Annotated in this window: 49 protein-coding genes, 1 tRNA gene and 2 pseudogenes (1 of these 52 running past the window's edge); 21 read left to right on the forward strand and 31 right to left on the reverse strand. The window is 56.2% G+C overall.

Features of this window, described 5'->3' with window-relative positions; translation table 11 throughout:
* Positions 1 to 47: 47 nt before the first annotated feature.
* The 4 genes and pseudogenes from J3349_RS12760 to J3349_RS12780 all read right to left on the reverse strand — a co-directional run bounded on the left by J3349_RS12760 (position 48) and on the right by J3349_RS12780 (position 4,241).
* Positions 48 to 932 (reverse strand): hypothetical protein, encoded by an 885-nt coding sequence (locus tag J3349_RS12760; RefSeq protein ID WP_207677673.1) that lies wholly within the window; start codon positions 930 to 932, stop codon positions 48 to 50.
* Positions 933 to 1,328: 396 nt separating this feature from the next.
* Positions 1,329 to 1,754: pseudogene (gene mobC / locus J3349_RS12770) on the reverse strand (plasmid mobilization relaxosome protein MobC); the annotation flags it as partial.
* A gap of 491 nt (positions 1,755 to 2,245) precedes the next feature.
* A complete protein-coding gene (locus tag J3349_RS12775) occupies positions 2,246 to 3,355 on the reverse strand; it encodes an aminoglycoside phosphotransferase family protein (RefSeq protein ID WP_207677705.1) in 1,110 nt (369 codons plus the stop codon).
* Between the two features lie 19 nt (positions 3,356 to 3,374).
* Entirely contained in the window at positions 3,375 to 4,241 is an 867-nt protein-coding gene (locus J3349_RS12780; RefSeq protein WP_207677674.1) for an AraC family transcriptional regulator, read from the reverse strand.
* 418 nt (positions 4,242 to 4,659) lie between these two features.
* Here J3349_RS12780 and J3349_RS12785 point away from each other — a divergent pair, with 418 nt between their 5' ends.
* From J3349_RS12785 to J3349_RS12820, 8 genes and pseudogenes are all read left to right on the forward strand, one after another.
* Positions 4,660 to 6,027 (forward strand): carbohydrate ABC transporter substrate-binding protein, encoded by a 1,368-nt coding sequence (locus J3349_RS12785; protein ID WP_207677675.1) that lies wholly within the window; start codon positions 4,660 to 4,662, stop codon positions 6,025 to 6,027.
* Positions 6,028 to 6,114: 87 nt separating this feature from the next.
* The gene (locus J3349_RS12790; protein WP_097800188.1) at positions 6,115 to 6,999 is read left to right on the forward strand and encodes a sugar ABC transporter permease; all 885 of its coding nucleotides are present in this window, start codon (positions 6,115 to 6,117) and stop codon (positions 6,997 to 6,999) included.
* Between the two features lie 12 nt (positions 7,000 to 7,011).
* On the forward strand, positions 7,012 to 7,908 hold the full coding sequence (locus J3349_RS12795) for a carbohydrate ABC transporter permease (protein ID WP_207677676.1): 897 nt from the start codon (positions 7,012 to 7,014) through the stop codon (positions 7,906 to 7,908).
* A gap of 11 nt (positions 7,909 to 7,919) precedes the next feature.
* Entirely contained in the window at positions 7,920 to 8,111 is a 192-nt protein-coding gene (locus tag J3349_RS12800; protein ID WP_097793535.1) for a hypothetical protein, read from the forward strand.
* Between the two features lie 29 nt (positions 8,112 to 8,140).
* Positions 8,141 to 10,300: a 1,3-beta-galactosyl-N-acetylhexosamine phosphorylase gene (gene gnpA, locus J3349_RS12805; RefSeq protein ID WP_207677677.1), complete on the forward strand. Its 2,160-nt coding sequence runs from the start codon at positions 8,141 to 8,143 to the stop codon at positions 10,298 to 10,300.
* A 56-nt stretch (positions 10,301 to 10,356) separates the two neighbouring features.
* Entirely contained in the window at positions 10,357 to 10,584 is a 228-nt protein-coding gene (locus tag J3349_RS14225; protein ID WP_256276039.1) for a type I restriction enzyme endonuclease domain-containing protein, read from the forward strand.
* 238 nt (positions 10,585 to 10,822) lie between these two features.
* Positions 10,823 to 11,362 carry a transcriptional regulator gene (locus J3349_RS12815; protein WP_207677678.1) on the forward strand — a complete coding sequence of 180 codons (540 nt, stop codon included), beginning with the start codon at positions 10,823 to 10,825 and terminating at the stop codon, positions 11,360 to 11,362.
* Positions 11,363 to 11,380: 18 nt separating this feature from the next.
* A pseudogene (locus J3349_RS12820) lies at positions 11,381 to 12,859 on the forward strand (recombinase family protein); the annotation flags it as partial.
* 105 nt (positions 12,860 to 12,964) lie between these two features.
* On the opposite strand, the gene uvrA reads toward J3349_RS12820, so the two are convergent.
* The 3 genes from uvrA to J3349_RS12835 form a co-directional block, all read right to left on the reverse strand.
* Complete coding sequence (uvrA, locus tag J3349_RS12825) at positions 12,965 to 15,823, reverse strand: excinuclease ABC subunit UvrA (RefSeq protein ID WP_207677679.1); 2,859 nt, start codon at positions 15,821 to 15,823, stop codon at positions 12,965 to 12,967.
* Positions 15,810 to 17,867: an excinuclease ABC subunit UvrB gene (gene uvrB / locus J3349_RS12830; RefSeq protein WP_207677680.1), complete on the reverse strand. Its 2,058-nt coding sequence runs from the start codon at positions 17,865 to 17,867 to the stop codon at positions 15,810 to 15,812. The genes uvrA and uvrB overlap by 14 nt, the downstream gene beginning before the upstream one ends.
* A gap of 77 nt (positions 17,868 to 17,944) precedes the next feature.
* Complete coding sequence (locus tag J3349_RS12835; RefSeq protein ID WP_207677681.1) at positions 17,945 to 18,679, reverse strand: JAB domain-containing protein; 735 nt, start codon at positions 18,677 to 18,679, stop codon at positions 17,945 to 17,947.
* 150 nt (positions 18,680 to 18,829) lie between these two features.
* Between J3349_RS12835 and J3349_RS12840 the strand changes: the two genes are divergently transcribed.
* The 3 genes from J3349_RS12840 to J3349_RS12850 all read left to right on the forward strand — a co-directional run bounded on the left by J3349_RS12840 (position 18,830) and on the right by J3349_RS12850 (position 21,311).
* Positions 18,830 to 19,834 carry an RluA family pseudouridine synthase gene (locus J3349_RS12840; protein WP_207677682.1) on the forward strand — a complete coding sequence of 335 codons (1,005 nt, stop codon included), beginning with the start codon at positions 18,830 to 18,832 and terminating at the stop codon, positions 19,832 to 19,834.
* A gap of 1 nt (position 19,835) precedes the next feature.
* The gene (locus J3349_RS12845; RefSeq protein WP_207677683.1) at positions 19,836 to 20,456 is read left to right on the forward strand and encodes a CatA-like O-acetyltransferase; all 621 of its coding nucleotides are present in this window, start codon (positions 19,836 to 19,838) and stop codon (positions 20,454 to 20,456) included.
* A gap of 78 nt (positions 20,457 to 20,534) precedes the next feature.
* Positions 20,535 to 21,311, forward strand: coding sequence for a Cof-type HAD-IIB family hydrolase (locus tag J3349_RS12850; protein WP_207677684.1), 777 nt, complete (start codon positions 20,535 to 20,537; stop codon positions 21,309 to 21,311).
* Positions 21,312 to 21,503: 192 nt separating this feature from the next.
* Here J3349_RS12850 and J3349_RS12855 read toward each other — a convergent pair whose 3' ends face one another.
* The 4 genes from J3349_RS12855 to J3349_RS12870 form a co-directional block, all read right to left on the reverse strand.
* Entirely contained in the window at positions 21,504 to 21,899 is a 396-nt protein-coding gene (locus J3349_RS12855; protein ID WP_015564989.1) for a hypothetical protein, read from the reverse strand.
* A gap of 48 nt (positions 21,900 to 21,947) precedes the next feature.
* The gene (locus J3349_RS12860; RefSeq protein WP_207677685.1) at positions 21,948 to 23,246 is read right to left on the reverse strand and encodes a diaminopimelate decarboxylase; all 1,299 of its coding nucleotides are present in this window, start codon (positions 23,244 to 23,246) and stop codon (positions 21,948 to 21,950) included.
* Between the two features lie 58 nt (positions 23,247 to 23,304).
* Positions 23,305 to 25,203: a nucleoside-diphosphate sugar epimerase/dehydratase gene (locus tag J3349_RS12865; protein ID WP_207677686.1), complete on the reverse strand. Its 1,899-nt coding sequence runs from the start codon at positions 25,201 to 25,203 to the stop codon at positions 23,305 to 23,307.
* 122 nt (positions 25,204 to 25,325) lie between these two features.
* A complete protein-coding gene (locus J3349_RS12870; RefSeq protein ID WP_207677687.1) occupies positions 25,326 to 26,906 on the reverse strand; it encodes an oligosaccharide flippase family protein in 1,581 nt (526 codons plus the stop codon).
* Between the two features lie 201 nt (positions 26,907 to 27,107).
* On the opposite strand from J3349_RS12870, the gene J3349_RS12875 reads away from it, so the two are divergent.
* The 7 genes from J3349_RS12875 (at position 27,108) to J3349_RS12905 (ending at position 40,821) form a co-directional block, all read left to right on the forward strand.
* Complete coding sequence (locus tag J3349_RS12875) at positions 27,108 to 27,938, forward strand: Mrp/NBP35 family ATP-binding protein (RefSeq protein WP_174235897.1); 831 nt, start codon at positions 27,108 to 27,110, stop codon at positions 27,936 to 27,938.
* Positions 27,939 to 28,232: 294 nt separating this feature from the next.
* Positions 28,233 to 29,585: an NADP-specific glutamate dehydrogenase gene (gene gdhA, locus J3349_RS12880; RefSeq protein WP_207677688.1), complete on the forward strand. Its 1,353-nt coding sequence runs from the start codon at positions 28,233 to 28,235 to the stop codon at positions 29,583 to 29,585.
* Positions 29,586 to 29,710: 125 nt separating this feature from the next.
* Positions 29,711 to 31,312 (forward strand): hydroxylamine reductase, encoded by a 1,602-nt coding sequence (hcp, locus tag J3349_RS12885; protein WP_207677689.1) that lies wholly within the window; start codon positions 29,711 to 29,713, stop codon positions 31,310 to 31,312.
* Between the two features lie 275 nt (positions 31,313 to 31,587).
* Positions 31,588 to 36,123: a glutamate synthase large subunit gene (gene gltB, locus J3349_RS12890; protein ID WP_207677690.1), complete on the forward strand. Its 4,536-nt coding sequence runs from the start codon at positions 31,588 to 31,590 to the stop codon at positions 36,121 to 36,123.
* 13 nt (positions 36,124 to 36,136) lie between these two features.
* Entirely contained in the window at positions 36,137 to 37,615 is a 1,479-nt protein-coding gene (locus tag J3349_RS12895; RefSeq protein WP_207677691.1) for a glutamate synthase subunit beta, read from the forward strand.
* A gap of 238 nt (positions 37,616 to 37,853) precedes the next feature.
* Positions 37,854 to 38,204 carry a metal-sensing transcriptional repressor gene (locus J3349_RS12900; RefSeq protein ID WP_207677692.1) on the forward strand — a complete coding sequence of 117 codons (351 nt, stop codon included), beginning with the start codon at positions 37,854 to 37,856 and terminating at the stop codon, positions 38,202 to 38,204.
* Positions 38,205 to 38,244: 40 nt separating this feature from the next.
* Positions 38,245 to 40,821, forward strand: coding sequence for a heavy metal translocating P-type ATPase (locus J3349_RS12905; RefSeq protein ID WP_207677693.1), 2,577 nt, complete (start codon positions 38,245 to 38,247; stop codon positions 40,819 to 40,821).
* Positions 40,822 to 41,128: 307 nt separating this feature from the next.
* Here J3349_RS12905 and aspS read toward each other — a convergent pair whose 3' ends face one another.
* The 4 genes from aspS to J3349_RS12925 form a co-directional block, all read right to left on the reverse strand.
* Entirely contained in the window at positions 41,129 to 42,463 is a 1,335-nt protein-coding gene (gene aspS, locus J3349_RS12910) for an aspartate--tRNA(Asn) ligase (protein WP_207677694.1), read from the reverse strand.
* Positions 42,464 to 42,559: 96 nt separating this feature from the next.
* Positions 42,560 to 43,552 carry a glycosyltransferase gene (locus tag J3349_RS12915; RefSeq protein ID WP_207677695.1) on the reverse strand — a complete coding sequence of 331 codons (993 nt, stop codon included), beginning with the start codon at positions 43,550 to 43,552 and terminating at the stop codon, positions 42,560 to 42,562.
* Positions 43,553 to 43,555: 3 nt separating this feature from the next.
* Positions 43,556 to 44,488: a glycosyltransferase family 2 protein gene (locus J3349_RS12920; protein ID WP_207677696.1), complete on the reverse strand. Its 933-nt coding sequence runs from the start codon at positions 44,486 to 44,488 to the stop codon at positions 43,556 to 43,558.
* A gap of 12 nt (positions 44,489 to 44,500) precedes the next feature.
* Positions 44,501 to 45,124, reverse strand: a complete 624-nt coding sequence (locus tag J3349_RS12925) for a sugar transferase (RefSeq protein ID WP_207677697.1) — start codon at positions 45,122 to 45,124, stop codon at positions 44,501 to 44,503.
* 306 nt (positions 45,125 to 45,430) lie between these two features.
* Here J3349_RS12925 and J3349_RS14275 point away from each other — a divergent pair, with 306 nt between their 5' ends.
* On the forward strand, positions 45,431 to 45,592 hold the full coding sequence (locus J3349_RS14275; protein WP_347565014.1) for a hypothetical protein: 162 nt from the start codon (positions 45,431 to 45,433) through the stop codon (positions 45,590 to 45,592).
* A 40-nt stretch (positions 45,593 to 45,632) separates the two neighbouring features.
* Here the strand turns inward: J3349_RS14275 and J3349_RS12935 are convergent, their stop codons facing one another.
* On the reverse strand, positions 45,633 to 46,145 hold the full coding sequence (locus tag J3349_RS12935) for a nitroreductase family protein (RefSeq protein WP_158397144.1): 513 nt from the start codon (positions 46,143 to 46,145) through the stop codon (positions 45,633 to 45,635).
* 465 nt (positions 46,146 to 46,610) lie between these two features.
* Here J3349_RS12935 and J3349_RS12940 point away from each other — a divergent pair.
* Positions 46,611 to 46,686, forward strand: a tRNA-Ala gene (locus J3349_RS12940).
* Between the two features lie 188 nt (positions 46,687 to 46,874).
* On the opposite strand, the gene J3349_RS12945 is transcribed toward J3349_RS12940, so the two are convergent.
* The 8 genes from J3349_RS12945 to J3349_RS12980 form a co-directional block, all read right to left on the reverse strand.
* Positions 46,875 to 48,488 (reverse strand): recombinase family protein, encoded by a 1,614-nt coding sequence (locus J3349_RS12945; protein ID WP_207677698.1) that lies wholly within the window; start codon positions 48,486 to 48,488, stop codon positions 46,875 to 46,877.
* A 117-nt stretch (positions 48,489 to 48,605) separates the two neighbouring features.
* On the reverse strand, positions 48,606 to 48,767 hold the full coding sequence (locus tag J3349_RS12950; protein WP_207677699.1) for a hypothetical protein: 162 nt from the start codon (positions 48,765 to 48,767) through the stop codon (positions 48,606 to 48,608).
* The gene (locus tag J3349_RS12955) at positions 48,739 to 49,155 is read right to left on the reverse strand and encodes a type II toxin-antitoxin system PemK/MazF family toxin (RefSeq protein ID WP_242699655.1); all 417 of its coding nucleotides are present in this window, start codon (positions 49,153 to 49,155) and stop codon (positions 48,739 to 48,741) included. Before J3349_RS12955 ends, J3349_RS12950 begins: the two co-directional genes overlap by 29 nt.
* Positions 49,155 to 49,952: a DUF6551 family protein gene (locus tag J3349_RS12960; protein WP_207677700.1), complete on the reverse strand. Its 798-nt coding sequence runs from the start codon at positions 49,950 to 49,952 to the stop codon at positions 49,155 to 49,157. Before J3349_RS12960 ends, J3349_RS12955 begins: the two co-directional genes overlap by 1 nt.
* Complete coding sequence (locus tag J3349_RS12965) at positions 49,949 to 50,938, reverse strand: hypothetical protein (protein ID WP_207677701.1); 990 nt, start codon at positions 50,936 to 50,938, stop codon at positions 49,949 to 49,951. The genes J3349_RS12960 and J3349_RS12965 overlap by 4 nt, the downstream gene beginning before the upstream one ends.
* Positions 50,916 to 51,161, reverse strand: coding sequence for a hypothetical protein (locus J3349_RS12970; RefSeq protein WP_097783479.1), 246 nt, complete (start codon positions 51,159 to 51,161; stop codon positions 50,916 to 50,918). Before J3349_RS12970 ends, J3349_RS12965 begins: the two co-directional genes overlap by 23 nt.
* Positions 51,162 to 51,576: 415 nt before the next feature.
* Positions 51,577 to 51,903: a helix-turn-helix transcriptional regulator gene (locus J3349_RS12975; RefSeq protein WP_207677702.1), complete on the reverse strand. Its 327-nt coding sequence runs from the start codon at positions 51,901 to 51,903 to the stop codon at positions 51,577 to 51,579.
* Positions 51,893 to 52,117: a hypothetical protein gene (locus J3349_RS12980; protein WP_005939514.1), complete on the reverse strand. Its 225-nt coding sequence runs from the start codon at positions 52,115 to 52,117 to the stop codon at positions 51,893 to 51,895. Before J3349_RS12980 ends, J3349_RS12975 begins: the two co-directional genes overlap by 11 nt.
* 429 nt (positions 52,118 to 52,546) lie before the next feature.
* On the opposite strand from J3349_RS12980, the gene J3349_RS12985 reads away from it, so the two are divergent.
* Positions 52,547 to 52,903, forward strand: a complete 357-nt coding sequence (locus tag J3349_RS12985; RefSeq protein WP_120120193.1) for a helix-turn-helix transcriptional regulator — start codon at positions 52,547 to 52,549, stop codon at positions 52,901 to 52,903.
* 87 nt (positions 52,904 to 52,990) lie between these two features.
* On the opposite strand, the gene J3349_RS12990 is transcribed toward J3349_RS12985, so the two are convergent.
* From J3349_RS12990 to J3349_RS13020, 7 genes are all read right to left on the reverse strand, one after another.
* A complete protein-coding gene (locus J3349_RS12990) occupies positions 52,991 to 53,209 on the reverse strand; it encodes a hypothetical protein (RefSeq protein WP_005946639.1) in 219 nt (72 codons plus the stop codon).
* Between the two features lie 139 nt (positions 53,210 to 53,348).
* Complete coding sequence (locus J3349_RS12995) at positions 53,349 to 53,780, reverse strand: winged helix-turn-helix domain-containing protein (RefSeq protein WP_207677703.1); 432 nt, start codon at positions 53,778 to 53,780, stop codon at positions 53,349 to 53,351.
* A 104-nt stretch (positions 53,781 to 53,884) separates the two neighbouring features.
* Positions 53,885 to 54,058 carry a hypothetical protein gene (locus J3349_RS13000; RefSeq protein ID WP_242699649.1) on the reverse strand — a complete coding sequence of 58 codons (174 nt, stop codon included), beginning with the start codon at positions 54,056 to 54,058 and terminating at the stop codon, positions 53,885 to 53,887.
* 1 nt (position 54,059) lies between these two features.
* Positions 54,060 to 54,251, reverse strand: a complete 192-nt coding sequence (locus J3349_RS13005) for a hypothetical protein (protein ID WP_160141231.1) — start codon at positions 54,249 to 54,251, stop codon at positions 54,060 to 54,062.
* 17 nt (positions 54,252 to 54,268) lie between these two features.
* Positions 54,269 to 56,479, reverse strand: coding sequence for an ABC transporter permease (locus J3349_RS13010; protein ID WP_097783684.1), 2,211 nt, complete (start codon positions 56,477 to 56,479; stop codon positions 54,269 to 54,271).
* Entirely contained in the window at positions 56,469 to 57,236 is a 768-nt protein-coding gene (locus tag J3349_RS13015; protein ID WP_207677704.1) for an ABC transporter ATP-binding protein, read from the reverse strand. Before J3349_RS13015 ends, J3349_RS13010 begins: the two co-directional genes overlap by 11 nt.
* Positions 57,237 to 57,346: 110 nt before the next feature.
* Positions 57,347 to 57,671: the end of a sensor histidine kinase gene (locus J3349_RS13020; protein WP_097783682.1), read on the reverse strand. It continues 689 nt past the right edge of the window; the window shows 325 of its 1,014 coding nt (coding positions 690-1,014); its start codon lies off the right edge, out of view; the stop codon is at positions 57,347 to 57,349.

Consider the following 57,671-nt stretch of genomic DNA (forward strand, 5'->3'; position numbering starts at 1 on the left):
CTGCACTTGCGGCTGGTGGCTCGTTGATGGCTTACAAGTGCCTGTCGTTATGCGATTTCTTTATCGTTCAGCATTTCTTCATACTGTGCCATATACGCTTTGTGCTGCTTGAGGATTTTTAGCGTTTCAGTTTTGGCGTAGGAATCGTCCGGCAGCTTAGGCAAGTATCTCATCAAAAAATCAAAGTCCTGTTGAATCCGCCGGACGGCGACTTCCAGCGCAGAGTAGTTGATTCCAGAGTAGTGTGAGTAGCTCGACTGCGAAGCCAAACGATCTTCCGGGTACAGAATCTCATGCACGATCTGTTCACGGTTCACATAGGCTGCTTTGGCAAGGCGGTGAATATCGGCATCACGGACTTTGAACTGCCCGGACAGGGTTTTCTCCTGCATACCGGGCACCATCTGTTCCATGATCTCTACGCCGTGCATGAACTTTTCAGAACGGGCAACGTAGGATTCGCTGACATTGTTCCGCTCTGCAATCTGCTTGCGGATGCTTGCTTCTGCAGAGGTGGGAGGAATTGTGTCAATTTGACACAATTCCTCCGGGGCGGTTTTCTTGGCAGCAGCCGTGTGCTGGTTGTTGCCGTTTCCGCCGGGCTTTCGATGCTCCATACTGTACTGTTTTCCAATGAGGAACTTCTTCTGCTCCGGTGTGAGGTTGCGCCGCCCCAGCTGATTCTTGCAGATCCAAGCGAGAGCTTCCTCACGATTTGCAAAGCGGAGCGGCATGGTAGAAAAGTAGATTTCGGGATGCTTCTGAAGAATCGCATAACGATTGTGACCGTCAACAAGTGTATTGTTCCACACGATCAAAGGAGAGAGCAGTTTGCCCTCTTTCAGGATATTTTCTTCAAGCTGCTTAAATTCATCATCGGTCAGAGGGGGAATCTGGGACTGGAACTCCGGGTCGATTTTCAGGTTGATCATATGCACACTTCTTTATCTCTCCTGCTGCGCCGGTTCTTCCTCCCGGAAAAAGGACGCAACATTCTGCTTTGCGGTTTTCAGCTTGAGCAGTTCCTCTTTAGCTTCCTTGTACTGCTCGTAAAACTTTGCCTTTTCGGATGCCAGCTGCGAATACTCGGCTTCCAGCTTTTTCGGGCTGGGCAGCTTGGTGAGGTTGTTTGCCTTGAAATAGGCTGCTGCCGCCCGGTACGCTGTCAGCTCTGCACGGTGCTGCTCCTCAAAGGCTGCGGGTCGCTTGGCGGTCTTTAACTGCTGTGCGACATTCTTGGTGCTGGTATAGGCTGCGACATGATAGCGCAGCGCTTTGTTGGCTTTCATGCGACCATCGAGGTCTTTCACTACTGCCAGCGAGTCGTGGTATGCTTGAGCGTTGCCATACAGTTCACCCAGAACTTTCTCGGCGTGCAGCCGAAATGCGGTCAGGTCTGCAAGTTCGTCAAGGAGTTTCGCCCGGATCTGCTCGGTGTCCGCACCGCCGGAATTGAAGTGCCTTGCAAGCTGGTTGAGATTGCTGCCCACCTTGCTGCACTGGGCAAGCAAAGTGGAAACAGCGGTCAGGGTTTCTTCTCCGCCGCCGGCAACGATGACCGGTTTCTCGATTTTGACGTTGTGGATGGCTCGGCGGATGAAAGTGGAGAGGGAGAGATTCAGGAGTTTGCAAGTGAGTTCCAGTGACGCTTTTTCCTCCGCTGTCACACGGAACTTGATGACGTGCGTTTTGTTGTTCGGCGTGTCGTGGTGCTGGGAATTGCTGGGAATCGGTTGAACATTCGTTTTGGTCATTGTACCTCCTGTCCGTTCGATAACTCCTCGGTGAAGTTATGTAAGCACGACACGCCGTTCCATTCGTGCCGTAAGGCACGAATGATGAGCAGGGTTTGGGGCAGGCACGCCCCAACAAGATCACTTCGGAAATGCAGACGCATTGCAGAAGTGAAGTCCCGGTGGAGCACAACATTTTCAAGAATTGAAAATTTGTGGCCACGGGACGGTTCTTGCCCTCTACCGCTGCGCTCAAAACGCATTTTCAACAAATGTTTCCGAATTGTTAAGACGCAAAAATAAGTAGAGGTGGTCCTGCTCATGTAAGGGGGTCACCGTTTGCTCCGAACGAAGTTCCTGCCCCTGTTTGTGCAGCGGTGTTGTCCGGCTCGCCCACACAAAGTGTGAGGTCATGGCGCAGTAGGGATAAGCTGTAAAAAGAAGCATGGACGCCCCCCGAAAAGGAGAACGTCCATGCTTCTTGATGTATCCAAATGGAGGAGATTGCGAAATCAGTAATTGTCCGGGCAGACGATTTCCAGCATCTGATCGAAAACCTCTTCCATCTGCCGCACCAGTGTGAACTGGGTGCGGGCGCGGTCGAGGTTGTGATTCGGGCGAGCAATATGGAAATAATGGTCGCCCTCCAGATAGTCAGTCAGAAAACGGATGCCGCATTCCAGTGTCATGAGCCTTGCACCCCATGCAAGACTCTTTTTTTCTGCCATGCTCATGGATGCCCCGGCAGTGGAGAGATACCCTTTGGCGAACACTTCGTACAGATGCAGGTCAAAATGGACTTTGCTCTGGTCAGGTTCGTCCTCAGCGCAGTCGTTGGCACCGGTGCGGATGGAATCGCCGAAGTCGTAGGCCGAAAGTCCCGGCATCACGGTGTCGAGGTCAATGACACAGATGCCTTTTCCGGTAGCGGCATCGATGAGGACATTGTTGATCTTGGTGTCATTGTGGGTGACGCGCAGAGGAATTTCGCCAGTTGCCAGCTGATCCAGCAGGACATGGCAGTCCTGCTCCCTCGCATGGATAAATTCGATTTCCGACGTGATATTTTTTGCCCGGCCCAGTGCATCGGCGGCGAGGGCTTTTTCAAAATTGGCATAGCGGTTGGGCGTGTCGTGGAAGCGGGCGATGGTTTCGTGGAGGGTGGAGGCCGGGTAATCCTCCAGCTGGTTCTGGAATTTGCCCAGTGTCTCGGCCACGGTGCGGAAGTCGGCTTCGCTGCCGACCTGCTGCAAACAGATAGTATCTTCTACAAAGTTGTAGGCACGCCATGCGCCGCCGTCTGCATCCAGATAGCAAGTCGACCCCGACAAAGTTGGGATGACATTCAGCGTTTCCCGTGCTGGGTCGCCGCCCTCGGCAAGAATTTTTGCCCGCAGATGCCGGGTCACGCCGCAGACATTCTCCATCAGGCCCACCGGGTTAGTAAAGGTATCTGTGTTGATGCGCTGCAAAATAAAGCGTTTGGAATGATCTTCCCGCCAGACCACAAAGGTGTCGTTGATGTGCCCCTCACCATAGTGGTGAGCATCGCAGAGCACAGGCCCGCCAAAATCAAAGGCATTTGCAGCAGACTGGAGCAGAGAAAGGGTAACGGATTTCATCATAAATTTCTCGTTTTCGTTATACTTCATGCCGTTTTGACGGGGCAGGGCGTTGTCCCTGCCGCACCTGACGGCGGTATTCATTGGGGGTCAAGCCTTCCGCCTTGCGGAAGCATTGGGAAAAATAGCTGGGAGAGGAAAAACCCATCAACTCGCTGATCTGCGCCAGACTGTAACCGGTGTTGCCCAGCATATATTTGCTTTCCTCAATACGGCGGCGGTTCAGATAGGTGATCGGAGAGATGCCATACTCTTTTTGGAAGGTATGGGCCAGATAGTATTTGTTGATGTGGGCGATTTCGGCAAGGGCATCCAGCGAGATATCTTCGCGGTAGTTGCTGTCCAGATACCGCTTGATCTCCACACACTCCCGGCTGTCGGAGCGGGGCGTTTCCTCTACCTGCAAAGAAAGCGTGGTACACCGCACCAGCCAGATGAGCAGCACTTCCAGCAGATCCTGACAGACCGTTTCGCAGCCGTCCAGACTGCGGTCTGCTTCGGCCAGCAGCATATGGAGCAGCGTCACCATCCGCTCCCGATTTTTCCGGCAGTTGAATATAGCGTAGGAAGAATCTGATTTTCCAAATAAGATCTCGATGCCAGCAACGCCCAATACAATGTATTCCAGAGGTGAAGCATTCAGGCTCAACTCGGTATGCTCTACCTGCGGATTGACGATAATCATATCATCCGGTTTGACTGGATAAAGCTGACCGCTTAAATAAAACTGACCTTCTCCGCTCAGACAGTAGAACAGCTCTGTGCAGGAATGGGTGTGGGCAGTGCTGTTCCAATCGCCGCCAAATTTGCTTTTGCTGATGTACAGCAGCCGGAAGGATTCCCGTGGAGCGGGAGCATGGCGGATATCAAATCGCTCGGTACTCATAAATGGCTCCTTTTGAGGCAAAACGCAAAAACTATAAAAATAAAAGCAAGATACTAAAAATGCAAGCCTAAAAACGATGCGTTTTTTCGTGCGTTTTTTCTCATTATAGAGGCAATGAAGAAAAAATGCAAGCCCTGATTTTTGGACGGGTTCAATACTTTTGCCTTCGATAAAGTGCAAAAAATATGTCAAACTGGTTACAAGCTGGGAGAATGTACCAAAACTACAGTACAAATTTTATTGCTTTTGCTGAAAGAATTTCCCGAAAAGCAATATTTCTAAAAAATGAAACAACAAAGACCTTGTTGCGAACCGTAAAAACCTCTATATTGGAAGCAGAAAAAACCACAGCCCCTTCGGACGAAGCCTGTTTGCCCCGGCTGTGTTTTGAACGGAACTTTATGATGGAGGATACACTATGAAACGCATTTCTCGTCGCAATTTTCTGAAAGTGGCTGGCGTGGGTGCCGCTGCACTGAGCCTGGCTGCCTGTGGTGGTGCTGCCAGCTCCACCGCGTCCAGCGCGGCATCTTCTGCTGCTACTTCTGCCGCAGCAGAGAACGTGACCATCAAGGTCGCTGCCATCGAGACCGGCTATGGCGCTGAGATGTGGAAGAAGGTCACCGAGGCCTTTACTGCTGAGACCGGCATCAAGGTGGAGCTGACCACCGACAAAAAGCTGGAGGACGTCATCGGCCCCTCCATGCAGGGCGGCGACTACCCCGACGTGGTCCATCTGGCCACCGGCCGTGAGGCTGCCCTGACCGAGCAGTTCATCAAGGGAAACCTGATCGCGGACATCACCGATGTGCTGAGCATGACCGTGCCCGGCGAGAGCAAGAAGGTGAGCGAGAAGATCGCCGGCGGCTTTACCGACACCTCTCTGACCAACCCCTACGGCGACGGCAAGACCTATCTGGCCCCCATGTTCTACAGCCCCTGCGGCCTGTTCTACAACGCCGGTTTCCTGAAGGAAAAGGGCTGGGACGTGCCCAAGACCTGGGACGAGATGTGGGCACTGGGCGACAAGGCTGCCGCTGAGGGGACCTACCTGTTCACCTACCCCACCACCGGCTACTTCGACGCCTTCTTCTATGCGCTGATGTACGCCGCAGGCGGCCCCGACTTCTTCAACAAGGCTACCCACTACGAAGAAGGCATCTGGGACACCCCCGAGGCAAAGACCTGCTTTGATATCGTGGCAAAGCTGGCTTCCTACACCAACCCCATCACCCCCGCACAGGCCAACGATCAGGACTTTACCCAGAACCAGCAGCTGGTGCTGGACAACAAGGCCCTGTTTATGCCCAACGGCACCTGGATCGTGGGCGAGATGGCCGAAGCACCCCGTGCAGACGGCTTTGAGTGGGGCATGACCGCTCTGCCCGCTGTCAAGGCCGGCGGCGACAGCTACAGCTACACCTGGTTCGAGCAGGCATGGATCCCGGCAGGTGCTGAGCATCTGGATGCAGCCAAGCAGTTCGTGGCGTACCTGTATAGTGACGAAGCCTGCAAGCTGTTCGCCGAGAGCGGTGCGATCCAGCCTGTGCTGGGCATCGCCGACAGTCTGGAAGGCGACAACAAGATGTTCTACTCCATCTACGACAACGGCGCAAAAGCCGCCATGGGCAACTTTGCAGCCTTCAGTGCCATCCCCGGCGTGGAAGTGCGCACCGTGTTCTTCGACCCTGTCAACTCTCTGGTGTCCGGCAGCATGACCGAGCAGCAGTGGATCGATGGCATCAAGTCCGCCAGCGACCAGATGCGCGCCAACATCATCGAGTAATTAAGCCCTGCCCAGCGGGGGCGGTTTTTACCGCCTCCGCTTTTTTGGGCTGTACAGTACCATCAAGAAAGGAGCGGTCAATCCCCTATGAGAACGGATAAAAGCCGCAAACGGTTCGTATTCCTCTGTGTGGCACCGGCTACCATCCTGTTTTTCCTCTTTATGATCCTGCCCACCCTCAACGTGTTCCGCATGAGTTTGTATGAGCGGGGTGCCTATTCTCCCAACGAGACCTTTGTGGGGCTCAAAAACTTCCAGCATCTGCTGCGGGACGCCCAGTTCATCCGCTCGATGCAGAATATGATCCTGCTCGTGGTGGTGGTCACCATCGTCACCTTTGCGTTTGCACTGGTGTTTGCAGCCATCCTGACCCGCGAAAAGATCAAAGGGCAGAACTTCTTTCGCATCATCTTCTACATCCCCAACATCCTGTCGGTGGTCGTCATCTCCGGCATCTTCTCTGCCATCTATAAGCCGGAAAACGGCATGCTGAACAGCATCATCGGCCTGTTCCGCAACATGAGCGACCCCATCCTGTGGAAGGGCGAAAAACTGGTCATCCCCTCCATCATCATTGCCATGGTGTGGCAGGCCATCGGCTACTACATGGTCATGTACATGGCCTCCATGTCTGCCGTGCCCATCAGCCTGTACGAGAGCGCCAATCTGGACGGTGCCGGGCGGCTGACCCAGTTCTTCCAGATCACCATCCCCCTTATCTGGACGAATATCCGCACCACTCTGACCTTCTTTATCATCTCCACCATCAACATGGCGTTCCTGTTTGTCAAGGCCATGACCAGCGGCGGGCCCAACGGCGCATCGGATGTGGCGCTGAGCTATATGTACAGCCAGAAAGACGCTGGCCTGTATGGTTATAGTATGGCCATCGGCGTGGTCATCTTCCTGTTCTCGTTTGCCCTGTCCGCCTGTGTCAACAAGGTCACCAACCGCGATACGCTGGAATTTTAAGGAGGGAAGAAGATGCAGAATACCACCGAAAAATCTTCCCGCTCTGCGGAAGGTCTGTACAAGTTTTTCATCTATTTTGTGCTGGTTCTGCTGGCCGTTACCATCATCGTGCCGGTGGCATGGGTGTTCATGGCCTCCATCAAGCAGAATGCAGAGTTCTACGGCAACCCGTGGGCATTGCCCGCCGGGTTCTACTGGCAGAACTTCGTCAACGCATGGAACGGCGCCAAAATGGGCGAATATATGCTCAACTCGGTCATCGTCACCGCGCTGGCGCTGGCGCTGCTGCTGGTCGTTGCCCTGCCCGCCGCCTACTGCCTGTCCCGCTTTCACTTCAAGGGCCGCAAGCTGCTGAACACCCTGTTCATGGCGGGTCTGTTCATCAACGTGAACTACATCGTGGTGCCCATCTTCCTGATGCTGCGGGACGGCGATGTGTGGCTGAAAAGCCACTTCGGCAGCGGCTTTCTGCTGAACAATCTGGTGGTGCTGGCGGTGGTGTACGCCGCCACCGCGCTGCCCTTTACCATCTACCTGCTGTCGGGCTACTTTGCCACCCTGCCCCACGATTTTGAGGAGGCCGCCTATATCGACGGTGCAAGCTATTTTTCCACCATGACCCGTATCATTTTCCCAATGGCAAAGCCGTCTATCATCACCATTATTCTGTTCAACTTCCTGTCCTTCTGGAATGAGTACATCATCTCCATGACCCTTATGAGTTCCACCAGCGCACCCCGTACTCTGCCGGTGGGTCTGCTGAACCTGATGCAGGCCCAGCAGAGCGCCGCCCAGTACGGTACCATGTACGCAGGCCTTGTGCTGGTGATGCTGCCCACCCTGATTTTGTACATCTGCGTGCAGCGGCAGCTGACGCAGGGCATGACCGTGGGCGGCCTGAAAGGTTAAGGTGACAGACGATGAAAGCATATTGGAAAAACCATCCCGCCCTGCGCATGATCCTGATGCTGGTGCTGTTCGTACTGGCACTGGTGCTGGTGGTATCCGGCTGGAAAATGACCGGGCAGCTGGCTGGTCTTGGCATCATGCTGGTGGGCGTAGCGCTGCTGCTGGCTGTGCTGGCCATCTACAATGCGACCTATCAGGATTGAGGATAAGAGAGAGGTAAAGGAGAATCCCTATGGATGAAACAAGAAAGTCCGGGCGCGTGACCATCCCCACCGACTTGGACGTGGTGCCCGAAACGCTGGAGATCTTAAAAAAGTGGGGTGCAGACGCCATCCGCGACTGCGACGGCACCGACTTTCCGCAGCAGCTGAAGGATGCCGATGCAAAGATCTACTCCACCTATTATACCACCCGCAAGGACAACGCATGGGCCAAGGCGAACCCGGACGAGGTACAGCAGTGCTACATCATGACCGGCTTCTACACCGCTCCCGGCGACACCGTGACCATCCCGCTGATGAAGGGCATCAGCCCGGAGCTGATGCAAGTGAACACCAACGACGACATCACCCGCTGGTGGGAGGTCATGGACCGAACCACCGGCCAGCCCGTGCCGCCGGAAAAGTGGAGCTATGCGGACGGCAGCGTGACCGTGCAGGCCGTGCCGTTCCATGAATATACGGTCAGCTTTCTGGCCTACCTCATCTGGGATCCGGTACACATGTACAATGCCACCACCAACGGATGGACGAACTTTGAGCATCAGATCACCTTTGATGTCCGTCAGCCCAAGACCCACAAGTATTCGATGGAACGTCTGCGGAAGTTCATCCAGGAGCATCCGTATGTGAACGTCATCCGCTACACCACCTTCTTCCACCAGTTCACCCTGATCTTCGACGAGCTGAAGCGGGAGAAGTTCGTGGACTGGTATGGCTACTCTGCTTCGGTCAGCCCTTATATCCTCAACCAGTTTGAGCAGGAAGTGGGCTACAAGTTCCGCCCGGAGTACATCATCGATCAGGGCTACTATAACAACCAGTACCGGGTGCCCAGCAAGGAATTTCGGGATTTTCAGGCCTTCCAGCGCCGCGAGGTGGCAAAGCTTGCCAAGGAGATGGTGGACATCACCCACGCGTGCGGGTGCGAAGCCATGATGTTCCTCGGCGATCACTGGATCGGCACCGAACCTTTCATGCCAGAGTTCAAGACCATCGGCCTGGATGCCGTGGTGGGCAGCGTGGGCAACGGCTCCACCCTGCGCCTGATCTCTGACATTGAGGGCGTGAAGTACACCGAGGGCCGTTTCCTGCCGTACTTCTTCCCCGACACCTTCCACGAGGGCGGCGACCCGGTGCGGGAAGCCAAGGAGAACTGGGTTACAGCCCGCCGCGCTATCCTGCGCAAGCCCATCGACCGCATCGGCTATGGCGGCTATCTGAAACTGGCCTTGCAGTTCCCGGAGTTCGTGGACTACGTGGAGAGCGTCTGCAACGAGTTCCGCGAACTGTACGAGAACATCAAGGGTACCACACCCTACTGTGTCAAGCGAGTGGCCGTGCTGAACTGTTGGGGTAAAATGCGGGCTTGGGGCTGTCACATGGTGCATCACGCCCTCTATTACAAGCAGAACTATAGCTATGCCGGTGTCATTGAGATGCTGTCCGGTGCGCCCTTTGATGTGAAGTTTATCAGCTTTGAGGATATCAAGAACGACCCGCATCTGCTGGATTCGTTGGATGTCATTATCAATGTCGGCGATGCCGACACCGCACACACCGGCGGCATCTGGTGGGAAGACCCGGAGATTTCCTCCGCTATCCGCAAGTTCGTCTGGAACGGCGGCGGCTTTATCGGCGTGGGTGAGCCTTCCGGTCACCCGTATCAGGGCCACATTCTCCAGCTTGCCACTGTGCTGGGCGTGGAGGAAGAAAACGGCTTCACCCTGAACTACGACAAATACAACTGGGAGGAGCACCCCGACCACTTTATCCTGCAGGACGCCGACCAGCCCGTGGACTTTGGCGAGGGCAAAAAGAACATCTACGCCCTCGAAGGCACCGAGGTGCTGGTGCAGCGGAACAAGGAAGTGCAGATGGCCGCCCACGACTTTGGCAAGGGGCGTGCCGTGTACATCAGCGGCGTGCCGTACAGCTTTGCCAACAGCCGTACCCTTTACCGCGCTATCCTGTGGAGTGCCCACAGCGAGGAGGAACTGCATACATGGTTCAGCTCCAATTATAATGTAGAAGTTCACGCCTACGTCAAGAACGGCAAGTATTGTGTGGTGAACAACACGTACGAGCCGCAGGACACCACCGTTTACACCACAGACGGCAGCAGCTTTGCTCTGCATCTGGATGCCAACGAGATCAAGTGGTATGAGATCTAAGTTCTCCTTTTCATAAACGAACACAACGGGCAGCTCTGTTACCAGAGCTGCCCGTTGTGTTTGCTGTATCTGCCGGTAACTCAACCTGTGTCAATCGAACGCTGCAATGGAGATGGCTGGAAACGCAGAAATTCAGTAATGCAAGCGTAATAGACCTGCAGAAAAAAGAAACTGCCCGTGCGAGTATGCGTAAGATGGTGAAACACTTACTGAAAAAATTTAAGTATCCACCGGTGGCATATGATACGGCAATCAGCACGGTCATTAGCCAGTGTGAGATGTGAACTGACAACATGGTAGTATGAATTGTATGAAATGTCGTTGATTTGTGCTTGACAATCGGATTCCTTTTCTGTAAAATGATTTTAGAAAATACTATTATTGAAAATACGAAAGGCTGTTTTATGGGCAAGATGATCTTAGATGACCTCCGCAAGCGTCTGGAACGGCTGGACGAAGATGTGGACCTGATATGATCGACAACGATGATCGCTATCAGGAGTATGTGGAGAGGTGGAGACCATGCGAAAGCTGACATTCGAAGGCTTTTTGAAGCAGTATGTGGCAGAGCTTTCCGGAGTTCAAACGGCAAGCGTCCATAAGCTGGCAGATCGTATGGCTGAAAATCCCCGCCTGAAAGAACCGCTGTTTCTCTATGCGCTGGCCTTTAATAAAGTAGATTTGTTGCTCCGCTATACTGCAACCAGCGCTGTTGCTGCGGAATATGAGCAGCTTTCCAATCTCTATTCGCTGGAGCAAATGCTGGTGCTTCTGGAAAAACAGTCACCTGAACTGCCAGAGGGCTATCGGAAAGTCTGGCGCAGCTATTGTTCGGTGCGGGATGCCGCCCTTGCGGACAATGACACGAAGGAACTGATCCATCGCCGGGTATTGGAACTTCAGCAAAAAAAGAAATTGACGAATTATCGCCTTTACACAGACTTGAAGCTGAATCCGGGCAATGTGAATGCATGGCTCAAATACAACGATTCCAGCAAAATGAGCCTCGACTGTGCACGGCAGATCTACAAGTATGCAAAAAGCTACCCGTCTGTTCGATAAGAAAAAGGAAGTGAGTCTATGACTGCCGTAATCTACGCCCGCTATTCATCGGACAACCAGCGCGAAGAATCCATTGAAGGCCAGATTCGGGAATGCACGGCTTATGCGGAAAAGAACGGCATCACGGTCATCAAGCACTACATTGACCGTGCATTCTCTGCCAAAACGGACAATCGCCCGGAATTCCAGCAGATGATCAAAGACAGCGGCAAAAAGCTGTTTGATGTTGTTCTCGTTTGGAAATTTGACCGCTTTGCCCGGAATCGTTTTGATAGCGCAAACTATAAGATGATCCTGAAAAAGAACGGTGTCCACCTGATTTCCGTTATGGAACCCATTGCCGAGGGTTCACAGGGCATTCTGGTGGAAACCCTTCTGGAAGGTATGGCGGAATACTATTCCGCAGAGCTGTCCGAAAAGGTGATTCGTGGCCAGACGGAGAATGCTTTGAAGGGAAAGTGCACCGGCGGCACGGGAACCATCGGCTATAAAATCGACGAGGACAAGTTCTATCATCTTGACCCGCTGACCGCTCCGCTGGTGCTGGAAGCCTTTCAGCGGTATGACAACGGTGATAAGATGGTGGAAATCGTAAGCTTCCTCAACGATAAGGGCGTCCGCAATATGCTGGGCGGCAAAATGACCCACAGTAGTGTGAACACCATGTTGAAGAACCGCCGGTACATTGGAGAATTGTCTTTCCGGGACATCGTTGTGCCGGATGCAATTCCGGTTATTGTTCCGAAAGACCTGTTTGACCGGGTGCAGAAGCGTCTGGATAAGAATAAGCGTGCCCCTGCCTGTGGCAAGGCAGACGAGGAATATCTGCTGACCACCAAGCTGCTCTGCGGCAAGTGTGGTGCGCTGATGTTCGGCGAAAGCGGAACCAGTGCCACCGGACGCACCTACTATTATTATAAATGCGCCAACGTCAAGCGCCGCAAGGGCTGCAATAAAAAGACCGTGCAGAAGGACTGGCTGGAAGATCTGGTCGTCCGGGAGACCATGAAGCTGATTCAGGACGATGCGATGATCGACAAGATCGTTCAACTGGTCATGGATGTCCAGAATCAGGAGAACACCACGATTCCGCTGCTGGAAAAGCAACTGCGAGAGGTCAACAAAAAGTTGGACAACCTGATGAAGGCGATCGAGGACGGCTTGTACACCCGGACAACGAAAGAGCGTCTGGAAGCGCTGGAAAGCCAGAAAGATGAACTGACTGTAAAAATCGCAGATGAAAAATTGAAGAAGCCCAGCTTCAATGAGGATTTCATCCGATTCTGGCTGATGAAATTTAGAAAGTTCGATATTTCGCAGAAAAAACAGCGGAAAGCGCTGATTGAAATTTTTGTAAATGCCATTTTTCTGTACGATGACCGGATGCTGCTCACGTTCAACTACAAGGATGGCACCCAAACCGTCCGATTTGAGGACGCTTTGACGGTTGATGGGATAGAAGGAAAAAGTTCGGATTTGTTCAGCTCTGCTGGACCAGAGCTCTTCAGTCGAGATACTGAAGAGCTTTTTGTTATATCTGGAACTTTTGCAAACAACAGAGCCGCAGTCTTTTGGGAGACTGCGGCTCTGTTTTATACTGCTTTATTTGCCCTCTGCGCGGAGTTTCGCGTCCTTTTCCAGCAAGGGCTTGAGGTATTGGCCGGTAAAGCTGCCCGGCACCTCGGCTACCTGCTCCGGCGTACCCTCGGCGACGATGAGGCCGCCGGCACTGCCGCCCTCGGGGCCGAGGTCGATGATGTAGTCGGCGCACTTGATGAGGTCGAGGTTGTGTTCGATGACGATGACGGTGTTGCCTGCATCCACCAGCTTCTGCAGCACCTCGATGAGGCGGTGGACATCAGCCATGTGGAGGCCGGTAGTCGGCTCGTCGAGGATATACACGGTCTTACCCGTGCTGCGGCGGGCCAGTTCGTTGGCCAGCTTGACACGCTGCGCCTCGCCGCCCGAAAGAGTCGTGGCGCTCTGCCCCAGCGTGACATACCCCAGGCCCACGTCCAACAGCGTCTGCAGCTTGCGGGCGATCTTCGGCTGGTTGGCGAAGAAGACGACCGCCTCTTCCACGGTCATGTTCAGCACGTCAGAGATGGTCTTTTCCTTATACTTGACTTCCAGCGTTTCGCGGTTGTAGCGTGCGCCCTTGCAGACCTCGCAGGGAACGTAGACGTCCGGCAGGAAGTGCATCTCGATTTGGAGGATGCCGTTGCCCTCGCAGGCCTCGCAGCGGCCGCCCCGGACGTTGAAGCTGAACCTTCCCGGGCCGTAGCCCCGCATTTTGGCGTCCTGCGTCTGGGAAAAGACCGTGCGGATGTCGTTGAACACGCCGGTATAGGTGGCGGGGTTGGAGCGGGGCGTGCGACCGATGGGCTGCTGGTCGATGCCGATGACCTTATCCACGAACTCGAGGCCCTCTACCCCATCGCACTTGCCAGCGCGGGAGCGGGCGCCGTTCAGTTCACAGGCGAGGGTCTTATACAAAATCTCGTTGATGAGGCTCGACTTGCCCGAGCCGGAGATGCCCGTCACGCAGACGAACTCGCCCAGCGGAAATTTTACGTCGATGTTGCGCAGATTGTTTTCGCGCGCCCCCTTCACCGTGAGGAAATTGCCGTTGCCAGGGCGGCGGGTCTGCGGCACCTCGATGCGCTTGCGGCCCGACAGATAGTCGCCGGTGATGCTGCGCTTGGCCTTGCAGATGTCCTTGACGGAGCCTGCGGCCACGATCTCGCCGCCGTGGACGCCCGCGCCCGGGCCGACGTCCACGATATAATCGGCGCTGCGCATGGTATCCTCGTCGTGCTCGACCACAATGACCGTATTGCCGAGGTCACGGAGATTTTTCAGCGTTGCGATGAGTTTATCGTTGTCGCGCTGGTGCAGGCCGATGGACGGCTCATCCAGCACGTACAACACACCCGACAGAGCGCTTCCGATTTGGGTGGTCAGGCGGATGCGCTGGCTCTCGCCGCCGGACAGGGTGCCTGCCGACCGGGCCAGTGTGAGGTAATCGAGGCCCACGCTCTGCAAAAACTGCAGGCGGTTCTTGATCTCCTTCATGATCTGGCCGCCGATCTGCTTCTGCTTTTCGGTCAGGTTCGGCTCATTGTCGGCGATGAATTTCAGCTCGTCCCGAATCGACATTTCGCAGAAATCGCTGATGTTTTTGCCGCCGATGGTCACAGCCAGCACCACCGGTTTCAGGCGCTTACCATGGCAGTCGGGACACTCGACGCCCGACATGAAGCTGCCGATTTCCTCCTTCATCCACTCGCTGTTCGTCTCGCGGAAGCGGCGCTCGAGGTTCTCGACGATGCCCTCAAAGGTATTATAATAGACGCCGCTGCCGAACTCATTCGTGCGGTGCATCTCGATTTTTTCTTCGTTGGTGCCGTAGAGCAGGGCGTTGACGGCCTCGGTGCTCATTTCTTTGATGGGCGTATCCAGCGTAAAGCCGTATTTTTTGCCCAGTCCCAGATAATACATCTCGGCTACAGAGCCTTCGGCGTAGTACCAGCCGCTGGCCTTGATAGCCCCCTCCCGAATCGAGAGGTCCCGGTTGGGCAGGATGCGCTCTTCGTCCACCCGCATGAAGGTGCCGAGGCCGGTACACTTCTCGCAGGCACCCAGAGGGTTATTGAAGGAGAAGAGCCGGGGTGACAAATCACTGATGGAAATGCCGTGCTCAGGGCAGGCGAAATTCTGGCTGAATGTCATACATTCGCCACCGATGACATCCACCTCAGCCACGCCGCCGGTGAGGGCAAGGGCCGTTTCCAGCGAGTCAGCCAGACGACCGCGGATGCCCTTGCGCATGGCAAGACGGTCAACGACGATCTCCACGGTGTGCTTGATGTTCTTTTCCAGCGCGATCTCCTCGTCGAGGTCGTACATGTTACCGTCGATTTTTACGCGGGCGTAACCGGCGCGGCGAGCGGCGTCCAGCTCTTTCTGCTGGGTGCCTTTGCGCTGACGGACGACAGGCGCAAGGACCTGGAACTTCGTCCCCTCTTCCAGCTTGAGCACAGCGTCCACCATCTCATCCACGCTCTGCTGGCTGATGACCCGCCCACACACCGGGCAGTGCGGCACGCCCACACGGGCGTACAAAAGGCGCAGATAATCGTAAATTTCCGTCACGGTACCCACGGTGGAGCGGGGGTTGTGGCTGGTGGTCTTCTGGTCGATGGAAATGGCCGGAGACAGGCCGGTGATCTCGTCCACATCGGGCTTGTCCATCCGGCCAAGGAACATCCGGGCGTAGCTGGACAGGCTCTCGACATAGCGGCGCTGGCCGTCGGCGTAGATGGTGTCGAAAGCAAGGCTCGACTTGCCCGAGCCGGACAGGCCGGTCATAACGATGAATTTTTCACGCGGGAGAGTCAGATTCACGTTTTTCAGGTTGTGCTCCCGCGCACCTTTGATGACTATTTTATCGTTTGCCAAGGTACTTTCTCCCTCTTCTCTGTGTCTGTGCATGGTTCTGCTTCCGCTCCGTCTCTGCCGAGGAATCCACAGTGGGGTTCTCGCCCCGGCGCAGGCGGTCGATCTGGTCGCGCAGGAAGGCCGCATGCTCAAATTCCAGCAGCTTGGCAGCTTCCTTCATCTCCCGGGTCAGGCGGTCAATGGCGGCTTCGCGCTCGAGCTTGCCCATCCGCCGGGTGTTCATCCTGGCATTCTCAGCCTTGTCGCTGATCTCAATCGAATCCGGGATGGCCTTGACGATGGTCTTCGGGACGATGCCGTGTTCAGCGTTGTAGGCCATCTGGATGGCGCGGCGGCGTTCTGTCTCGGTGATGGCGCGGTCCATGCTGTCCGTCACCTCGTCGGCGTACATGATGACCAGACCTTCGGCGTTGCGGGCGGCGCGGCCGATGGTCTGAATCAGGCTCGTCTCGCTGCGGAGGAAGCCCTCTTTGTCGGCGTCGAGGATGGCCACAAGGCTGACCTCGGGCAAGTCGAGGCCCTCACGCAGCAGGTTGATGCCCACCACCACGTCGATGGTGCCGAGGCGGAGGTCTTTGATGATCTCCATCCGCTCGAAGGTGTCCACCTCGTGGTGCATATACTTGACCTTTATCCCCTGTTCGGTAAAGTAATCCGTCAGATCTTCGGCCATTTTCTTGGTCAGCGTCGTGACCAGGACGCGCTCATGCCGCTCGATGCGAGCGTTTATCTCGCCCAGAAGGTCCGTCACCTGCCCCTCTACGGGGCGCACCGAGATGAGCGGGTCCAGCAGACCAGTGGGCCGGATGACCTGCTGGGCCACCTGGGTGCTGTTCTTCCGCTCGTACTCGCCGGGGGTGGCCGAGACAAATATCATCTGGTTGAGCTTGGATTCCACTTCCTCGAACTTGAGGGGGCGGTTGTCAAAGGCCGACGGCAGGCGGAAACCGTACTCCACCAGCGTCTTTTTGCGGGCGTAGTCGCCACCGTACATGGCCCGCACCTGCGGCAGGGTGACATGGCTCTCGTCTACGAAGAGCAGGAAGTCGTCCGGGAAATAGTCAAGCAGAGTCGTGGGCATACTGCCCGGCGCACGGCCCGACAGAACGGCAGAATAGTTCTCGATGCCCTTGCAGATGCCCACTTCCGTCAGCATCTCAATGTCGTAGTTTGTCCGTTGCTGGATGCGCTGGGCCTCGATGAGCTTACCTTCCGAGGTGAACTGCTTCACCTGCGCGTCGCACTCGGCGCGAATCTTTTCAATGGCGGCAGCCTTTTTGTCGGCGCTGACGATATAGTGGCTGGCCGGGAAGATGGCAACATGCTTGACCACGTTCTGCTTGGTGCCCGTGAGGGGGTTGAACTCGGTGATGCGGTCGATCTCATCGCCGAAGAACTCCACCCGGATGGCCAGCTCGCTCATATAAGCCAGATAGATGTCCACGATGTCGCCGTGGACGCGGAACTTATTGCGGATGAAATTGACATCGTTGCGCTCATATTGCAGCGTCACCAGCTTTTCACACAACTCGTCCCGCTCCATCTGCATCCCGGGCCGCAGGCTGATGACCATGCTGCGATAGTCGATGGGGTCGCCCAGCGAGTAGATGCAGGACACCGACGCGACGATGATGACGTCCCGCCGCTCCGAGAGCGCCGCCGTGGCCGAGTGGCGCAGGCGGTCGATCTCGTCGTTGATAGCGCTGTCCTTTTCGATATAGGTATCGGTGCTGGGGATATAGGCCTCCGGCTGGTAGTAGTCGTAGTAGGAGACGAAATATTCCACGGCGTTGTCCGGGAAAAACGAGCGAAACTCGGTGCAGAGCTGGGCGGCCAGCGTCTTGTTGTGGGCCAGCACCAGCGTCGGGCGGTTGCACTGGGCGATGACGTTCGCCATCGTGAAGGTCTTGCCGCTGCCGGTGACGCCCAACAGGGTCTGGCAGCGGTCGCCCCGCTCTACCCCCTCTACCAGCTGTGCGATGGCCTGCGGCTGGTCGCCCGTGGGGGCGTAGGACGACACCAGATGGAATTTTTCCTCTGCCACAAAAAGCCCTCCTTTTCAAAACTACGATTAGTTGTATCTCTTGCAGCCATTATACCACAATTATTTTATAATGTAAATCATTCTCTTCCATATGGGCGTAACATTGCGCCGGTCTCGAAGTCGTAGAAAGGCAGGCGGTTGGATTCCCGCATGGAGAAGTAGTCGTTTTCGGCGAGGATGATGTGGTCGCGCAGGCGTATCTTGACCAGCCCCAGCGCACGGACGATGTTCTCGGTGGCGGCGAGGTCTTCGCGGGAGGGCAGCGGCACACCGTTGGGGTGGTTGTGGCAGAGCACGACGCTTTCTGTCCCGCCCCGGAGCGCCGCCGAGACGACGTCCTTCACCTCGAGGCTCACCATCCGGCTGTTCCCCTCCTTGAGCCAGTACACGCTCTTTACCCGGCTGCGGCTGTCCAGCGAAAGGAGCAGGGCTTTCTCCTGTTTTGCCCCGGCGAAGCGGGGTTTCAGGTAAGCCGCCAGCTGCTCAGTAGTCGTCAATGCACCTTCGGTGCTGGTGCGGCTGTGCTCGTAGTACCGGCTCACCTCGGGCAGGAGATGCAGCATCCGGGCGCTGGCCGGGCCGACGCCCGGCACACGGCAGAGTTCTTCTTCACTGGCTTCCAGCACACCGGCAAAGCTGCCGAACCGCTCCAGCAGCGCGTGGGCGATGCCGTTGGTATCCCGGCGGGCGTTGGTGATGTAGAGCAGATATTCCAGTGCCTCGTGGGGTGCGAGACTTTCCAGCCCGTACTGCTCCACACGGGCGCGCATCCGCTGCCGATGGCCCTCGTGGCTTATGTTCTGTCCTGCCATAGCTGCGCTCCTTTGTTTGTAGTCGTTTCTTTTATAGTACCCCATTTTCGGCAAAAGACAAGAGCCGACAGAAAATATTCTGCGTTGACTTCATGGGGAGAGTAGATTATTATAGGTGTATCAGATACTTTTTATATAAGGAAAACGAACATGAAACAATACACTGCCACCGCCAACGACGAGGGTGTCCGCCTCTCCCGCTTTGTTCAGAGCGTGACCCGTGACTTCCCTACCAGCCTTTTATACAAGAGCTTCCGCAACAAGCGCATCAAAGTCAACGGCAAAAAGGGTGTACCCGAAGACCGCATCAAGGCCGGCGACCTCATCGAGCTCTACATCAACGACGAATTCTTCCCGCCTGAGGGTGCAAAGCCAACCCGCAAGCCCGCCCCCAAAAAGCAGCAGAACCAGCCCAAGGTGACGGTCATCTACGAGGATGAGAACATTGCCGTCCTCTACAAGCCCACTCACCTGCTCTGCCACAGCGACCGCACCGGCGACGCAAACCTTGTGGACGCCTTCACCCAGTATCTGGCCCAGAAGAGCGAGTACGACCCCCAGGGCGAGAACCGCTTCAAGCCCGGCATCTGCAACCGCCTTGACCGCGGCACTGAGGGCCTCGTCATCGCGGCCAAGAGCTACGCCGCCCTCCGGGACATGAACGAGATCATCCGCACCGACCTGCTCAAGAAGGAATACTACACCATCACGGTGGGCATCCCCCAGAGCGGGCGCTTCACTGCATGGTGGGAGCACGACGAGAAGAACAATAAGGTGAGCATCCACGCCCACCAGTCCCAGGACGAGCGCCGCAAGCAGATCATCACCGATGTGGACGTACTGCGGACAGCTGGCCCCTTCGCCCTCTGCCGCATCGGCCTCATCACCGGCCGCACTCACCAGATACGCGCCCATCTGGCCTATCTGGGCAAGCCGGTGCTGGGCGACATCAAGTACGGCAACCGCAAGATGAATGAGCGCACCGGCACCCGGACGCAAGCCCTCTGCGCCGTCCGTATCAGCTTCCTCGACATCCCCGAGGAAAATACCCTCCACTACCTCTCCGGCAAGGTCATCAAGCTGAAAGACCCGCAGATCGTAAAGCAGTTCGATGGGCTGGACAAGAACAAGCAGGCCCCCGCCGAGGAGAAGTAAGATGGAAAAAGTCGATAGGACCCACTGGGAGCGGGCTGAATTGTTCGAGTTTTTCTCCGCTGTTTCCCACCCTTTTTACAGCGTCACCTTCCGGGTGGATGTAACAAACCTTTACCGCTATGTTAAGGAGCGGCATTTGTCGTTTTATTACGCGATGGGGTATCTCGTGACGGACGCCGTGAACAGCGTGAAGAATTTCCACTACGCCATCCGGAACGGCGAGGTGTGGCTGCTGGATGAGCGCATTCCCAGTCTGACCGACCTGAAACCCGGCAGTGAGCAGTTTCACATCGTCACCCTGCCAAAAGTCGGTGGCATTGCGGAGTTCTGTGCCTCCGCACAGGCGAGAAGCGCTGCCCAGAAGACCCTTCTTGACCAGGACGAAGAGAACAACAACCTCATCTATATCTCCTGCACACCGTGGTTTGATTTGACCGGCTGCACCAACGAGCGGGATTTTGACCGGGACGACAACATCCCCCGCATCACATGGGGCAGATATGGCGAGGAAAATGGCCGCAAGAAATTGGGGATGTCGGTGGAGGTCAATCACCGCTTCATCGACGGTCTCCATCTGGGGAAATTCTACGAGAAACTACAGGCCGACATCAACGCACTATAAGGAGGCATTCTGATGTATCCTGACCGCAAAACCCGCAGGTAAGTCTCTCCCCTCTTTTTGCATTGGAGGTACAGCACCATGCACAAGCCCCGCATCATCTTTTTTGACATCGACGGAACCCTCATCGACATGGAGAAAAAGCGTATTACTGAGCGGACACTGGACGCTCTGCGCCGCTTACAGCAAAACGGCATCCTGCTGGCCATCGCCACCGGGCGTTCTCCGCTCATTGTGCCGAAATTCGACGGCGTGGAGTTCGATGTCTTTCTCACCTACAACGGCTCCTACTGCTACGACCGTCGCGGAGATATTTTTGTCATCCCCATCCCGCCACAGGATGTGCAGACGCTGATCCAAAACGCCGCAGCGCTTGGTCGTCCGGTGTCGGTTGCAGGACGGACGCAACTGCTCTCCAATGGAACGGATGACGATCTGACGGCATATTACGCCATCGGCGGACGAGCGCCGGTCATTTCCGATAAGTTCGATGAAGTCTCCCGAGGTGAAGTTTTCCAGCTGCTGATGGGCTGCCGCGAAAGCGACTGGCCCGCCATCCTCAAAGGCACGAGCGGTGCAAAAATCGCCGCCTGGTGGGACAGGGCGGTGGACATCATCCCCATCTCCGGCGGAAAAGGAGCCGGTATCCAGAAAGTTCTGGCCTATTACGGCCTGACGCCCGAGGATGCAATGGCTTTCGGTGACGGCAACAACGATATAGAAATGTTTCAAGCTGTCGGTCACAGCGTTGCCATGGGCAACGCTTCTGCCGATTTGAAAGCCATCGCCAGCGAGGTCTGCGGCACCTGTGCAGAGGATGGTATTTATCACTACTGCAAAGAAAATGGTTTGATTTAAGAAAACAAAAAGAGGCCGCTGTGTTCAACCTCTCCGTCACGGCTTCGCCGTGCCGCCTCCCCTATCGAGAGGGAGGCTTTGGCATGGCAGAAAGCCCAATCTCTTCGCCAGAGGCTCCCCTCGGTAGGGGGAGCTGTCGAACGAAGTGAGACTGAGAGGTTGCTTTTACAGCGGCCTCTTATTTTTTGCTATTTACTTTTCTTCTCGTTCCGCCTTTTCGGCCTCCTGCTGCCGGCGCAGTTTCTTGATGCGCTTTTTCTCGCTCTCGACGCGGGGCCAGGGCCACGAGAAGCCCTCGTTCTCCTTGCACCAGCGGGTCAGCGGGTAGAACGCAAACGCCAGCCCGAACAGGTACAACAGGACGTACAGCAGACCCGAAAGCGTTACCAGCGCGTCCAGCGCACCAATGAGCGCCATAATGAAGCCAGCTTTCAGAAAAAACAGGCCGTTCTGGCGGCAGTACTCGGGGAAATTTTCGGCCTTGACGGCCTGACGGCCCTGGTCGCCCCAGACCCGTGGATTTTTCATGACCGAATAGCCGTAAAAGACCAGCATCAGGCCACAGGTGAGTTGGAATCCAAAAAACATCTGCGTTGTTCCTCGCTTTATTCTGGTTTGATGGAGTCAGAAGCGTGCTCAGTCGTCGTTGTACTCGCCCAGCAGCGGCTTCATGAAGGGCAGGAAGTCCAGCGTTGCAAAGTAGTCGCGGGGAGTCTCGGCACGGCGGATGAGGCGGTGAGAGCCGTCCTCGCAGAGCAGGACCTCGGCGCTGCGCAGCTTGCCGTTGTAGTTGTAGCCCATGGCAGAGCCGTGCGCACCGGTGTCGTGGATATACACAATGTCGCCGATGTCGATTTTGGGCAGCATACGGTCGATGGCAAACTTGTCGTTGTTCTCGCACAGACCGCCGACCACATCGTACTTGTGGTCGTGGGGTGCGTCTTCCTTGCCCAGCACGGTGATGTGGTGGTAAGCGCCGTACATGGCGGGGCGCATCAGGTTGGCCGCGCAGGCATCCAGACCGATGTATTCCTTATAGATGTGCTTCTCGTGGATGGCAGTAGCTACCAGAGCGCCGTAGGGGCCGGTGGTGAAGCGGCCCATCTCGGTGAAGATGGAGACATCGCCCATGCCGGCGGGGACCAGAATTTCTTCAAACTTCTTGCGAACGCCCTCGCCGATGTCCATGATGTCGTTCTCCGTCTGCTCGGGGCGGTACGGGATGCCGACGCCGCCGGACAGGTTGATGTAGGCGATATGCACGCCGGTGGCCTTCTGGACGCGGACAGCCAGCTGGAAGAGGATGCCTGCCAGCTCAGGATAATAGGCGTCAGAGATGGTGTTGGAGGCGAGGAAGGCGTGGATGCCAAAGTTTTTGGCACCCTTTGCAGCCAGCTTCTTATAGCTGTCGATCATCTGCTCCTCGGTCATGCCGTACTTGGCGTCGCCGGGCTTGTCCATGACCTGGAAGCCCTCTTTGCTCTCGCCCAGCTGGAAGGTGCCGCCCGGATTGTAGCGGCAGAAGATGTTCTCCGGCACACCGGCCACACGGTCGAGGAAGTCCACCATCGTGGCGTCATCGAGGTTGATATAAGCGCCCAGCTCGTAAGCCTTCTTCATGTCCTCCACAGGGGTCTGGTTGGAGGAGAACATGATGTCGCTGCCGCTGAAGCCGCACACTTCGCTGAGCATCAGCTCGGTCAGAGAGGAGCAGTCCACGCCGCAGCCCTCTTCCTTCAGGATCTGGAGGATGACGGGGTTCGGCAGAGCCTTGACCGCAAAATACTCGCGGAAGCCCTTGTTCCAGCTGAATGCCTTGTTGATGCGTCGGGCGTTCTCGCGGATGCCCTTCTCGTCATAGACGTGGAAGGGGGTGGGTACGTCCTGAATGATGTCCTGAGCCATCGACTCAGTCAAAAACGGTTTCTTTTCCATGATTGTACATCCCTCTCATATATTTTTACACAGCAAAGGTGCCGTGCAGCCAGCGGTTTTACAGCTTGAGGTTCTCGCGGGTGGGGGTAAAGGTAGGCACCATTTTGGCCAATTGCTCCACCACGCTGTCGTCGTTGTGCTCGGCGGCGACGGCCAGCTCCTGGAGCTGCTGGTAGAACTCGCCCAGGTCGATGTTCCGGGGCGGAGCTACGAAGATCTTATTGTGGACGGTGCGGCGCATCTTGTCCTGCTCCTCGTCCATCATCAGTTCTTCGTAGAGTTTTTCGCCGGGGCGCAGACCCACGATCTTAATATCCATGTTCACGCCCGGCTCATAGCCGTAGAAGCGGATGAGCTGTTTTGCAAGGTCCATGATCTTGACCGGCTCGCCCATGTCCAGCACATAGATGCTGCCGCTCTCGGCCAGCGCACCGGCCTGCAGCACCAGCTGTGCCGCCTCCGGGATGGTCATAAAGTAGCGCTCGATGTTGGCATCGGTGAGGGTGACGGGGCCGCCCTTTTTGATCTGCGCCTCAAACAGCGGGATGACACTGCCGTGGCTGCCCAGCACATTGCCGAAGCGGACGGCGACGCACTTCATGTCGGTGTTGCCTGCGAAGGTCTGGATAAGCATCTCACACAGGCGCTTGGTGCAGCCCATGACGCTGGTGGGGTTGACGGCCTTATCGGTGGAGAGCTGCACCAGCCGCTCCACGCCGTGTTCGCTGGCACTGGTGAGCAGGTTCTTAGTGCCAAAGACATTGTTCTTGACGGCCTCGGCGGGGCTGATCTCCATCAGCGGGACGTGCTTGTGGGCGGCGGCATGGAACACCACCGTCGGGTGGTACATCTCAAATACCTCGTCCAGACGGGCCTTGTCCCGGATGGAGCCGACCAGCACCGTGACCGGCACATCACGGCCATACTTCTGCTGCAGTTCCATCAGCAGTTCATAGGCGCAGTTCTCATAAATATCGAAGATAAGCAGTTTTGCAGGCTTGAAGCGCATGACCTGACGGCAGAGCTCACTGCCGATGCTGCCGCCGCCGCCCGTCACCAGAACGGTCTTGCCGGTGAGGTAGCCGGAAATTTTCTCCGTGTCCAGTGTGACTTCCTCACGGGAGAGGAAATCGGCGGTGTTCAGCTCACGGAACGCACCCTGCTGAGGTGTGCCTGCACCCACCAGCTGGGGGTCGCTGAGCATCTGCACAGCGCAGTGGGTGGAGACGCAGAGGTCGATGACGTGGTTCAGGCGGTTTCCCTTCAGGGTCGGGATCGCCACGATGATGGTATGGATGTTGTAGCGGGTACACAGGTCGGGAATTTCTTCCAGTGTGCCGCGCACCGGGACACCATGGATGGTCTGGCCCAGCTTGTTGGGGTCATCATCCACGGCCACGATGACATGGCCGTAGCTGGTGTTGGTCTTGCAGACATTGATGGCCCACGCACCAGCCTCGCCCGCACCCACGATCATGACAGGGCGGTTGGGGTCCTTGCTGGTGTTGCCGCGCAGACGCTCGCCCAGCGGGTGGTTCAGGAAGAGCCGCCAGGCCAGACGGCTCCCGCCGATGAACAGGAAAATGAGCACCGCCGCCATGGCGTTGGCCGAGTTGAAGAGCACACCGTGGATGAAGCAGCGGTTGACCAGATAGACGACGCCCGTCGGGACGGCGATCATCCCGGCCAGACGGATGAGGTCACGCTCCCCGGCGTACTTCCAAAGGATGGTGTAGAGCCGCCCGGCCAGAAAGCTGAGCAGGTAGACCGCCACGATCCAGGGCAGATTCGCGTAGAGCAGGGCGCGGTTGTGGGGCCACCAGGAGGCCTCGACAGCGCCGTCTGCGCGCAGCAGCAGGGCGAAATAAAAGCTGAAGGCTACGATGGCTCCGTCCAGCGCCACCAGCAGAGCCCGGCGGGCCAGTACCTGCAGCAGATTTGTTTTCTTTTCCTTCACAGCATATCCTCTTTTGCATCGGGGGCCGGCATCCGAAGATGTCAGCTGCCGTTTTTCATTTCAAGGGCCTATCACCCCATAATATCTTTAGTATTATACTCGATTCTCTTCCCCGTGTCCAGCTATTTCACTTTTTGGACATTTTTCTTATGCCGCCTCTCCCCTGCCGCCACGGCCCGCAGCTCTTCGCCGAGGCCCAGCGGCCACGCCGCCGTAAAGCAGACCGCTGCCATCCCCGCGCCGCCCAGCGCTACCGCCGCCAGCTGCAAGAGGACCCCGCCGGTGAGCCAGTCCGCTAAAAGATGCCGCAGGGCCAGCCCGGCCCCGGCGCTGACGGCTCCCGCAAAGCCCGGTGCGCCCAGCCACCGCCAGAGTTGCAGCCGCAGGCCGCAGCTGGACAGCAGCCGCCCCGTGTTGGCGGTGCAGGTGTAGAAGCTGGACAGCAAGATCACAAAAAGAAAGCCCTTCATCCCGAAGCGGGGCAGCAGGAGCAGCACGCCCACAATGCGGAGGCAGGAGTCCCACATGCTGTAGCGGAAAACAGCTTTCTGTTCTCCTACCCCCTTCATGGCACCGTCCACCATGCTCTCGAGATACATCAGCGGCATGGCCGGGCCGAGGATGACGAGGTAGCTGCCCGCCTCGGCGCTGCCGTAGAGGGCTTCGGCCAGCGGCCGACCCCACACCCAGAACGCCGCTCCTGCCAGCGCCGAGAAATAGCCGGTGAGCCGGAGCATCCTGTCGATGAGAGCCGCCAGCCGCCCGCTCTGGCCCCGGAGGTGGGCCTGAGTGATCTCGGGCATCAGCAGGACGGAAAGGCTCCCCAGCAGTCCGAAGGGAAAGGTCAGCAGAGGCAGGGCCATCCCCTTGAGGTTGCCGTACTGGGCCACGGCTTCGGCACGCCCGCCGGAAAACTGCAGATAGACTGCCAGGCAGGCCGGCACCAGCATATTCTCCGCGGTGTGGAGAGCGCTGGCGAGACAACGTCCTCCCTCCACCGGCCAGAGGATGTCCCAGAGGCGCTTTCCCGGCTCCTGCGGGCGGCAGGCAGGCCGCGCACCGAAGCAGCGGCGGGCCTCTTTACGGTAAAAAAGTGCCATCAGCCCAGTGCTGACGGCCTCGCTGACCGCCGTTGCGCCCAGCACTGCCGTGCAGCGCCCGCCCACGTCCCAGCCGAGGACGTCGGCCCGCTCCAGCGCAGCCCATACGATGCCGATGCGGACGGTCTGCTCGGCCAGCTGGCTCAGGACGTTTGGCTCCACCTGCCGCCGGGCGATGAAAAAGCCCCGCAGTACCGACGACACCGCCATCCACGGCAGGCCCAGCGACGAGACACGCAGCGCCCCCGCTGCCCGGACATCGCCCAGCCACCATTTTGCGGCGAGGCCCGCCAGCCCGAACTGCGCCGCCAGCGCCAGCACGCCCAGCCCGGCCCCCGCCAGCAGGAGACAGTGAAGCATCCCCCGGGCCTCCGCCGGGCTGCGGGCCAGCTCTTCAGCCATCAGGCGGGTGGCCGCCACCGAGACGCCCGCCGTCGCCAGCGTGACGAAGAGCGAATAGACCGCCAGCACCAGCTGGTACAGCCCCATCCCCTCGCCGCCCAGAGCGTTCGCCAGCCAGATGCGCAGCCCCATGCCCGCCAGGCGGAGCAGGACGTCCGCCCCGGTCATCAGGGCTGCGTTTTTCAGATAGCTCTGCCGCACAGCGCACCCCTCCCTTTCCCCAGTGTATCTTTTTATAAATATGTAAACTGCTCTGGGAAATATGAGCGGGGCCGTGGGTTGTTTCTTTCCCAGTTTTATGATATGATATATATCGTATCTGGCGGGAATGTTCCGCCAGACCGGATCTAAGAATGCAAGGAGGAAGCGCACCCCGGTACCACGGCCGTGCGCAACGAGACAATGAGCGAAGAATGTACCCATGACTGCTCCAACTGCGGGGCAGCGTGTTCTTCCCGCAATGCTGCGCCCCAGCATGACGCACCCAACCCCAATAGCAGCGTCAAGAAGGTCATCGGCGTCGTATCCGGCAAGGGCGGCGTCGGCAAGAGCATGACCAGCGCCCTGCTGGCCTGTGCAATGGCACGCCGCGGCTACCACTGCGGCATCCTCGACGCCGACATCACCGGCCCGTCCATCCCCAAGCTGTTCGGCATCCATGGCCGCGCCATGGCTGACGACAAGGGCTGCTGGCCCATCCAGAGCCGAATGGGCATCGACGTCATGAGCATCAACCTGCTGGTAGAGAACGAGGAAGACCCCGTCGTCTGGCGCGGCCCCGTCATCGCCGGTGCGGTCAAGCAGTTCTGGACCGATGTGGTCTGGAAAGACGTCGATTTCCTGTTCGTGGATATGCCTCCGGGAACCGGTGACGTCCCCCTGACCGTCTTCCAGAGTCTGCCCGTGGACGGCATCGTCGTCGTGGCAAGCCCGCAGGAGCTGGTGAGCATGATCGTGGCCAAGGCCGTGAACATGGCCGAGATGATGAAGGTGCCGATGCTGGGCATCGTCGAGAACATGAGCTATATCGTCTGCCCCGACTGCGGCAAGCACATCAATGTGTTCGGCGACAGCCATGTGGACGAGGTGGCCGCAAAGCATCACCTGCCCGTTCTGGCCAAATGCCCCATCGACCCGCAGCTGGCTGCGCTGTCCGACGCCGGCATGATCGAGACCTACGGCGGACAGTTCCTCGAGGGTGCCGCTGACGCCTGCGAGAAGCTGCTGAAGTAAGACTTTTCCTCCCTGCACCGCCTGTTCCGAGCCGGTGCAGGGATTTTTTGTTTCTTTACAAAAGCAGGTTTTATCGCAGTTTTTTTGATGTGTCCCGTCTTTTTCGTGAAGTGCATTCATCTTTTCCATTGTTTTTTGAAAGATTTTCCGGTTTTTGCGGGGCGGGCCATCTTGTAAATCGGCAGATAAAGCTTTATAATAGCAAAGTGGTCAGAGGCTTATCAGCCCCGCCGTGGGAAACGGGAAAGACGGAGCCTCCACACAATAGAGTTAAGGGAAAAGGAGTATATCATTATGCTGACGAATGAATATCTGAAGCGTGTCTACGAGGGCCTGGAAAAGCGCAATGCCAACGAGCCCGAATTCCTGCAGGCTGTCCGCGAGGTGCTGGAGAGCATCCAGCCCGTCGTGGAGAAGCATCCCGAGTACGAGAAGGCCGCCCTCATCGAGCGTCTGGTCGAGCCTGAGCGCATCATCACCTTCCGTGTACCCTGGGTCGATGACCAGGGCAAGGTCCAGGTGAACCGCGGCTACCGCGTCCAGTTCAACAGCGCCATCGGCCCCTACAAGGGCGGCCTGCGCTTCCATCCTTCTGTCAATCAGGGCATCCTGAAGTTCCTCGGCTTCGAGCAGACTTTCAAGAACAGCCTGACCACCCTGCCCATGGGCGGCGGCAAAGGCGGCTCTGACTTCGACCCCCACGGCAAGAGCGACATGGAAGTCATGCGCTTCTGCCAGAGCTTCATGACCGAGCTGTACCGCCACATCGGCCAGTTCGTGGACTGCCCCGCCGGTGATATTGGCGTCGGCGGCCGCGAGGTCGGCTATCTGTTCGGCCAGTACAAGCGTCTGACCAACAGCTTCCAGGGCGGTATGCTCACCGGCAAGGGCCTGACCTTCGGCGGTTCTCTGGCCCGTACCGAGGCTACCGGCTACGGCCTGTGCTACTTCACCGCTGAGGCTCTGAAGTGCATGCGCAACGACAGCTTCGAGGGCAAGACCGTGGTCATCTCCGGCTCCGGCAATGTCGCTATCTACGCCTGTGAGAAGGCTACCCAGCTGGGTGCCAAGGTCGTCACCATGTCCGACTCCAACGGCTATGTCTACGACCCCAACGGCATCGACCTGGCTTACGTCAAGGATCTGAAGGAAGTCCGCCGTGGCCGTATCAAGGAATATGCTGAGACCCACAAGGATGCAACCTACGTTGCTGACTGCACCAAGGTCTGGACTGTCCCCTGCGACATCGCCCTGCCCTGCGCTACCCAGAACGAGATCAACAAGGAGTCCGCAGAGGCTCTGGTGAAGGGCGGCTGCACCGTGGTCTGCGAGGGCGCTAACATGCCCAGCACTCCCGAGGCCATCGAGGTCTACCTGTCCAACGGCATCCTGTACGGACCCGCAAAGGCTTCCAACGCCGGCGGCGTGGCTACCTCCGGTCTGGAGATGAGCCAGAACTCCGAGCGTCTGAGCTGGAGCTTCGAAGAGGTCGATGCAAAGCTGAAGGGCATCATGGAGGGCATCTTCCACGCTTCCTACGATGCATCCGTGGCCGCTGGCTCCGAGGGCAACCTGATGGTCGGTGCAAACTGCGCCGGCTTCCTGAAGGTCGCTACTGCCATGATGGCTCAGGGCATCACCTACTAAGCTTTTCCTGATCTACAAGGGCCGCATCCGCGAGGGTGCGGCTTTTTTTGGTTTGCCCCGCCTGCCTGCATAACCGTCTGCCGCCCCGCTCATACTCCTTTCATCAAACGAAAAGAGGTTTTTGCATGGACGAAATGATGTTCTGTTATCAATGCGAGCAGGCGGCAAACTGCACGGCCTGCACCGGAAAAGCGGGTGTCTGCGGCAAATCAGCCGAGACAGCCGACGCGCAGGACAAGCTCACCGGGGCACTCATCGGCTTTGCCACCCTGCTGCTGGACATCGGCAGACCCATCCGCCCCCCGCAGGCACTCCTGCTGACGGAAGGATTGTTCACCACCATCACCAATGTTGATTTCGACCCCCAAACGGTGGCGCAGCTGACCGATAAGGTCTGGAAGGCCAAGCAGGAAGCCTTTGCCTCGGCCAGCCCTGCACCTGCACCAGTGTCCGACTACGATATGCAGAAGCTGTGGCAGGAGCCGGACCCCGACCGGAAGAGCCTGTGCTCCTTTGTCCTCTTTGGGCTGCGCGGCATGGCAGCTTACTCCTACCACGCGCGGGTGCTGGGCTATACCGATGGCGAAATCGACCTGTTTTTCTGCACGGCGCTGCGGGCCATCGCACAGGAGCGGGACAAGGACAAGCTCTTCCAGCTGGTGGAGGACACCGGGCGGATGGCCTACCGGGTCATGGCTGAGCTGGACAAGGCCAACACCGGCGCGTTTGGCGACCCGGAGCCGGTGGAGGTGTCCCTGACCATCGAGAAAGGGCCTTTCATCGTCATCTCCGGCCACGACCTCTACGACGCCAAGTGCCTGTTGGAGCAGACCGAGGGCAAGGGCATCAATGTCTACACCCACTCCGAGATGCTGCCTGCCCACGGCTACCCGGAGCTGAAAAAGCGCTTTCCTCATCTGAAAGGCAACTTTGGCACCGCATGGCAGAACCAGCAGCGGGAGTTTGAGGACATCCCTGCACCGGTGCTCTTCACCACCAACTGCATCATGCCCCTCCGGCCCAGCTATGCCGACCGGGTATTCACCACCTCTGTCGTCTCCTATCCCGGCGTCGCCCACATCGGGGAGGACCGAGATTTTTCGCCGGTCATCGCCAAGGCGCTTGAGCTGGGCGGCTACCCGGAGGACACCCTCATCCCGGGCATGAACGGCGGCAGTGTGGTCGCCACCGGCTTTGCCCACCACGCCGTACTGAGCCATGCGGAGGAGATCGTCCAAGCCGTCCACGAGGGTGCCATCCGGCACTTTTTCCTCATCGGCGGCTGCGACGGCACCCGCCCCTCCCGCCGGTACTACACGGATTTTGCCAAGCTGACCCCGCCCGACACCGTCATCCTGACGCTGGCCTGCGGCAAGTTCCGGCTCAACGACCTGCCGCTGGGTACGGTGGCGGGTCTGCCCCGCATCCTCGACGTGGGCCAGTGCAACGACGCCTACAGTGCCATCCGGATCGCGCTGGGTCTGGCCGAAGCTTTTGACTGCTCGGTCAACGAGCTGCCCCTTTCCATCATCCTCTGCTGGTTCGAGCAGAAGGCGGTCTGTGTGCTGATGGCCCTGCTGGCGCTGGGCATCCGGGGCATCCGTCTCGGCCCCACCCTGCCCGCCTTCCTCTCCCCCGGGGTGGCCGCTGTTTTGCAGGAGAAGTATGACCTCCGGCCCATCACCACGCCGGAGGACGATCTTGCCGCCTGTCTGGGCCGACACTGAGCCGGAAAAGGCATACTATTTCCTACTCTGCGTGTCTGTTTTTCACAAGAAGAACCGTCGCCGTGTACCCACATTTGGTGCAGCTGTCACTTGAATCTCTTTCAGCACCTTTGTATAATATTCTTGTTATCCGGAACAAGGGCGTTCCAGATGAGTCTTTGCCGACCCATCTGGGACGCCTTTTCTTTTTACCGGCATTAAGAGGGACTCTGCGGAATGTGCCGCAGCATTGCCAGGATATTCTCCGGAAAATCGAAAAAAGGATGGGAAAGTCTATGGAAAATTTCACGGAGCAAAAAGGGCCTCTGGGCCTCTATGACCCCCAGTTCGAGCACGACGCCTGCGGCATCGGTGCCGTCGTGGACATCAAGGGCCGCAAGAGCCACCAGACCGTCAGCGACGCGCTGTCCATCGTGGAGCGCCTTGAGCACCGCGCCGGCAAGGACGCCGAGGGCAAGACCGGCGACGGCGTGGGCATCATGCTGCAGATCAGCCACCGCTTCTTTGCCAAGGTAGCCGACGAGCTGAACATCAGCCTTGGCAACGAGCGCGAATACGGCGTAGGTATGTTCTTCTTCCCCCAGAACGAACACCTGCGCGCCCAGGCCATGAAGCTTTTTGAGCTTGTCACCCGCAAAGAGGGCCTCGAGTTTCTGGCATGGCGCGAAGTGCCTGTAGACCCCGACGCCGTGGGACAGAAAGCCCGCGACTGTATGCCCGCCATCTGGCAGTGCTTCATCAAAAAGCCCGCCAAGGTGAGCAAGGGCATCGACTTTGACCGCAAGCTCTACATCGTCCGCCGGGTCTTCGAGCAGGCCAGCAACGGCACCTATGTCCCCAGTCTGTCCAGCCGCACCATCGTGTACAAGGGCATGTTCCTCGTCCACGACCTGCGCCAGTTCTACCTCGATCTGCAGGACGAGGACTATGAATCCGCCATCGGCATGGTCCACAGCCGCTTCTCCACCAACACCAACCCCAGCTGGATGCGCGCCCACCCCAACCGCTTCATCCTCCACAACGGTGAGATCAACACCATCAAGGGCAACACCGACGCCATGCTGGCCCGTGAAGAGACCATCTCCTCCCCCATCATGAAGGAGGACATGAACAAGATCCTGCCCATCATCAACACCTCCGGCTCCGACTCCGCCATGCTGGACAACGCCCTCGAGTTCATGGTGATGAACGGCATGGATCTGCCGCTGGCTGTCATGATCACCATCCCGGAACCCTGGGAGAACAACAAGAACATCAGCCAGAAAAAGCGGGATTTCTACCAGTATTACGCCACCATGCTGGAACCCTGGGACGGCCCTGCCGCCATCCTCTTCTCCGACGGCGATGTGGTGGGCGCTGTGCTGGACCGCAACGGTCTGCGCCCCAGCCGCTACTACATCACCAAAGACGGCAGGATGATCCTCTCTTCCGAGGTGGGCGTGCTGCCCTGTGAGCCGGAGAATATTCTGGTCAAAGACCGTCTCCGCCCCGGCAAGATGCTGCTGGTGGACACCGTCAAGGGCGAAGTCGTGGACGACGAGAAGCTGAAGGAATACTACGCCAGCCGTGAGCCGTACGGCGAGTGGATAGACCGCAACCTCGTCCAGCTGAAGGACCTCAAGATCCCCAACATCAAGACCCCCAGCTACACCGGCGACGACCTGCTGCGCCTGCAGAAGGTGTTCGGCTACAAGTATGAGGACATCAGCACCCTCATCCTGCCCATGGCACGTCAGGGCGCAGAGCCTTCCGGCGCAATGGGTACCGATACCCCGCTTGCCGTCCTCAGCGGCCAGCACCCGCCGCTCTTCAATTATTTCAAGCAGCGTTTTGCACAGGTCACGAATCCGCCCATCGACGCCATCCGCGAGAAGATCGTCACCTCCACCAGCGTCTATGTGGGCGCACACGGCAACCTGCTGGAAGACAAGCCCGAAAACTGCAAGGTGCTCAAGGTCAACAATCCCATCCTCACGTCCACTGACCTTCTCCGCATCAAGTACATGAACGTCCCGGGCTTCAAAGTCTCCACTGTCTCCATCAACTACTACAAGAACACCAGCCTCGAAAAGGCCATCGACCGCGTTTTCCTGGAGGTAGACCGCGCTTATAAAGAGGGTGCGAACATCATCATCCTGTCCGACCGGGACATTGACGAGTACCATGTGGCCATCCCCAGCCTGCTGGCGGTTTCTGCCGTGTCCCAGTACCTCATCCGCACCAAGAAGAGCACCGCACTGGCTCTCATCCTCGAGAGCGCAGAGCCTCATGAAGTGCATCACTTTGCCGCTCTGCTGGGCTACGGTGCCTGTGCCGTCAACCCCTATCTGGCCCATGAGACCATCGGCCAACTCATCGACGACGGTCTGCTGGACAAAGATTATTACGCCGCCGTAGACGACTACAACAAGGCTGTGCTGGGCGGCATCGTGAAGATTGCCTCCAAGATGGGCATTTCCACCATCCAGAGCTACCAGAGCAGCCAGATCTTCGAGGCCGTCGGCATCTCCAGGGACGTCATCGACAAGTATTTCACCGGCACGGTGAGCCGTGTGGGCGGCATCGGCCTCGAGGACATTCAGGCTGACGTGGAGGCCCTGCACAACGCAGCCTTCGACCCGCTGGGCCTTGACATCAACATGCAGCTGGAAGACGGCGGCGCCCACAAGTTCCGCAGCGGCAAGGAAGAGCACCTCTTCAACCCCCAGACCATCCACCTGTTCCAGAAAGCCTGCTTCACCGGTGACTACGACACCTTCAAGCAGTTCACCCACACCGTGGACAACATGGGCCAGAACGGCGTCCATCTGCGCAGTCTGCTGGACTTCAACTATGCCCCCGACGGCGGCATCCCGCTGGACGAGGTGGAGCCGGTGAGCTCCATCGTCAAGCGGTTCAAGGCCGCTGCCATGAGCTACGGCGCACTGAGCAGCGAGGCCCACGAGACCATCGCCATCGCGCTGAACCGCCTCGGCGGCCGGAGCAACACCGGCGAGGGCGGTGAGCCCGAAGAGCGCTACCACAGCGAGAGCAATTCCAAGATAAAGCAGGTGGCTTCCGCCCGCTTCGGCGTCACCAGCAAGTATCTGGTGAGCGCGGAAGAGATCCAAATCAAGCTGGCACAAGGCGCAAAGCCCGGCGAGGGCGGCAATCTGCCCGGCGCAAAAGTGTACCCGTGGATCGCCAAGACCCGCCACAGCACTACGGGTGTCGGCCTCATCTCTCCCCCGCCGCACCACGACATCTACTCCATCGAAGACCTTGCAGAGCTTATCTACGACCTCAAGAATGCCAACCGCCACGCCAACATCAACGTCAAGCTGGTCAGTGAGGCCGGCGTCGGCACGATCGCTGCCGGTGTCGCCAAGGGCGGCGCACAGGTCATCCTTGTTTCCGGCTACGACGGCGGCACGGGCGCAGCGCCCCGCAACTCCATCAAAGATGCCGGTCTGCCCTGGGAGCTTGGCATCGCCGAGACCCACCAGACCCTTATCCTCAACGGCCTGCGCACCCGTGTGCGCATCGAGAGCGATTCCAAGCTGCTCTCCGGCCGCGATGTGGCCATCAGCTGTATGCTGGGCGCTGAGGAGTTCGGCTTCGGCACCTCTCTGCTGATGACCATGGGCTGCGTCATGATGCGTGTCTGCAACCTCGACACCTGCCCCATGGGCATCTGCACCCAGAACCCCGAGCTGCGCAAGCACTTCCGCGGCAAGCCCGAGTATATCATCAACTACCTGACCTTCGTGGCGCAGGAGCTGCGCGAATACATGGCAAAGCTAGGCATCCGTACCATCGACGAGCTGGTGGGCCGCACCGACCTGCTCCATGTCAAGTCTGCCCCTGCCGACAGCCGGATGTCCAAGATGGACCTCGACTGCATCCTGCACAACCCCGCCATCGTCAACAGCAATGTCCACTTCCAGAAGGAAGACACCTACGACTTTCATCTGGAAGACACTCTGGACATGAAGGTGCTGATGAAGAAATTCAAGCTCAGCAGCAAGACCCCTCAGAGCGTGAAGCTGGATGTCTCCAACACCGACCGCGCCTTTGGTGCCATCTTCGGCAGCGAGATCACCCGCAAGTACGGCAGCGACCTGCCCGATGACGTCTACACCGTCCACTGCACCGGTGCAGGCGGCCAGAGCTTCGGCGCATTCATTCCCAAGGGCCTGACGCTGGAATTGACCGGCGACTGCAACGACTACATGGGCAAGGGCCTCTCTGGCGGCAAGCTCGTCGTCCGCCCGCCCGAGGGCATCACCTTCAAGCCCGAGGAGAACATCATCATCGGCAACGTGGCACTCTACGGTGCCACCAGCGGCAAAGCCTTTGTTTCCGGTGTGGCCGGTGAGCGCTTCTGCGTCCGCAACTCGGGCGCTGTGGCCGTCGTCGAGGGCGTGGGCGACCACGGCTGCGAGTACATGACCGGCGGCACCGTCGTCGTTCTGGGCCAGACCGGCAAGAACTTTGCAGCCGGCATGACCGGCGGCATCGCCTATGTGCTGGATGAGAACTGGGACTTCTACCAGCGGGTGAACAAGGAGACCGTCAGCCTCGAGCCGGTGGAGCACAAGTACGACGTCGCCACCCTGAAAGAGCTCATCCGGGAGCACGTCGAGCTGACCGGCTCGCCCCGCGGCAAGGAGATCCTGGACGATTTCAGCGAGTTCCTGCCCAAATTTAAGAAAGTCCTCCCCTACGATTACGACCATATGCTGCGGGTCATCGCCTCCATGGAAGAGCGCGGCCTCGACGGCGAGCAGGCGCAGATCGAAGCATTCTACGCCGTGCAGAAGAACAAGTAAGGAGGGGAACATCATGGCAAAACTCACTGGTTTTATGGATTACACGCGCAAGACCAGCACGGATGTTCCGCCGCTGGAGCGCATTGAAAACTTTAACGAATTTCACATCTGGCTCTCCCGGGAGGAGCAGCAGACCCAGGCAGCGCGCTGCATGGACTGCGGCGTCCCCTTCTGCCAGGCGGGCATGATGATCGGCGGCATGGCCTCCGGCTGCCCGCTGAACAACCTCATCCCCGAGTGGAACGATTTGGTCTATCAGGGCAAATGGGAGCTGGCGCTCCGCCGCCTGCGCACCACCAACCGTTTCCCGGAGTTCACGAGCCGGGTCTGCCCTGCCCTGTGTGAGGCCGCCTGCACCTGCGGCGACGTCACCGGCAGCAGCGTCACTGTCCGGGAGAACGAACACGCCATCGTGGAGACGGGCTACGCCAAGGGCTGGCTCCATGCCGCCCCGCCTCCGGCCCGCACCGGCAAGAGCGTGGCCGTCATCGGCAGCGGCCCTTCGGGCCTGTCGGTGGCCGAATACCTCAACATCCGGGGCCATGCCGTCACCGTCTTCGAGCGTGCTGACCGTGTGGGCGGTCTGCTGATGTACGGCATCCCCAACATGAAGCTGGACAAATCCGTCATCGAGCGCCGCATCAAAATTATGCAGGCTGAGGGCGTCGAGTTCCGCACCAACATGGATGTGGGCGGGGCTGTGGATACCGCTGAGATTTTGAACAGCTATGACGCCATCGTGCTCTGCTGCGGTGCCAAGAAAGCCCGCGATTTGAACGTCCCCGGCCGCGACGCGAAGGGAGTTTACCTCGCAGTGGACTACCTCACCAGCGTGACCAGGAGTCTGCTGGACAGCAAGTTTGCCGACGGCAGGGCCATCAACACGGCAGGCAAGAATGTCCTCGTCATCGGCGGCGGCGACACCGGCAACGACTGTCAGGGTACCGCCCTGCGGCAGGGCTGCACCGACCTCGTGGCACTGGAAATGATGCCACAGCCCCCGAAAGAACGGGCCGCGAATAACCCCTGGCCCGAGTGGCCCAAGGTGCTGAAGGTGGACTACGGCCAGACTGAGTGCCTTGCCAAGTTCGGCAAAGACCCCCGCGTCTACCAGACCACCGTCAAAGAGTTTCTGAAGGACGACGCCGGCAACCTGACCGGCGCGGTCATCTCCTATCTCAAGCCCCAGCGTGACCCCGACACCGGCCGTACCAGCATGGAATCCACCGGCGAAGAGTTCACCTACGACTGCCAACTGGCCTTTATCGCCGCCGGTTTCGTGGGCTGCGAGGACTATGTGGCCGAGGCGTTCGGCGTGGAGCGGAACGCTCGGGGCAATGTGGCCGACCATGGCTTCCGCACCAATGTAGACAAGGTCTTTGTCTGCGGCGATATGCGCCGGGGCCAGAGCCTCGTGGTCTGGGGCCTGCGGGAGGGCCGCGACTGCGCCGCCGAGGTGGACCGCTATCTGATGGGTTACACCAATCTGTGACCCCCCTATTTATGACATTCTCTTTCCTATCCTAAACAGAAACGGGAGCTTTCCTTCACCGGGAGGCTCCCGTTTCTGCATTTCGGGAGCTTTTATTTTCACAAAGTTTTCACAGTTAGCGTTTCCTACCCACTTGAAACAGATACCCCTAAGTGGTAAAATCAGAGTGTCGGGAGATTTACCCCCACAGGGTACATTTCCTCTTCACACCGATACACCCGGAAAGGAGTTATCTGCTATGACTGATGCTGAAAAAAAGCCCTGCTGCTGCGCCGCTAAGCCTGCCGAAAAGGACACTGCCCCCTCCTGCTGCCGCCACAAGGACCGTACCCCTGAGGAGTACCGCGCCCTTGCCAACCGGCTGAGCCGCATTGAGGGCCAGGTGCGCGGCATCCGCGCGATGCTGGACAAGGACGTCTACTGCGCCGATATTCTGGTGCAGGTGGCTGCGGTGAACGCTGCACTGAACGGCTTTTCCAAAGAGCTGCTGGGCCAGCACATCCGCACCTGCGTGGCCGACGATTTGAAAGCCGGCGAGACGCAGAAGCTGGACGAACTGCTGCAGCTGCTGCCCCGGCTCATGAAATGACCCCGTTCCGGGCATCCTATAAGAGGGAAAGGAATCCGCAATGGAACAATACAATGTCACAGGCATGAGCTGCGCGGCCTGCTCTGCCCGGGTGGAAAAGGCCGTGAAGAAGGTGCCGGGCGTCACGAGCTGCTCGGTGAGCCTTCTGACAAACTCCATGGGCGTGGAAGGCACAGCCTCCCCTGCCGCCATCCTCTCGGCTGTGCAGGAAGCAGGCTACGGCGCAAGCCCGAAGAATGCCTCTGCCAGTAAGACTTCGGACGCCAGCGCCGACCTCGATGCACTGGCTGACCGCGAGACACCGAAGCTCAAGCGCCGTCTCATCGCCTCGCTGGGCTTCCTGCTGGTGCTGATGTACTTCTCCATGGGCCACATGATGTGGGGCTGGCCCCTGCCCCACTGGTTCGACGGCAACCACGTCGCCATGGGCCTTGTCCAGCTGCTGCTGGCGGGCATCGTCATGGTCATCAACCAGAAGTTCTTCATCAACGGATTTAAGGGCCTCATCCACGGCGCACCCAACATGGATACGCTGGTGGCCCTCGGCTCCATGGCAAGCTTCGTGTGGAGCACTTACGCCCTCTTCGCCATGACCCGCGCCCAGGTGGACGGAAACGACGAGCTCGTCATGCACTATATGATGGAGTTCTACTTCGAGTCTGCCGCCATGATCCTGACCCTCATCACGGTGGGCAAGATGCTGGAAGCCCGCTCCAAGGGCAAGACCACCGACGCCCTCAAGAGCCTGATGAAGCTGGCCCCCAAGACCGCCACGCTGGTGCGGGACGGCGCGGAAGTGACCGTGGCCATCGCCGACGTGCAGAAGGGCGACGTCTTTGTGGTCCGCCCCGGCGAGAATATCCCGGTGGACGGCGTGGTGCTGGAAGGCACCAGCGCAGTCAATGAGAGCGCCCTGACCGGCGAGAGCATCCCGGTGGACAAGGCCGTCGGCGACAAAGTCAGCGCCGCCACCACCAATCAGTCGGGCTTCCTCCGCTGTGAGGCTACCCGCGTGGGCGAGGATACCACGCTGGCTCAGATCATCAAGATGGTCAGCGATGCCGCCGCCACCAAAGCTCCTATCGCAAAAATCGCTGACACCGTGTCGGGCTTCTTCGTCCCGGCGGTCATCTCCATCGCCGTCGTCACCACCATCGTCTGGCTGCTGCTGGGCCATGAGCTGGGCTATGCACTGGCACGCGGCATCTCCGTTCTGGTCATCAGCTGCCCCTGCGCACTGGGCCTTGCAACACCTGTGGCTATTATGGTCGGCAATGGTCTCGGCGCAAAAAACGGCATCCTCTTCAAGACTGCTGCCTCGTTGGAAGCCGCAGGCCGCACCCAGATCGTGGCGCTGGACAAGACCGGCACCATCACCGAGGGCGCACCCCGCGTCACCGACCTGCTGCCCGCTGAGGGTGTCTCCGAGACGGAGCTTCTGACACTGGCCGCAGCGCTGGAAAGCCGCAGCGAGCACCCTCTGGCAAAGGCAGTTCTGGCCGACGCCGAGGCAAAGGCCATCACTCCCCCGGAAGTCACTGACTTCGCGGCCCTGCCGGGCAATGGTCTGGCGGCTAAACTGAACGGCATGGGCATCTATGCCGGCAATGCCGCCTTCATCCAGACCAAGCTCACCCTGCCCGCCGCACTGGCACAGCAGGCTGAAAAGCTGGCCTCTGAGGGCAAGACTCCCCTCTTCTTCGGCGGCGCAGGCCGTCTGCTGGGCGTTATCGCCGTGGCCGACACCATCAAGGAGGACAGCCCCGAAGCCATCCGTCAGCTGCAGAACATGGGCATCCGGGTCGTGATGCTCACCGGCGACAACCAGCGCACCGCCGACGCCATCGGCAGGCAGGCGGGCGTGGACGAGGTCATCGCGGGCGTCCTGCCCGACGGCAAGGAGGCCGTCATCCGCCAGCTGCAGGCCAGCGGCAAGGTGGCCATGGTGGGTGACGGCATCAACGACGCTCCCGCCCTCACCCGTGCCGACACCGGCATTGCCATCGGCGCAGGCACCGACGTGGCCATTGACGCCGCCGACGTCGTGCTGATGAACTCGAAGCTCTCGGACGTGCCTGCGGCCATCCGCCTCAGCCGCGCCACCCTGCGGAACATCCACGAGAACCTGTTCTGGGCGTTCATCTACAATATCATCGGCATCCCGCTGGCGGCTGGTCTGTTCATCCCCTTCGGCCTGACGCTGAACCCCATGTTCGGTGCTGCTGCCATGAGCCTGTCCAGCTTCTGCGTCGTGAGCAACGCCCTGCGGCTGAACCTGTTCGATTTGCACAGCACCAGGCACGACCACAAAACCGCTTCTCCCGCTGCTGCCCCGGTGCAGTCTGCGGCTGAAAATAACAAAAAATCGGACGCCGAAGCGCCCGAAGTCAAAACGGAGGATAATACCATGAAGAAGACCCTGAAAGTGGAAGGCATGATGTGCGGCCACTGCGAAGCCCGCGTGAAGAAGGCTCTGGAAGCCCTGCCCGAGGTGGACGAGGCTGTCGTGAGCCACGAGGCCGGCACCGCCATCGTCACCCTGAACGCCGAGGTCGCCGACGACGTGCTCAAGAACGCCGTCGAGGCACAGGACTACAAGGTCACCGGCATCCAGTAAGCTGTAAAATGCAGAAAAGCCAGCGCACGAGAAATGTGCGCTGGCTTTTGTTATAGGTCATAACCTCTCAGTCTCGCTATCGCTCAACAAGGCCGGGTTGCGGCACCCAGCATCCGCTGCGCATTGCGCGCGTCTTACTGGCCGCTGCCCCAACAACAACTCCCTGTTTCCGCCACTGGCGGCGGTCGTCGTTGTTGCCCCTACCGAGGGGAGCCTCTGGCAAAGAGACAAAGCTTTGCGAAATGCCAAGGCCTCTCCTCGATAGGAGAGGTGGCAATGCGAAGCATTGACGGAGAGGTTTCATTCCTTACGGAGTCAGACGGTTGGGGCCGCGGAACAGGAACTCGGCGTCCTTGATGGACTGGCCGCAGAGCAGCATGGTCAGACGGTCGATGCCCAGACCGAAGCCGCCGTGCGGAGGGCAGCCATACTGGAAGAACTCCAGATAGAACTTGACGTCATCGGCCAGGCCCTTCTCCTCTGCCTGCTTCTTCAGCACGTCGTAGCGATGCTCACGCTGTGCGCCGGTGGTGATCTCCACGCCGCGCCAGATGAGGTCGTAGCCCTGCGGCACGCCGTTCTCGTCGCGCATGTGGTAGAAAGCACGCTTCTCAGCGGAGTAGTCGGTGATAAACAGGAACTCGTGGCCGTAGTGCTTCTTGACCCAGTCGTAGCTCAGGCGCTCGGCCTCGGTGGTCAGGTCGCCCTTCTCGCTCTCATCGACAGTGTAGCCGAACTCCTCTTCCAGACCCTTGTACAGGTCGGCCAGCTTGACCACAGGGAACGGCGTGGTGGGGACGACGACTTCCAGACCAAACAGCTCCTTGATCTGCTCGCCGTACTGCTCCTTGACGGCCTTCAGACCGGCAGTCAGAAGCTCTTCCTCCATCTTCATGACGTCCTTGTAAGAGGTGATGTAGCTAAACTCGAGGTCGAAGCCGGAGAACTCGGTGGAGTGCTTATTGGTGTAGCTCTTCTCCGCGCGGAAGACGGGGCCAGTCTCAAAGATGCGCTCGAAGCCGGCGGCCATGGCCATCTGCTTATAGAACTGAGGACTCTGGGCCAGATAGGCGTTGCGGTCGAAGTAGTCCACCTTGAACACCTCAGAGCCGCTCTCGCTGGCAGCAGCGATGAGCTTCGGGGTGTGGATCTCGATGAAGCTGCGCTCGAGCAGGAACTGACGCATGGCGTTGACGAAGCAGCTCTGTGCCTTGAACATCAGCTGGTTCTCATCGGTGCGCAGGTCGATCCAGCGGTAGTCGATGCGCTGGTCGATGCTGGAACGCTCCACAGCCTTCTTCTTCTTGGTGGCGGCGATCTCCTTGCGGACGATGGGCAGCGCGTCGGCGATGCTCTCGATCTCGATGGTCTCGGGGATCATCTCGATGCCGCCCATCTTGACGTAGTCATTCTCCATCACCTTGCCGGTGACGGTGATGACAGAGTCCGGGGTCAGCTTGTCGATGATGTCCACCAGCTCGGGATGGTCCTCCTTCTCGACGGTGATCTGAAGTTTGCCGGTAATATCCTTCAGCACGATGAAGGCCATATATTTGCTGTTGCGCAGGTTCTCGATAAAGCCCTGCACCTTGACCGTGCTGCCAATTTCCTTTTGTACCTCATTGATATAGGTGCGTTCCATGGAAATCCTCCTTCTGTGTCTTGTATACTATTTTATTATATAACATTTCCGACATAAATCAAGACAAAACCACTTCGTTTCTCAAGATGCTCCGGCTCATCCCTGTTTCAGCTTTTTTCCCAGCCTCCACATCCAGCGTCCCGCCGCCGGGCAACAGATCAGCATCCAGAGCTTGCTCTTTTCACGCTTCTTGCTGTTCGGGACTCGCAAGGCCGCCCGCCAGTGCTCTCGCGCCATCCGCACGATCTTGGCTTGCAGCTCCGGATCGGCATGGTCGCTGCCCGCCATCCGGTAATATACATGGGCGCAGGCCACCACGAACCGCTCTTCCGCTGTACGGCTCATACTGCCCGGCTGTCTTTCCACCAAGGCACAAATTTTTTCCCAAGTAGTTATTTCGCTGTATTGTTTTGGTGAAAAGTCGCTCTGATGAATCGCTGAATCCGGCCGGATGTAATAGGCATAAAGTGCACAGGGCACACAAACGTACCCCTTCGTCCGCAGCAAGGCCTGCACCATAAATAGAGCATCTTCTCCGATAGCAATCTGTTCGTCATATCGAATATCTCGAACCAAATCCGCTCTCATCATTCCTCGAACGCACCGGGTACACACATTTTCATCCCAAAATGTATAATTTTCAATTTTATGTGTTTTCAGCGCAGGCATTTCTGTCGGAAGGTCACAGAATGGATCCGTCTCTTTCTCCTCAAAATCCACCTGTTTGCAAATTGCAAGAGGAAGTCTGCTTTCTTGTATTGCCCGGCAAAGCCATTCCAGATAACACGAAGCCACCACATCGTCCGCATCCACAAAGCACACATATTCGCCTTTTGCCTGTTCCAGCCCCCTGTTGCGTGCTGAGGACACCCCGCCATTTTTCTTATGCAGGGTGCGGATGCGCGGGTCCTTCTCCGCGTATCTCTCCATGATCTCAGGGCTGCCATCCGATGAGCCATCGTTTATCAGGAGCAGCTCAAAATTCGAATGCGTCTGTGTCAGGAGGCTCTCGATGCAGCGGGGAAGTTCTTTTTCTACATTGTAGACCGGTACGATCACGCTGATCTTCACATCTGTTCTGCCCGCCATCTTTTATCCTTTGCCTTTCTGCTCTGTTGATGTGCCGCCCAGCATCTCCGCTGTAACGTGATAATATTCCATCAGGTTCTGAAGTGCTTCATCGTTCCGCATCCTTCCGGCGGTGTTGACCGACATCAGGCACTGGCGCTGGCTGTTCCGGATGGTGAACCACTCCTTCGAGTTGGTGCTCACCTTTACTGCCGGGATCCTTTTCTGCGCTCCCACGATCTTGAGCCACATATCGTCCGCCGTCGGGCACAGCTTCATAATCTTCCCGCTGTCGAACTCGATGCCGCTGAAATAGCCTGCAGGATACAACACCCCTCCAACGCCCACCGGAAAAAGTGCTTTCGAAGGTCCTTTTTTGTCTGGCGACAAGCCGTACCACTCCTGATAAGGCGCCACCCTTCCGCCTTCAAACGTGATCTCATGCGCGCGGTAACAGCACACGCAGCCCGGATACTTTTCGTGGGTATCCCACAGCCCCTCCAGCCAGTTTTCCGGGTAGAGCGCATCATCATCCGCCGTAACGATCACATCATTTTCAAATTCCTGCGCGGTGTAGAACACCTTTTTAAAGGAGCGGATATTGTCGCAGAAGCGGATGTCCAGTCCCTTTTCTTTCAGGCGGAGCAGGTTTGCCGGGAGCTGTGCTTCCTCCGGAAATTCCTCCTTGGACAGCCAGAGCAGGATACGGTCCGCCGGACGGCTCTGCCGCAGGATGCTCTGGATCGTCAGATGGACTTTCCCGATTCGGAGCGGGAAGGTGGTCAGAGACACCACCATCCTTTCGCCCTGCGCTGTTCTCTGCTTCGGGAGCGGACTCCATGCACAATATATCGGATAAAGAGCATTCGCCGCCACTCCAAGCATCCGGTTCACGTTGATCTGGCGTTTCGTTGCCTTTGCCCATGGAGTCGCAAAGTGATACAGTTCATTCAGCATGTTATGTTTTCCTTATTTATGGTCATTTTTCTCTTCTTCGTGCAGCGTCCCGGTGCCGCCCTCCACCACGCCGTCGTGGTCGGCCACAGCCTTGATGGTGCCGAAGAAGCATTTGATGTCCAGCCAGAAGCTCATATGCTCCACATACCAGCCGTCGAGCTTCGCTTTCTCCGTGATCTCCAGCTCGTCGCGGCCATGGATCTGCGCCCAGCCGGTCAGGCCGGGACGGACGTCGTTTGCGCCGTACTTGTCCCGTTCGGCCAACAGGTCGTACTGGTTCCAGAGGGCCGGGCGCGGACCGATGACTGCCATATCGCCCACAAGGATATTCCACAGCTGGGGCAGCTCGTCCAGGCTGGTCTTGCGCAGGAAACGGCCCACCCGGGTGATATACTGCTCCGGGTCGTGGAGCAGATGGGTGGGCATGTCATGGGGGGTGTCGATGCGCATGGTGCGGAATTTCAGGATGTTGAAATAGCTTTTATGGATGCCCACCCGCTTCTGCTTGAAGAACACCGGCCCCGGCGAGTCCAGCTTGATGGCAAGGCAGAGCAAAAGCAGCAGCGGCGACAGCACCAGCAAGCCGCAGGCCGACAGTACCACGTCCAGCAGCCGCTTGATTCCTTTTTGATACATGATGGTTCTCCCTTTTATTCCTAGAATATACTTATTATATACCATTTTCCCCTGCCCAAACAAGCCCCGGGCCGCCTGTTCTGCCGAAAATGCCGGTTTTGTTGTATCGGCTATACCCGCCACGACACCCTCCGCTTCGCCACGGCAGAGCCGAACTATGCGCTCTACCTCATCACAGCCCCTACAGCGGCAGAGGTCGCAAAGGAATTCCGGCAGCTCATCGGCCCCAGCTATATCCCGCCCAAGTGGGCGTTTGGTCTGGCCCAAAGCCGCTTCGGCTACAAGACGGAGGCCGACATCCGGGAGGTGGCACAGCCCGCCGCCAACACCGCCCAGCTGAACGATACGGCCCTCACCTTCTGGCGCTTCGCGCCCGACGGCCTGCCTGCGCCCTACCGGATGTATACCGACGACGGCGTGACCACCGATCACAACAAGCCCGAACACTGGCGTATCGTCGGACAATAACGCAAAAACACCCGGAAGCATCTCCGGGTGTTTTTTGGTATTACAGGTATGCGACCGTCGCGGACAAGGGCTTTCTCGAGCCGTGGTTTGCCAGCGGCCCTGCGCCTTCTGCGGCATAGCCGAGGTCGAGGATCATCAGGACCTCTTCATTTTCCGGCAGGCCCAGCTCCTTGGCCAGCTCATCCGGGTCGAAGAAGTTGAGCCAACAGCTGTCCACACCTGCGTTGGCAGCGGCCAGCATCAGGTGGGTCGCCACGATGGCGGCATCCTCCACGCCGGAGTCCCGCTTTCCGCCGGGATAAGTAAAGACGCTGTTTTTATCGAAGGCCACGACGAGGCAGGTAGGCGCGCCATAGCGGCAGGGCGTCACCTTGTCGAGCTTTGCCAGGCTTTCTTCCGACTGCAGCACATAGATGCGCTGCTCCTGAAAATTCTTGGCGGTCGGGGCCAGCCTCCCCGCTTCCAGGATCTCCGTCAACTTCTCGGCTTCTACCTTACGTGTGCTGAAATTCTTGCAGGAATAACGCTCTGCAACGACCTTAGTAAATTCCATAACCGTTGTCCTCCTGACTTTGGGTGATAGACTTTTCATGTACAGAAGTCTCAGCATTATTGTAGCACGCTTTTTCTCTGAGAGCCACTGTTATTTTTACTAAAGGATCTGTCGTTTTTTAAGAAACGGCGCGTCCGATTCAGCCGGACATTCCCCGCAGGCCGCCCGGGTGAAAAGTCCTTGACAAATCCTTCTAAAAGAGTTACACTGTTCTCGTTCTGAAAAACAAATATGGGCCTATAGCTCAGCTGGGAGTGCAAGCGTATCGCTTTTGTGCCCCACAGAGTTGTGGGCATTCAAATGGGGAGTATGTCGGTTGGTCGCCCAACCGCGTCACGCCCCTAAATATGGGCCTATAGCTCAGCTGGGAGTGCAAGCGTATCGCTTTTGTGCCCCACAGAGTTGTGGGCATTCAAATGGGGAGTATGTCGGTTGGTCGCCCAACCGAGTCACGCCCCTAAATATGGGCCTATAGCTCAGTTGGGAGAGCGTTCGGTTCGCATCCGAGAGGTCAAGGGTTCGAATCCCTCTAGGTCCACCAATTCGCCGCATCGTTTTGTACGATGCGGCGTTTTTTATGTTCAAAAAACCTTGGCAGACCGTGCCGGGTTCCGAACCCTGAAGTCGGATGCGAACCGGGCGGGGGCATCAATGTACTTTTTGAAAATCCATCGGTTTCACGCTTCTTTCTTTGCATTTTGCAGAGTGCTGCGGGCAAGCGCATCGCTTTTATGCCCCCTTTTCGGAAATTTCTTCAAAAATTTCCGCACCATCGTAGGTTGATACCGCCTTGAGCTGCTCCACTTGGTCAAAGCTGGCGTTCAGAGTGATCGAGATTTCATAGTCCTTTCGGACGCGAATCTCCTTGATGAACTGCTGCAAGATGGCGCGGCGTTCATCGTGGCTGGCAGTGTCATACACATCCGCCCATGTAAACAACTCGTTGCAGATGTAGTTACTGCGCTTTGCCGTTTTGGTGGCTTCTTCGTATTCTTCCTGCGCCTGAACAAGCTGCTTTTCCAGAGTTTCCAAAGCCTCTCTTGCCTCGGCTACCAGTGTGCCGAGCAGTTCTTTGTCCAAGGCACTCACACCCCGGATGACGAGGATGGTTTCGGCTTTCAGGTCATCCAGTTCTTTCTGCTTAGCTTCCAAGTCTTTCTGGATTTTCTTGACCTTCTTCTGGATGCGGGCGGCATCGTTTGTCTTGACCGATTCCAGCAGCTTCTTCCGGGAGACCTCGCGGAACTGTGCAAAGATCTGCCGGACAACTTCTTCCACGATGGAATCCAGCTTGGAAACGCCGTAGCCGGACTGCCCATCGCAGTCACCCGGATGCCGAATCTTGTAGAAGCAGCTATACCGGGGGCGGACTTCTTTCACCGTATGCCCATCGGCGTAGGTGTGCGTCCGTCCGCTGCTGGTCAGGCTCAGGCGGTTGCCGCAGTGGGCGCAATAGACCAGCCCGGTCAGCAAGGCTTTAGAACTGGTGCCCAGCGAGGTGCCGCCGCGTTCACAGGTACGCGCTTGCCGCAGCTCCTGCGCCCGCTCAAACAAATCCGGGTCGATGATACGGAGCTGTGGGCACTCGGCTTCCACTGCACCATTGATGAGGTAGCCCGTGTAGCACTTGTTCTTTATCATCCGAACGATGCTGGTGTTAGGGATGTTCTTGCTGTTCCGGCCTACAACGCCCTGTTCATAAAGGTAGTGGCTCAACTTCTGTGCGCCGTAGCCCTCATAAACGTACTTGTGGAAGATCAGCCGGACGATTTCAGCTTCTGCTTCGTCAATCACAAGGTCACAGACCTCCTGATTTTTCTTGTTCACTCGGCCAAGACGGACACGCTTGTAGCCGTAAGGCACAGTACCGCCTGTGTAGTGGCCCTCCCCGGTGAGCTGTTCCAGCCTTGTCCGGGTACGGACGGAGGTTTTCAGGCTCTCGCCGGATGCCTGCCAGTAGCGGATGTAGTTCATCAGCTTGTCCACATGAGTGTCGAACCGCTGCTGTCCTTCGTTCACGCTCCAGACCTCGATGCCCTGCTTCGTGAACCATTCCACAATAAAGGGCGTTTCATCATCACGGCGGCCTAGACGGTCAAACATGAACACCAGCAGGATGTCGAATTTGCCTTCCATTGCAGCCTGTTGGATTTTCTGGAGTTCATCACGCTCTTTGGCAGACTTCTTGAAGCCGGAAACGCCTTTCTCGGAAAATTCCTTGACGATTTCCCAACCTTGACTTTCTGCGAAGTCGCGGCAGGATTCTTTCTGCATGGGGATGTCGTCTTTCTCGACCTGTCCCTTTGTTGAAACACGGTATAGGGTATAAACACGTTTTTTCATTTCAATCTCTCTTTCTTTAAGTGAGAAAGGAAAAATCAAACGTGTCTCGTCCATATTTTGTTTTCAAGGTTCAGTTCGATTTTATCTTATCTCACGCATTCAAGGAACACAAGGATGTCAGGCAGCGGTGTGTCCTGCCGTGCGCAGGATGGTAGTTTGCAGCAGCTTCTGGATCGCATCCAGACAGTCCGTATCCGCAGGCGCATAGGTGATTTTGACCTTGCAGCCTTTGACGGAAAGAGTTTCCGATTTAGCGGCGGTATCGCAGATAGCGTTCATAGGCCTCCTTTCTCCATACCCATTCGTTCAGATCGAGCTGATAGAGCAGCGCATAATTAAGCCGAATGAGTTCCGGGATGCTCAACCGCCCCATTGGGCGGATCAGCCGTCCCTTGCTGATGGTCTGAATGGATTCTCCCAAGATCATAGAAGGCTGCACAAAAGCCCGATTACCGCCCACAAGAACGTGGGCTTGGTGATCGGGCTTCTTTGCAGTATTGGATGTGACAGGCGCAATAATGAGGTTGGGCGAATAGCAGTTTGCGGTGTTGTTCTGCACCACGACCACAGGGCGAATGCCGCCCTGTTCGGAGCCGAGGTGCGGCTCCAGATTGGCGTAGTAAATATCACCACGCAGAAACTTTCGGTTGACTGGGATCATGTTCATCACCGCTTGCAGGGCAGACTGTGGGCACGACCAGCACCGTTGTAAATGGACAGGATCTGTTTCATGTGGCGGTCCGCCACATTGCCAGTGTCGTTCTGTGCCAGCCGGGTGATGGTCTTGGGGTGCACCGTGCGCAGCCGAAGAATCAGCCGTTCCCGGCTGTATTCGCCCTGATACAGAGCCAGAAAACGAGCCATGCCATGCAGGATGCCCGACAGGAAGGAATCAGAATCGCCACCCCAAGCATCTACAAGGATACTCAGCATTTCACGGTAAAGTGCTGCACCGTAGCTCTTGTAGATGTAGTAGGCCGAGCGGATGCAGTAGATTTTCCACGGGGCACGAATCCCATCCAGTGCAAACCGAACGCCCGTGTCCTCCGTTACCGAAACGAAGTCACAGGCGTTTTCTTCATGAGCTACCAGTTTGGCACGGAGCCGTTCACCAGCGGTCAGTTCGCTGGAAATGCCTGTCTGCACGGCGAACAGCAGAGCCTCATGTTCTTTGGAAAGGCCATAGAAGACCTTGCAGCGAATCGGGAGGTCACGCCCACCGTTGCACGTTTTCCGTGCCTCGATGGTGTTCTGTCCGTCAAAGACGAAGTAGCGGCCATCCCGGTAGCTGACTTTCGGCTCATTGGCGATGTACTCCGAAAAGTTGGCTGCAATTTTTGCAACTTTACCCATGCGGAGCAGCCGCTGATACTCGGCGCAGGGATTCAGCAGAACGCTGTCAACGTACCGCACTTCAAAGTTGCACTCCGGCAGGCTGGAAAGGTTCAGGTTGGAAAGCATCATAGCGTTTTCTCCTTTATTTTCAGAAGATACTGTACGGCATCTTCAGTCAAGTCGTGAATGATCTTGCGGCAGTCCGAATCTTCAAAAACATCCGGGTATTCTTTGAAAATCGTATTCCAGCGGCGAATGAAGTCCTCTTTGGCACCCTGCACCTCGCACATCATCAGGGAACCGTTTGCAACGGCTCGTTCCTGATAGCGATTATCAATGGATGCCTTCAGAGAGGTTCTTTCTTCGGTAGTAAGCTGGCGTTGATGCCCTTGGATGCTTTTGCTGATTTCAGAGGATACCTGTTTTGAAGAAGATGTTTCCGCTTTTCGGGGCTGACGTTCTTGCTTTGGCTTTCGCAACTCTGCAAGAGCAGCAGGAATTTCCGCTTTCGGCTTCTTTGCCAAGGCGGTAATCTCCGCATCCGTTGCTTTGATGCGCCCGGTCAGGATTTCCTCTCTTGCACCGGGGACTGCATCTTCCGCTGCGTCCACGCCTTTGGCATATTTTTCTGCTCGCTTTACGGTAGCCGCCCCAACGCCGTTTTGTGCGGCAATGCGCTCACAGGTGGAGAGCTGCTTTGCCCTCAATGGATCATTTTGAACCATTGAGGTGAACCGTCCGTTCTCATCGTGTGCCCGCTCTTTGGAGCCGCCCCGTGCCAGCTTTTCGGATTCATACAGCTTGCCCATCAGAAACTTCTTCCGTTCCGGGTCGAGATTTCTGCGTCCAAGCTGGTTCTGGCAGATCCATGAAAGAGCCGCGTAACGGTTATCCAGTTCGATCTCCTGTGTCTGGTAGGCGATGAACGGATGCTTCCGCAGGATGCGGTAGCGGGTATGTCCGTCCAGAATAAAGCCATTCCAGATGATAATGGGATTCAGCAGCCGCCCTTCGTGGAGAATGTTCTGCTCAAGCTGTTGTTCTTCTTCAAAATTCAGGGGCGGGATCTTGCCCTGAAACTCCGGGTCGATTTTAAGCGCATTCAGATTCATCATCGAAATGGCCTCGCTTCACATACTGCCCAGCGTTCTTATCGGGCTGTACATAATAATCGAAACCATAGCGAATCTGGCAGTAGGTGCAGACATCCTTGATCTTCTGCTTAGGGTCTGCGCGCCGGACGCGAACGCCCTTTGCCCCCTGAAAGGAATCCAGGCAAATCGGGCAGAGGGTAGTCAAGCTGGCTTCGTCTACGCAGTTGTTATAAAATCGACTCATATAGATTTCCTCCATATCGGTATTTTGATGGGAAATGTAAAACCACCAGCCGAGAAATCCTCAACTGGTGGTTTGAAAAATACTGTTTTTCTCCTATTTGTCCTCGACACCCCGGAGGTGGGAACTTTTCGGCGGCGGATTTGCACCGCTCCATTGGCATCTCAGCCACCCCGTCTGCTTTCTGACCGGGCCGCGAATTACGGAAGTATCATTGTCTGGAAGTACCGAAAAGCTGCTTCTTCAATTTTCAAGGTACACGGTACAGTTTCGGGTTTGTCGTCCCCTGTTAGGGGGGCTGCCCTTACTGTGACCATAGTGTACTTGAAAACTGAAGTTCTCGTTAGGAACCAGTAGTTCCGGTTTTGCCATTTTCACCGGAACCAATCGTTCCGGTTTACAACAGTAAAGCGTTTGATCAAGCAGATTCGCCCAGCATTTCCAGCATAACAAGAATCCGCCGCTGCATTTCTTTCAGTTCTTTGCGGAGCATTTGCAGCTGATCTTGCAGTTTCTGCTCCCGCTGGGACGCAGACACACCTAAGACGATGTAGTCCAGCGAGGAGCCAAATCGCTCCCGCAGCTCCACAAAGAGGTCGACAGACGGAACTTTCTCACCCTTCTCCAGATTTCTCATGTAGCGGTCACTGATGTTCAGGTCGATGGCAAGCTGTTCTTGTGTCACTTCACGGTCTTTTCGGAGGTTTTGGATTCGTTCACCCGTTGCAGCAGGATCATAATACATCACTCCCTCCGTTTCTTCCGCCGGGAGTGGGCGGAGCTTCATCTCCCATGCCGGATACGGCCAGCACATGATTTTTCACCAACATGAAAATACGGTCGGCATCAGCACTATGATTTTTGGTGCGCTTTTTGACGTTGGAAACTTCCAGCAATCGAGACAGTCGGAAGTACCATGTGGTCATCTTGAACCACGGAAGCAAATAGGTCGATTTCATTATCAATAATCCTCCAGTTATTTTACGGAATGTGAGCATTCGGACAAAAAGGATCGTGGTGGCCCACGACACCTTGCCCTTAAAAGCGCAAAAACGCCAGCCTCCCATTGAGGGAAGCTGGCGCAGTACAGCATATCGGCACGATTGTGGGTGGCAGAACGGAACGATTGTGCCTGTTTCGGAGCGGTCTGGTCTACGGCAGCAGACAGGCTTTTTTTGATGCGTTACCCCAATAAAAAATCACAGTTACCTCCACAAACGGCAACTGTGATCGAATAGCGCGTGAAATCGCCCGGACGAGTTACCGTTTTTTTTTTATAACTCGACCGGGAAACGCAAAAATCGGCACTATACTTCCTACTCACAGGAAATACAAGGTTATACCGCGTCATTCACCAGAACGATACAATACTATTGAGGTGAACGATGATGCCGAATTCTGACTTGAAGGTACTTGGAGAAAAGGTTCGCACGGAGCGCAAGCTGGCAGGTTTAACACAAGAACAACTTGCTGAACGCTGCCATGTTTCAACGAAGCATATCGCCAACATTGAAAAAGGCAGCATGAATCCATCTTACGAAATTCTTTTGGCGATTGCTCGTGTTTTGCCGGTTTCGCTTGATGCGCTGATTACTCCGGGGATGGGTAAAACGGAAATAGAGTTAAAAGAGTTCAATCGAATCTATCTTTCCTGTCCAGAAGCAGTGCGGGAAACCTTAATGGACTCGACCCGCACACTGGCAAAGCATCTGACAGAGTTTTACAGTAAAATTGAAAATCCTTGAAAATGTTTTGCTTGTGGTACAGTATAGCATATTTTTCAAAGTCACTATACCAAAACGAACCCAAAAGCAAACCAATTTTATACCAATTCAGTCGATTCCCAAGCTGACCTGAATCTCTGTTTCCAAATCATTTTCCAATGCCGTATATAGTTCTTGTGGTGTACGGCAAAGAATTGCATTGAAATTGATGGGATTGCCTTCATTAAAAAGCCTTACATATCCCCAGCGGCATGGAACAACGTCCAAATAGGTCGCAGACTCTAAAAAGCTATGGAAGTGAGTCAATACTTCTTCAAATGTTCGCATGGTTCGACCTCCTGAATTAAGTTATCTCTATCTTAGAATATTCTTGGTCATCTATGCAAGGATGCCGATTTTGTACAGCACAGAAAACGATAAAAGCCATACCGAAGAGTCCTACTAGGATCTCACGGTATGGCTTTTATTACAGATTGCGATTCAATCGCACCGATTCCGATGATGGGACAAATTGATATCCAATGTTGGAAACCGTTTTAATATAACGGGGGTGATCTTTGTCATCCTCTATTTTCTGGCGGATTCGACCGATCGTGCTGGTGACGGCTCTCAAATAGCTTTCGCTGTCCTTATGCCAGACTGCTTCAAAGATCTGCTCCTTTGTAAACAGTTTGCCCGGATGCTGTGCCATCAAACTCAAAACACCGTATTCATAACGACTCATGTACACCTCTGTTCCGTGTTTGAAAACACGGTGGTGTTCCAAGTTGATTTCCAGATCGGGACTGCTCAGAGCGTCTGTGGGATTCCGCATCAAATCGAACCATTCAAAAATCGTCTGCTCTTGCGGTGGGCAGTGATCCTTCGTGATGCGAACAACAACTTCAATTTTTTGCATACAACAGACAATCCTCCCCCAAAGCCAAATCTATATCACTCGATATGGAAAATCGGGTGTAGCTCGCATTTCCGCATTGACCGTGCACTACGATGCCGTGTGCTTTAGCCGCCGTCGTTTTTGGAATCCCGAAAGTTCAGAGCCGCCAGCAGGCATCCAAACGCGCCTGCCCAGAGAAGGTCGGTATAGAGCCATACTTGGAGAATGGCAAAAATCACCCCTGCGATCAGCAGCAGGATGCCAGCCGTTAACAGCAGACGTGCCGATAACTGCTCCATCTTAGGTATCCCTTTCTGTGCGAAGATAGTGCTGCACCCGGTGGACGTCCCCGGAACGAACTGCAATGTACCACAAGGATTGAGTCACTGCCCCGGTAGGCATTGGTGTATTCAGCGGCACCAGAAGCAGTGCCGCCCGCACCTTGTAGGGAATATTGTTTTCCGCCATACGACGGCTTTTTTCTTTTGCCATCGCTCGACAGATACTTCTTATTTAATACTTTTCTTAAACAATAACCATGTGCTGATGAAGTAGCAAATCAATAGCAAAGCAAGAATGCTTACCGTCGTACCGATTTGTGACATCAATGCGCCGAAACCAATATAGGCAGAGATTTCTGCGGAGATCGTTTGAATAAAATAAATTATGACCATTGTGGACACGATGATGGCGACAACGATTGGCAGTCCAAACCAGATGCCTAATTGTTTCAATACCAGTTTACCTATGTGAGTATCCTCCACACCCAATTTGCGAAGTACCGAGAAGCGATATTTATATTGGCTTGCATCCAAAAGTTGCTGCAAAGATAACACCGTAAGACAAATTACCATCAGCACAACAGCTGCATAGAGCATAGACGCCTGCAAAACAAAATTACTTGCTTTTGTGGTATTGACTTGTAGGGTACTCAAGCGAATGGCATAACTGACGCCGGTATCGGTTATTTCTGGATACTCGGCTGAAAAAGCCTGTTCTAAGGTGCGGGCATTTTCATAGGAAATGCTTTCCGTCGTCATGATATAACGGTTCCGAATCACCGAGAGTAAGTTTTCGCAGATACTATCTGGAAATACATAGAGTACATCCGTATAAGAGTTATAGGCCGTTTCTCCAATTGCTTCCTCGTAAAAAGAATGTTCAGAAAGTGTAAGTTCCCCTGCGTCTGTCAGAATGCTGCTATGCTCTTTCAAAAAGCTATCCCGTTCTTCGTTCGTTGCAATAGATTGCCACTGTGTTGTGAACTCGTCCTCTGATAAAGTGATCGGTTCATATCCCAGCATTTTGCGAATGGTGTTGTAATCACTTAAAGAAATTGCCACAACAGGAAAGTCGTATTTCATCCGGTTATGAAAATCGTCCTTGCTCGGCAGATAAAGAGAAAAGGTGCAATCATAGTCAGTTTCAATCCCATGTTCTGATAGAAAATCCGTTACAAGTTCGTAATTGTCATCGGGCAGGTTTTCTTCGTCGTATACATCGTTATAACGAGAGGAAATCTGCACATCGTACATAGAACGTATATCAAGATAGCCGGAAGCCCATCCCACCAGAATGGGGGCTGCAATAAACATAAAAATTGCAAGCACTAAGGTTACACAGATCAGCGTCATAGTCTTGCTGGTAGTATTCAGTTTGGATGTAATCTGCCCAAAAAAGAACAGATTTTCGCCCTTGTATCTGTGTTCCGGGGCCTTTGCTTTCCATGCAACAATAAAGCTGCTGCTAAGATAAATGACACAACAAATGAAGAAAAGAAGATCAATCAGGAGAAATAACAAGTATTGATTGATTGCCCCGGCCCCCAAAGCCAGATAGTATCGACTGGTCAAAGCCGGCACACTGGCGGCCATAACCGTGTTCAGAACTGTGCATACCAGCAGTCCCGGAAGCAGGGTAGAAACGCCGGTTTTTCTCTTTCTAATCAGCCAGAATCCAGACCAAAGTAATGTAATGGCCGGAAATAGAATGTTTCCCCAGAACATGAGTTTGGCAGGGATAGCAAAACGGCCATCATAGTAGAATACTATTTTTTGCACGCCAGTGAGAAGCATCCACACTGTGAATCCTTCAAACAGCAGAACCACAGCAGCAATCCAGCGGCTCTTTTTTAGCTCAGGATCATTTTCTTTCTCCGCTGCCAACATATCAATGATTTTGGTTTTGCGAATAGTGCGAGTATTGAATATCCCAACAATCAAGAAGCTGAATATAAAGAAGCCGATTGTCAGCAAGACTGTATCCGGAAATAGTGTCCACGACAATTCATAGCTTTTTCCATAGGTAGTCAACAGCATGGCTGTGATAAACTGGGAGCAGAATACACCGAGAAAAATTCCAATGGCAATCGAGAGGATCCCCATCATAAAAGTTTCTGCAAAGAAAAGTCTGCCGACGGTCTTTTGTTCCATTCCCATAATGGACTGGACCGCAAACTCTTTTTGTTTACGCCGCAGCATATAGTGATTGACAAAACGAATCAAGAAAAGTAAGAACAGAGTAATGACGCAGATCGCGGCCTTCATGCCATCACTCAAGATTGTGAAATTGTACTCGCTTCCAATATCGGGTTGGTAGTAGCGGCTGGAAATAGACAGAAAGGAATAAAACAAGGTGACACAGATCGTCATGGTCACGATATAAATCAAATAGTCTTTGACGGAGCGCTTTGCATTGCGGAAAACAAGTTTAGCATACATGACTTTGTCCTCCTCCAATCATGGTAAGGACATTGAGGATTTTCTCAAAGAAGGCACTCCTGCTGTCGTTGCCTTTGCGCAGTTCGGTAAAAATGGCTCCGTCTTGCAGAAAAAGAATTCTGCTGGCGTAACTGGCGGTAAAGGCATCATGCGTCACCATAAGAATCGTCGCACTAAGTTGTTCGTTGATGCTCTGGATCGTAGACAGAAGCATTTGCGCCGAATGGCTATCCAACGCACCGGTTGGTTCATCTGCCAAAAGCAGTTTGGGATTGTTGATAATTGCCCTGGCACACGCACAACGCTGCTTCTGGCCGCCGGAAACCTGATAGGGATACTTGTTTAAAATATCCGTGATATTGAGCTTTTGGGCAATGTCTTGGATACGCAGCTCCACATCTCTGGCGGGCGTTTTATTGATGGAAAGAGCCAATGCAATGTTTTCAGAAATCGTCAGGGTATCCAGCAGATTAAAGTCTTGAAACACAAAGCCAAGATTCTCCCTGCGAAACCGGGCAATGGCCTTGGGCTTTATCTCCGTAACATCCGTTCCTCCCAAATAGATGTGTCCTGCGCTCACGGTATCAATCGTGGAAATACAGTTGAGCAAAGTCGTCTTTCCAGAGCCGGAAGCGCCCATAATGCCCAGAAACTCACCAGCTTCTACCGAAAAGCTAATATCTCGGATTGCTTTTGTGATATTTCCCTCATTGCCATAGTATTTCTGGATATGTTCTAATTTTAAAATGGGTTCCATTGTCTTACCTCCATGAATCATCCATGCCTCTATTGTAGCGGGTACGCAGAGTTGTTTGTATCAAGTTTTCTTACACACTTCTTACAAAAATGAAAGAAGTGCAGAGCGTGTCAGCCCTGCACTCCAGCGACAAAGTCGTTGATTGGGAAGATAAGAGAAACGCTTGTCCCGTTGCCCTGGGAACAGACTGACAATCCAATCCCCAGTTTATCGCAGAGCCGTTTACAAAGGTACAGGCCAATCCCGGTGGAACTATGAACCGTTCGGCCATTCTGTCCGGTAAATCCCTTCTCGAAAACGCGGGGCAAATCGCTCTGTGGGATTCCGATTCCATTATCTTCTACAGATAAAATCACCTGATTATGTTTCTGCGCCGTAGAAAAGCGCAACGATGGTTGCTCCGTCCGATACTTTACCGCATTGCTGATAATTTGA

Origin of the sequence: Faecalibacterium sp. Marseille-P9590 (assembly GCF_017377665.1) — a bacterium.
In the GTDB taxonomy this organism is placed as follows: domain Bacteria; phylum Bacillota; class Clostridia; order Oscillospirales; family Ruminococcaceae; genus Faecalibacterium.

What these genes read in the sequence shown, in the direction of transcription:
- J3349_RS12795 (WP_207677676.1), top strand. Translation starts at nt 7,012, where the DNA reads ATGCAGAATACCACCGAAAAATCTTCCCGCTCTGCGGAAGGTCTGTAC.
- J3349_RS13000 (WP_242699649.1), bottom strand. Translation starts at nt 54,058, where the DNA reads ATGGAGCAGTTATCGGCACGTCTGCTGTTAACGGCTGGCATCCTGCTG.
- J3349_RS12995 (WP_207677703.1), bottom strand. Translation starts at nt 53,780, where the DNA reads ATGCAAAAAATTGAAGTTGTTGTTCGCATCACGAAGGATCACTGCCCA.
- J3349_RS12850 (WP_207677684.1), top strand. Translation starts at nt 20,535, where the DNA reads ATGCACAAGCCCCGCATCATCTTTTTTGACATCGACGGAACCCTCATC.
- J3349_RS12800 (WP_097793535.1), top strand. Translation starts at nt 7,920, where the DNA reads ATGAAAGCATATTGGAAAAACCATCCCGCCCTGCGCATGATCCTGATG.
- J3349_RS12975 (WP_207677702.1), bottom strand. Translation starts at nt 51,903, where the DNA reads ATGTATTATGATCCTGCTGCAACGGGTGAACGAATCCAAAACCTCCGA.
- J3349_RS12840 (WP_207677682.1), top strand. Translation starts at nt 18,830, where the DNA reads ATGAAACAATACACTGCCACCGCCAACGACGAGGGTGTCCGCCTCTCC.
- gltB (WP_207677690.1), top strand. Translation starts at nt 31,588, where the DNA reads ATGGAAAATTTCACGGAGCAAAAAGGGCCTCTGGGCCTCTATGACCCC.
- gnpA (WP_207677677.1), top strand. Translation starts at nt 8,141, where the DNA reads ATGGATGAAACAAGAAAGTCCGGGCGCGTGACCATCCCCACCGACTTG.
- J3349_RS12955 (WP_242699655.1), bottom strand. Translation starts at nt 49,155, where the DNA reads ATGAACATGATCCCAGTCAACCGAAAGTTTCTGCGTGGTGATATTTAC.
- J3349_RS12875 (WP_174235897.1), top strand. Translation starts at nt 27,108, where the DNA reads ATGAGCGAAGAATGTACCCATGACTGCTCCAACTGCGGGGCAGCGTGT.
- J3349_RS12775 (WP_207677705.1), bottom strand. Translation starts at nt 3,355, where the DNA reads ATGAAATCCGTTACCCTTTCTCTGCTCCAGTCTGCTGCAAATGCCTTT.
- aspS (WP_207677694.1), bottom strand. Translation starts at nt 42,463, where the DNA reads ATGGAACGCACCTATATCAATGAGGTACAAAAGGAAATTGGCAGCACG.
- gdhA (WP_207677688.1), top strand. Translation starts at nt 28,233, where the DNA reads ATGCTGACGAATGAATATCTGAAGCGTGTCTACGAGGGCCTGGAAAAG.
- hcp (WP_207677689.1), top strand. Translation starts at nt 29,711, where the DNA reads ATGGACGAAATGATGTTCTGTTATCAATGCGAGCAGGCGGCAAACTGC.
- J3349_RS12785 (WP_207677675.1), top strand. Translation starts at nt 4,660, where the DNA reads ATGAAACGCATTTCTCGTCGCAATTTTCTGAAAGTGGCTGGCGTGGGT.
- J3349_RS12855 (WP_015564989.1), bottom strand. Translation starts at nt 21,899, where the DNA reads ATGTTTTTTGGATTCCAACTCACCTGTGGCCTGATGCTGGTCTTTTAC.
- J3349_RS12845 (WP_207677683.1), top strand. Translation starts at nt 19,836, where the DNA reads ATGGAAAAAGTCGATAGGACCCACTGGGAGCGGGCTGAATTGTTCGAG.
- J3349_RS12835 (WP_207677681.1), bottom strand. Translation starts at nt 18,679, where the DNA reads ATGGCAGGACAGAACATAAGCCACGAGGGCCATCGGCAGCGGATGCGC.
- J3349_RS12950 (WP_207677699.1), bottom strand. Translation starts at nt 48,767, where the DNA reads ATGAACGCTATCTGCGATACCGCCGCTAAATCGGAAACTCTTTCCGTC.
- J3349_RS12920 (WP_207677696.1), bottom strand. Translation starts at nt 44,488, where the DNA reads ATGCTGAATGAACTGTATCACTTTGCGACTCCATGGGCAAAGGCAACG.
- J3349_RS12760 (WP_207677673.1), bottom strand. Translation starts at nt 932, where the DNA reads ATGATCAACCTGAAAATCGACCCGGAGTTCCAGTCCCAGATTCCCCCT.
- J3349_RS13010 (WP_097783684.1), bottom strand. Translation starts at nt 56,479, where the DNA reads ATGTATGCTAAACTTGTTTTCCGCAATGCAAAGCGCTCCGTCAAAGAC.
- J3349_RS13015 (WP_207677704.1), bottom strand. Translation starts at nt 57,236, where the DNA reads ATGGAACCCATTTTAAAATTAGAACATATCCAGAAATACTATGGCAAT.
- J3349_RS12780 (WP_207677674.1), bottom strand. Translation starts at nt 4,241, where the DNA reads ATGAGTACCGAGCGATTTGATATCCGCCATGCTCCCGCTCCACGGGAA.
- J3349_RS12925 (WP_207677697.1), bottom strand. Translation starts at nt 45,124, where the DNA reads ATGTATCAAAAAGGAATCAAGCGGCTGCTGGACGTGGTACTGTCGGCC.
- J3349_RS12965 (WP_207677701.1), bottom strand. Translation starts at nt 50,938, where the DNA reads ATGATGAATCTGAATGCGCTTAAAATCGACCCGGAGTTTCAGGGCAAG.
- J3349_RS12790 (WP_097800188.1), top strand. Translation starts at nt 6,115, where the DNA reads ATGAGAACGGATAAAAGCCGCAAACGGTTCGTATTCCTCTGTGTGGCA.
- J3349_RS12945 (WP_207677698.1), bottom strand. Translation starts at nt 48,488, where the DNA reads ATGAAAAAACGTGTTTATACCCTATACCGTGTTTCAACAAAGGGACAG.
- J3349_RS12895 (WP_207677691.1), top strand. Translation starts at nt 36,137, where the DNA reads ATGGCAAAACTCACTGGTTTTATGGATTACACGCGCAAGACCAGCACG.
- J3349_RS12985 (WP_120120193.1), top strand. Translation starts at nt 52,547, where the DNA reads ATGCCGAATTCTGACTTGAAGGTACTTGGAGAAAAGGTTCGCACGGAG.
- J3349_RS12935 (WP_158397144.1), bottom strand. Translation starts at nt 46,145, where the DNA reads ATGGAATTTACTAAGGTCGTTGCAGAGCGTTATTCCTGCAAGAATTTC.
- J3349_RS12970 (WP_097783479.1), bottom strand. Translation starts at nt 51,161, where the DNA reads ATGAGTCGATTTTATAACAACTGCGTAGACGAAGCCAGCTTGACTACC.
- J3349_RS12905 (WP_207677693.1), top strand. Translation starts at nt 38,245, where the DNA reads ATGGAACAATACAATGTCACAGGCATGAGCTGCGCGGCCTGCTCTGCC.
- J3349_RS12815 (WP_207677678.1), top strand. Translation starts at nt 10,823, where the DNA reads ATGCGAAAGCTGACATTCGAAGGCTTTTTGAAGCAGTATGTGGCAGAG.
- J3349_RS12980 (WP_005939514.1), bottom strand. Translation starts at nt 52,117, where the DNA reads ATGAAATCGACCTATTTGCTTCCGTGGTTCAAGATGACCACATGGTAC.
- J3349_RS12990 (WP_005946639.1), bottom strand. Translation starts at nt 53,209, where the DNA reads ATGCGAACATTTGAAGAAGTATTGACTCACTTCCATAGCTTTTTAGAG.
- J3349_RS12860 (WP_207677685.1), bottom strand. Translation starts at nt 23,246, where the DNA reads ATGGAAAAGAAACCGTTTTTGACTGAGTCGATGGCTCAGGACATCATT.
- J3349_RS12960 (WP_207677700.1), bottom strand. Translation starts at nt 49,952, where the DNA reads ATGATGCTTTCCAACCTGAACCTTTCCAGCCTGCCGGAGTGCAACTTT.
- J3349_RS12900 (WP_207677692.1), top strand. Translation starts at nt 37,854, where the DNA reads ATGACTGATGCTGAAAAAAAGCCCTGCTGCTGCGCCGCTAAGCCTGCC.
- J3349_RS13005 (WP_160141231.1), bottom strand. Translation starts at nt 54,251, where the DNA reads ATGGCAAAAGAAAAAAGCCGTCGTATGGCGGAAAACAATATTCCCTAC.
- J3349_RS12915 (WP_207677695.1), bottom strand. Translation starts at nt 43,552, where the DNA reads ATGGCGGGCAGAACAGATGTGAAGATCAGCGTGATCGTACCGGTCTAC.